We start from the raw sequence: 57671 nt of genomic DNA on the forward strand, positions 1-57671 counted from the left end.
AAGCTTGCACCCGCAAACCTGCTGGAGGAGCCTCCCAGGGCAAGTATTACAATATCACTGGAGTAGGCCAGCTCAACAGCGGTTTTAATGCCTGTTTCATCCTTTCCGCCTATTGAACAGCCCGGGGTATACCTTATTTCTGTATCTGGACAGAGATTCTCAAGTCCTTTTAACAGGGTTATACCTTCTCCTTTTCTCAGTGGAGGAGTATAATCCCCCAGTTGATTATATATATTGTCTGCATTTGGTCCGATAACAGCTATGCTTTTTACCTTTTTCAGATCCAGAGGGAGTATGCCCTCATTTTTCAGCAGCACAGCCGACTGCCTGGCCAGTTCAAGACTTTGAGGGTGTTGCTCATAACTGTAACGGTAAGGCTGCCGGCTCGGGCAGCTATGCTTTTCTTCCTCAACATTGGGCTCTTCCTTTTCGGTAGCTTCTTCCAGATAGGGCCTCTCAAACATGCCCAGCTCAAATTTCAATTCCAGGACTTTTAGAACAGCCCGGTCAATCAGCTTTTCGGACACAAGTCCCTTTTTTACCGCTTCCTCCAGTCCTGTAAAACCTTTATCCCATAGACTGATGTCCACACCCGAGGACAATGCCAGCGCCCCCGAGCGTATATTGTCTCCTGTCAATATGTCAAGCCTGTCCACGGCAGTTCCGTCGGCCATCACCACACCTGAGAAATTCATCTCCCGGCGCAGGATGTCCTGAAGCAGCCTGCGGTTTCCGTGACAGGGCATTCCGTCTATTTCGTTATAGGCGGCCATTATTCCCTTCACACCTGCTTTGCAGACAGCTGCAGCGGGCGGGAGATGAATTTCACGCAGCTCCCGTTCACCGATACGGGCAGCGCTGGCATTTATGCCTCCCGTCCCCTCTCCCTGGGCACAGAAATGTTTCGCCACCACAGGCACACCCCGTTCCTGACAGCCTTTAACTGCCGCCTCCGCCAAAACGGAACACAAATACGGGTCCTCTGAAAAACATTCTTCACTGCGGCCCCAGCGGGGATCACGCAGGACATCCAGCATTGAAACCAATGCCAGATTAACACCAAGTTCCTTCATCTGCCGTGCGCAAACGCCGTAGGCAGAGGCCACCAGCTCAGGATTCCAGGCTGCACCCATGGCCAGGTTCACCGGCAAAAGATAACCGTCCAGAGCCTGGTGCCCATGTGGGCATTCACTGCTCATGAGCATGGGAATACCAAAGCGGGAATGCCGGACAACATATTTCTGGGCCAGGTTATATGCCTTTATTGCAAGGCTGCCCTCCAAACCGGTATTAAAATCCCGCTTGGACCAGGGATCGGCACGGTATAAACCGTATAAAACTCCCAAACCGTTCCAGTACCTGACCTCTTTCTTAAATTCCGCAGAAAGTTCTACTTCATCATCTATTCTGTTATAGCAGTCAAAACCGTAAAGTCTCTGGTTCAACTGTACCACTTTCTCCCGCAGGGTCATTCTGCTCAGCAGATCCTCCGACCGCTCTTCAGGGGAAAGTGAATTATCTTTATACTTTTCTGAATACATTTCTTCCCTGAAATTTCCCATCAGCCATCAAACTCCACCTTAAAGGTTTTAATTTCATAGGGTTTAATATAAAAATCAAAGGAGTTCTCTGTATGCTCCGCATTACACAGTTCATTTTCAAGCAGATCGCATTCGGTTACCCTGCTGATTTTTCCATTCAGCTTTATTGAAACAGGCCCTCTTTTGTTTTGATAATCATATGCTCTGATAATCATGGAGGAACCACTCTCAGCACATTTCACAGTTTCAACCATCACATGTCCCGCATCTGCTGAAAGCAGTGAGAAATTGAGCTTATCATCTGCTCCGGCAACTGCATATACCGGCTGATTCAGCTTTGCAGCTTCCTGTGCAGTATTTCCTTCACGCCAGTTGCCTGCATGAGGATACAGTGAGTATGTGAAATAATGTTCTTCCTGGTCGGTATGAGGGTTGGGCTCGATACCTGATTTTATCAGGGTCAGTGAAAGATTGCCCTCATGCACCGAATGTCCGTACTTGCAGTCATTGAGGAGACTTACACCATAACCTCCCTCTGAAATATCAGCCCACTTCTGTCCGCAGCTTTCAAAACGTGCCTGATCCCAGCTGGTATTCCTATGGGTTTTACGGGTCACATTCCCGAACTGAATATCAAAGGTTGCTTCATCGGAATGAATTTCAAGAGGGAATTGGACCTTGAGCAGATGCTGATTTTCATGCCAGTCCACATAGGTTACAAAATCAATGCGTCTGGAGCAGGCATAAAAATGTATTTTCTGTGAGACAACAGAACTCGAAAAATTCCTCTTTATCTCAAGAGTGGCCCTCACGGGACCGTTTTCAATCCATTCCATGGCTGCAATATCATTTACATCCCAGTATTTCTCGGTATAGAAAATATCTATATCCCAGTTATCATAGTAAATAGGCTTATCCTCATACACCCTCAGCTGATTTCCACACTTGCCGTCCTTAAGCACCTGCCTGCTGTTTTCCTTGTCAAACAGGGAACTGATATTGCCGTCCTCGGTGAACCGGACGTCATAGAAGGGAGTCTCGATTCCGTTTCCTGTAATGCGGAACGGAGTCCCGTCTTCAGACCTGCCCTGCTCATCACGGCCTGGAGTAAAGCTTTTAAATCCCTTGGACGGAAGGCCTTTTACGTATGCAACGGCTCCGTCTGCAGTCTGCTGTACAGGGTAAACTGTCCCGCTTTCATCAGTGAGGCTCTCCGCCTCCATATTGCCCAGCAGAACTACATCATCCCTGTCAAAGCCCAGAGTATTAAAGAGAACCACGGCAGCTCCCTTGCCGGCCAGGGCTGACAATCTTTCCTTTATGAGCTTACCTGCTGTTTCGGCCAGCCGGGCATACTCTTTTGCGGTCTGCTCATAAACCTCCTTAATTGAGGAGCCCGGCAGTATATCATGAAATTGATTCAGCAGCACTGTTTTCCACAAGCCGTCAAGTTCCTTTGCCGGATAATCAATTCCGGCAGAACCGGCCATTACCGACAGGAGTTCGAGATCCATCAGCATCAGTTCACTCTTTCTGTTGGAGCGCTTGTTTCGTGCCATGGAGGTATAGGTGCCTCTGTGGTATTCGAAATAGAATTCCCCTTCCCACCTGGGCAGTCTGCTGCTGTCCTTTACGCGGGCTTCAAGCTCTTCAAAATACTTTCTTGAGAATTCCTGTCTCACTTTTGGAATACCTTTAACCCCTTTATCCATACGAGTTGAAGTTTCCAGCATCTGGCGGGTGGGCCCTCCTCCTCCGTCACCATAGCCGAAGGCAACAAGGATATCATTGTTGATCTCCTTGTTCTGATAACGTGTCCAGCCTCCCATTATTGCATCAGGATGCAGCATCCCGTTATATGTTGTAAAAAAATGGTTTGCAGGCTGCCCCACTCCCAGGGTGCTGATAAAGTGCGTAAACACTTCCGATCCGTCTATACCGCGCCACAGCAGTGTATCATAGGGCACCTTGTTGAACTGGTTCCAGGACAGTTTTGTGGTCATGAAATAATCTATTCCGCATTTTTTCATTATCTGCGGCAGTGCGCCGGAATATCCGAAAACATCGGGCAGCCAGAGAATTCTGTTATCAACCCCGAATTCCTCTTTGAAGAACTTTTTGCCGTGCATGAACTGGCGTACCAGAGACTCACCCGACGTAAGGTTGCAGTCTGCTTCCAGCCACATTCCGCCCTCAGGCTCCCAGCGCCCCTCCCTGATTCTCAGCCTGACTTTTTCATACAGCTCAGGATAGCGTTCCTTTAGGAATACATACAGCTGCGGCTGGCTGGACATGAACCTGTAATCAGGGTATTCCTCCATGAGCTTCAAAACAGTTGCAAAGCTGCGTGCGACCTTTTCCCTGGTCTGCTCCACCGTCCACCACCATGCAACGTCTATATGCGTGTGACCTATGCATGTGGCTATTACCTCATTAAAGCCCGCCATATTTTCATAGAGCTTATGCTTGATGTACTCTCGCGCTTGATTTACCGAGTCTGAAAACCCAGGTGAGGGAACCTTTCTGAAATCCAGAAGGTTTATGGTACTGTTCAGCACTGCTTCAATATCAAGTCTGGTTTTGTCGTCTTTGTCCATTCTTTCAAAGGCCCAGACAGGTACCTGCAGGTCATAGTACAAGCCCTGTATCTGCGGATCAATCTCTGCCGCCTCGCCTATCAGTCTGAATTCGCTGTGGAGTGTCCCGGTGTAGGATTGAAGGTTCATATGATATGTCCTTCCGGCCTGGGCACGGTTTGTTACCAAAACTTCGCGGTGATTCATATCCAGGCCCTGGACTATTTCTCCGTCAATAAAAAGCAGGAACTGGGGATTCTTTCCGTCATCCCATTCTTCAATCTGGGTGTGAAAAATCAACCAGAGCGGTCTTCCATCGAATTCCTCCGGTACGGTAAATTCCGTCTTAAACCAGTAATGCCTGTCAGGGCCGTACCAGTGCATGGTCCTGCTGTCAAAAGTCCTCCAGTCTCCGGCTGCAGCTTCCGCATCGGCAGGCCTCAGAAAATTTCCCTCTTTTACCTGCCATTGAGTCAATTCCACCTTTTGTATCTTTGAAAACTTTTTCAGCTGGTCACAGATTACCTGGACCCTTTCCTTTGCAAATATCATAGCTCCACCTCCAGGGGGTATTTTTCCATATAATCAAGCAGTTCGTTAAAAGTGGTAAATGCCAATCCGGTGACTGTATCGGCACAGCCATAATAAATGGCTATTCTTCCCGTCGCTGCATCGGTCAGGGCCGCACACGGAAAAGTCACATTGGGAACATCTCCGACACATTCGTATATGGTCTGAGGACCGAGGATGTAATTTCCTGAACGTGCAATAACCTTCCAGGGCTGATCAATATCAAGCAGTGCACAGCCCATTCGATATACAAACCCATTGCAGGTATTTATTACACCATGATAAATCAGCAGCCAGCCCTTATCGGTTTCTATGGGCACCGGTCCGGGACCTATTTTCTTTGACTGCCAGGCCGACTCGTCGCTATTGATGGTTCCCATTACATATCTGTGCTTTCCCCAGAAAGTCATATCGGGACTTATACTGTAAAAAATGTCCCCAAAGGGTGTGTGCCCTGTATCACTGGGCCGGCTGAGCATGGCATAATGTCCGTCTATTTTCCTTGGAAACAGTACTCCGTTTCTGTTGTATGGCAAAAATGCATTTTCCAGCTGATAAAAGGTTTTAAAGTCAAAGGTGTAAGCCATTCCGATGGTCGGACCGTGGTAACCGTTGCACCAGGTTATATAATAGCGGTCCTCGATAAAGCAGACTCTTGGATCATAGCGGTATTCCCTTTTGATTACTTCGGAAGTACCCTGGAACTTTATGGGTTGTTGATTGATTTTCCAATTTATTCCGTTTTCACTGAAACCGGCAAAGATATCCATACTTACCGACCTGGAGTCACATCTGAAAACCCCGGCAAAGCCATTTTCAAAAGGAACCACCGCAGAATTGAATATGCTGTTTGAGTTTGGTATTGCATCCCTCTCAATGATGGGATTCTGAGAATATCTCCATACCGGCTGGCTGCAGCTTGCCGGCTTATCCTGCCATGGAATGTTTGGAAGAGCTCTCCCTATTATTTTACTCATGTGCTACCTCTCTATATAAATTTTATTGTTGTTTTCGAGTTCATTTAAAGCTGTTTTTAAAAAATATACAAAAATCCGAACAATAGGCTTGCACTAACGTCCGGATTTTTGCCCTGCACACGATTAATTTGCAGACTTAACCACTTCGGGAAATGGTTAAATATTATTTAAAATATTCTGTGATCTGTTTCTGTGCTTCTGCCATAATTTTATCCATACCTGCTGCTTTAAGCTCTTTTACAATCTTCGGAACCATAACCACAGGATCGGATGCACCGGTTTGCAGTTCATATTTGTATTTATCCCAAACTGCCTTGCAGTTTGCAACTTCCGTTGAAAGGTTGCTTATATCAAGAGCGTATCCGAGAGTAACCGAAGCCGCAGCTTCCTCATTTAACTTTTTAACTGCATCCCACTGGTCTGCCGGGTTTGGATCAACCGCCGCCATGTTGAAGAAAGTTCCCTGTGAGTAAGCTGGCAGAGTCCAGGTATCACTTGTTCTCTTTATTACGTTGTCGGCAACCTTCTGCCAGTCAGTTCCTTCAATACCGTATGCAAGCATATTTCTCAACTGTGCATCTGTGTTAACGGCCTGTATGAATTTCAAAGCCTCTGACTTATATTTTGAATTTGCCGAAATGGCATTCAGAGAACCTTGAATACTGCTTGTTGTGAATATTGGTCCAAACTGCTGTGCCATTACATATTTTTCAACACCTTTATCCACCTGCCAGCTTGCTTCGGCACCCGGGAAGGCCTGTGCGCTGAAGAACGGAAGTTTCTTTGGGGCTTCTCCCAGGGTCGGAGCATCAGGATTGATTATTCCGTCCTTATACCACTGGTGAAGCTGTTTCAAATCTTCCATTACATCCGGTTGTTCAAGTACTGATACCACTTTTCGCGAAGTATCATCTATCTTTACGCCCATAGGTCTCAATCCCAGTGTAAGGTCATCGTACTTGTTGAACATACCGTTAAAACCGTCATCCTTTATCATCTGCAAAGGATAATAGGACTTTCCCTCTCCGGCTTTGATTGCGTGGAATGGCTTATCAAGCTCCTTTAAGGTTTTAATATTTGCATAATCAATGTTGTATTTCTTAACAATGGAATCATCCCATACAAAGTACTGAGTTATTGATGAATCCTTATAAGTAGGCACTGAATATATTTTACCATTCAGCTTTGTACCATTCCATACTTTTTCAGGAATAAATTTGAAGAGGTCGGGAGTTTCCTTCTGGACTGCGTCTGTGATATCGGCCAGAGCCCCGAGATTTATAAACCGGTTGTAATTGTTGTTGTTTACAAACATTATGTCAAAAGCCTCTCCGGTATTGACTATTGTGTTCATCTTTGTATCATAGTCACCCCAGCCGGCAACCTTGATATCAATTTTAACACCGTATTTTCCTGCAATGTATTCATTTATTTTTGCCACACCTTCTGCAAGATTTTGCGGTTGTGTACCTATCTGCCACCATACAATTGTAGGAGCATTTTCAGCCGACACCTGTGTGCTGGCTGCCGCATCAGTGCTTGGAGCAGTTGATGCCGTACCCGTACTTGCGGTAGATCCCGAAGCCGCAGAATTTGAACCGCAGCCTGCAAACGCGAATAACATGATGCTTGCAGCACAAATAACAGATAGAACCTTCAACATCTTTTTCATTTCTATTTCCTCCATTTTTTTAAATTTTTTTATAATCAAACTTAAGCCTACTTAAGTTCAATATCCGTGCAGATGAATTTGTTCCAAACCGTATCCTTTGAAAATAAAATCATTCCTTGACCGCACCTATTGTCAGACCTGAGGTGAAATACCTCTGGAAGAAGGGATATGCACATGCAATAGGAATAACTATGAGTACTGCTATAGCCATACGGGCCGATTCCTTGGGCATTTTTGCCGACATTTCAGCTGCACTGATTCCGATGGTGGCGGCATTTTTAGACAAATAGTCGGCCTGATTCATGATTTTATTCAACAACGCCTGCAGAGAATACATATCCTGGTTATCTATATACAGCATGGATTGAAACCAGTCATTCCAGTAGCCGAAGCACAGGAACAGTCCTATTGTGGCAAGCACCGGCAGCGAAATGGGCAGTACAATACTGAAAAATATCCTGAGCTGAGCTGCTCCGTCGATTTTAGCCGACTCTACCAGTGCATCTGGTATTGTAGTTCTAAAAAAAGTCTTGCATATCAAAACATTAAAGGAACTTACCGCCAGCGGCAGAATCAAAGCCCAAACGGAATCCTTCATGTGAAGCTGGCTTACATTTATATAATAGGAGGACACCATTCCTCCGTTGAATATCATTGGTATGAACACCATCCAGGTCATGAATTTTTTCAGGCGGTACTGAGGTCTTGATAAAACATACCCCATGCTTGTAGTAAGCAAAACTCCTATAAAAGTTCCTGCAATGGTAACAAACACTGATATTCCAAGTGCCCTAAGGATCATGTTTGCCTGCTGGTAAAGAAATATATATCCATCCATCGATATAACCTTTGGAATCAACTGATAGCCAAATCCTTCAATGTAAGCCTCCTTTGTAAGGGATATGGCAATGACGAATAAAACCGGAACAAGCGATATCAAAGCCAAACAAAGGAATAATAAATTAAAAACCATATTTGTAAAAGGTTTAACCTGATTGAATCTTTCAACATTTTCCTTGTAATTAAATTTCTGTGACATTAATATCCCCCCTAAATCATTGCGCTTTCAGAATCAATTTTTCTAACCAGTGCATTGGCCAGAAGAATGGTCACACAGCCCACCACCGACTGAATTAAAGCTGTTGCCGACGCCATGCCCGTCGTTCCCGATTTCATCATGGAGTACACATAAACATCAATTGTGTAGGTAACGTCAAACAAAGAGTTGGAAGCTTTCGGCACCTGATAGAACAGACCGAAATCCGAGTAGAATATTCTGCCCACACTGAGAATGAACATTATTACAATAACTGTCTTCATCAGCGGCAAGGTTATATACCTCACCTGCTGCCATTTGGTCGCTCCGTCTATAACAGCAGCTTCATAATATGTGCCGTCGATTCCAGTTATAGAAGCCAGATAAACAACCATTCCGTAGCCCACGCTCTTCCACAGGTTCATAAAGATTATAAAGTACGGCCAGTATTGGGGACTCATATACCACTGTACAGGTTCGCCCCCTATGCTTTCTATGATTTTGTTGGCAAGTCCCTTGTCATAGCTGAGGAAACCGAATACTACGGCAGAAACAACAACCCAGGACAGAAAGTAAGGCATGAACATTGCCGTCTGATATATTTTTGCGGCTATCCTGCTGTGAAGCTGGTTGATTATAAGGGCAAGGACTACCGGAATTACTATTCCTAAAATTATGAAAACAATATTATATGCAAGAGTATTTCTTATAATTGTCCAAATATCTCCGAAGCTGAAAAGGGACTCGAAATTCTTTAAACCATTTCCCCCTGCCCAGGAACTCCTGAAAACACTTGTAATGAAATTTCCTGAGATTCTGAAATCCTTAAAGGCAATAATTATTCCGAACATCGGCAGGAAGCAGAAAAGTACATACCATATTGTGGTTGGCGCCGCCAAAAGCGTGAGCTCTGTGTCATCCTTCGTCCACCGCTGACGGTACTTTTTTGCGGGCTGTGATCTATTTATCATTACGAAATCCTTCCTTTTAAGCATATTTTTATTTAGATTGAACAGATTTCTTAAAGCCTTTCTTACTTTGATTATATTGCCTATCACAATTTTGCTTCCAGTCAATAAACAATATAAAATAATATAAAAACGTTAGATTTAATAAAAAATATCTATTTATTTGGATCGCAAATCCATATTTTTTGTATAGATTGCCATAAAGCTACATAACGACATATAAGATTATCTCTTTTTATTTCAACAAAAAAGTCCCCGGATAAGGAATTACCCTTAAACCGCGGACTTAAATTTTATATTGCTTTTTACCATGCAGCTGGTTCTAATTTCTAATGTTTATTTCCCTTTTGCTGCCGAATCTACAGATAGTTATTGACAACGTTTTCTTCATATCGGCGCAGGTTGCCGGGCGAATAACCAAAGTAATCCTTGAAATGGATGTAGAAATAATTCAGGTTCAGATACCCCACTCCATAGGCTATTGAAGCTATCTTTTCCGAAGTGGTCTCAATTCTTTCCTTTGCCACTGTCAGCCGGTAGCTCATCAGATACTCGGAAAACTTCATGCCGGTTTCCTTTATAAAAATTTGTCCGAGATAAGTGCTGTTCATTTTAAATTTATCAGCTATAATCTTGAGATTTATATTTTTGCTGAACTCACCTTTCACAATCAAAATCACCTTATTTGTAAGATTTGAGAGAGATGAATATTCCACGTTCAGAATGGGATCGATATTTTTATCCTTTGGCATCCTTCCTTCCAGAGTCCCCTTCAAATCTTCTACTATAAGTCGTTCGATTATTTGCTTCAGCTTGACTGCATCAATGGGTTTCAGGATATAATCCTTTACACCCCTGAGAAATGATTTCCTGACAAATTCAAATTCATCGTAGCCGCTCATCATGACATAACTGGTAGGAATTTCAAGAACATTTAGTTTTTCAATAATATCATACCCCCGTGCATCATCGATGCACACATCAAATAAAGCAATGTCAGGTCTCAGTTCCACCGCCTTTTCCACGGCTTCATGGAAATTCAGGGCAGACTCTATCCTGCTGAATCCATAGCTTTTCCAATCAATAAGCCGTTTTACCCCGTCAATAATCATGGGCTCGTCATCTACTATCAGCAACTGGTACATGTTCATCCCCCCTCCAAATCGATATAGATATGGTAATACCCGCTTCCTCGTTGTTGTTCAATTTCATTTTCAGACCATCTCCATAAAAAAAGCGAAGTCTGGTATATACGTTGATCAGGCCGATACTGCTATTATCGGTATTTTCTTTTTCGGTTGCGGCAAGCCATCCATTTATTGCTTCAAGCCTGTCAGGTTCAATCTTTTCACCATTGTTAATAATTTGAAACATTACTTCATTTTCATAAATTTTTCCGCTTATAAGCAGCAAATTATAATCGCAGCTTCTGTCGAAACCGTGTACAAAAAAATTCTCTACCAGCGGCTGCATCCAGAATTTAACCGTTTCCATTGCGCGTATTTCATGATCAACATCTATCTGGTAATAAAATTTTCCGCTGAACTTAAATTCCATTATTTTCAGATATTTCGTGAGTATGTCAAGTTCATTTCCAATAGTTATTACATCCTTGTTCTTAACCACCTCCCGCAGCATTCCTCCCAAATTGAACACGGCATCAGCAACACTTTCGTCGTTGTTCACCATGGCATGGGACCTTATAACCTCAAGGGTATTATATAAAAAGTGCGGATTTATCTGCTGCTGCAGGGTCTTCATCTCGGCTTCCTTCTGTTTGAGCTTCAGAATGTATTCTTTTTGAATATGTTCTTCAAGCTGTTCCGACATATCATTGAGCTTTCTTGCTATTATACTGAATTCATCCTTGCGTTTTTTTATGTCTATCTTTACAAACTTTCCCGACTTTGCCTTGTCTATGGCTTTGGTAATCAGACTCAGGTATTTGGCATCAAAGGACATACGCGTGGCTATCAGCAGAGTTATTGATATAAATATAAAAAGAATACCGAATATATAAAATAAAAATATTGAGCGATTCTGATTGATTATAGCTCCATAACTCACTAATGAAACCATTTTAAATCCATATTGTTCAGATGTATATACATTATAATGCATTTCCTGAAAAAAACCGGACCCTATCCTGCCGCTTGTTTTTTCACTGTCATATATTCGCCGGAACTGCTCCTTCATAGTATCATCAGCTCCGAAATAAAGTTCACCGTCCTTACTCATAACAGCTACATGAACTATGGGATTTTTATTGATATTTCCAAAAATAGCCTGAGCCCGGACGAGAAAGCTTACTTCTCCCAGCGTTTCAGACATATCACCCGGCTGCAGGATTTTTTTTGTATAATTGTAGCCCAAAGATATGTCGTTTTTTATTCCGCTCCGGTTTGGAATGCGGAATCTTACCTGGGAAATCCCATTGGTTCCATAGGTAATAATATTTGAATTTTTAGAGGTAAGAAATAATATCTGGGAAATGGAATACTGGTTTGATCTAACAAAATTCTTTATATCTTCAATAAAGCTGGTTTCGGCTTCATCGCCCGATACCTCCACAATGCGTTTCATTATATAGGTCTCGGCATCATTTCCGAAAAAGCGCATGAAATCCTTAAGTATCCGGCGGTTCTGTTCAGAATACAACCCTAGAAAATAGCTGTCTATTTTCTGGATATTAAATCCTATATTGTTCTGAGCATTTTCAAACTCTTTGAGAGAGTCCTGCTTTATCTGCTCCAATTGACTGTTTAATGTCAGCTGGAACAGCAGGGAGCAAACCAGAGTACATACTACCAGCAGGGATAAGGTATAAACAATAAAAGGCTTACGGTAGACCTGTTTTTTAACAAATTCCAGCATAGCATTACGCCTTTCATTCCATTAGCCTGATATAACGGGTCAATAAATTTTCCAAGAACGTGAAACGTTCTTTTGAACCTATGCGTTATAATATATTTTATATTGGCTTGCAAACATTTTTACAGTACACATTTGTTATATTATAGTATAAAAACGTTAGATTCAAGTGTATTTCTTGCCATTCCGTTCTGCTTCCGTGATATATTATGAAGTGTAAACGTCTCTTTCAACCTTAAATTTTATAATTTCAAATAATCTAAAAGGAGTTATTGCGTTATGAATTATTCTCTAAAACTGCTTGGTTTGAATGAGTATCAGGAAAAAGCCGTTAATGAGCTTTCAGGGCTGCTGTACGTGACTGTATCTCCGAACGGCCTCCCCGTTCAATTCAGACGGTCACACATTCAGGAATATAGTTTCGACGGAAACTCCGGAATAATCTACTATGAAAAGGAGCACCAGATATTACGCGGACTTGGTATTTTTATCGAAAATCTGGAGACGGGAAAACCTTTTATTGTAAGAGAAAGTGCGGCATATGACCAGCTGGGTGTAATGATAGACTGCTCCCGCAACGCAGTTTTGAATATACCTTCTTTTAAAGAGCTTATAAAACACCTGGCTTTAATGGGCTATTCAAATGTACAGCTCTATACCGAGGACACTTACGAAATAAAAGAATATCCCTATTTCGGCTATCAGCGGGGCCGTTACACCCCGGAGGAATTCAAGGAAATGGATGCCTATGCCAAACTTTTTTCCATAGAGCTTGTACCATGTATTCAAACACTGGCTCATCTGGGCCGTGTATTGAAATGGGAAGCTTTTTCAGAACTCCGTGACTGCAATGATATACTCCTGATAGATGATGAGAAAACCTATGCTCTCATTGATGATATGTTCCGCACAATGTCTCAAAATTTATCCAGCCGCCGTATTAATATCGGTATGGATGAGGCTCATATGGTGGGCCTCGGAAAATATCTTGACAAACACGGATATAAGGACCGTATGGAGGTAATGCTCCGGCATTTTAACCATGTTATGGATATTGCACTTAAATACGGTTACCGCCCCATGATGTGGAGCGATATGTTTTTCAGGCTTGTATCGGGAGGCCAATACACCGCTGATGACTGTCCCATTAAAGAGGAGCTTCTCAGTCAAATACCTGAGGATATAACTCTGGTGTATTGGAATTACTATTCCACTGAACAGGAAGAGTATGATAAAATGCTGTGCAATCACAAAAAAATAAGTTCCAATTTAGTTTTTGCCGGAGGTGCATGGAAATGGAACAGCTTCACTCCTTACAGCCATTTCAGTGAATTTGTTTCAAAAGTCGCCCACAAGAGCTGTCAAGAGCATAATATCCGTGAAGTTCTCATAACCAGCTGGGGGGATGACGGGGCCGAATGCCCCTTGTTCTCCGTACTGCCTGTATTTCAGATATGGGCTGAGCTGTGCTATTCAGGTTTCTCCCATGAAGAATATCTTGAGAGACGCTTTTTGACATGTGCGGGAGCTTCATATAAAGATTTTATCACCCTGGGTGAACCCATATTGACCCCTGACAATCCCGCACCCGGACGCTGCGGGATAAATCCCGCAAAATACCTGCTTTATCAGGACATCCTGGGTGGGCTTTATGATGCACATGTGCTGCCTGATTCATATGATTTACATTTCAAAAATTGTGCCCGGAAAATTGCTGAATGCTCTGAACGCAATCCCAAATGGCGTTATCTCTTTGAATATCACAGGGCCTTTTGTCATGTGCTGGCTTTAAAGAGTGAAATGGGAATCCGCATAAGAAAGGCTTATCACTCGGGAGAAAAAGGTATTTTACTTGAAACGGCACAGATTGAAATACCTGATTTACTTAACCGGGTGGAAGTTTTACTGACTTCATTGGAGGAACAATGGAAAAAAGAAAACAAAATTTTCGGACTTGACGTACTTGAGCTTCGTTTGGGAGGATTAAAACAGCGCCTGCTGTCAGCCTCCCGAAGATTAATTCAATATTCCGGCGGTGAAATTGACATATTGGAGGAACTGGAGGCAGAGCCACTGCCTTATGATATAAAATCCCATGAAAAGGGGGAAATATCAGTTTGGTGCCAGCCCTGGCACAATCTGGTCTCTTCTTCGGTAGTAGTGACATTATAGAAGTTTTAACTAGACTTGATGTTGGGGCCGCGGCGCAAAACAATTGAAATACATGGAAAACATTATAATAGTGCTCCCGTGCTAACTTCAAAAAATGGGAAGCACTATTATATTTGTCTTGTTTTGAGATGGCCCCCTGCATCAAGCCTCTTATATATCCCCATTGCTCAGGGAGAATCCATCAGTATTTTAACCCATTACAACCTTAACTTCATGGTTCTTTCGGTCATTAAAGACAGGAACAATATTACCTTTATATTTTCTGCCGTCAACAACAAGTTCTTTAACACCCTTTGATACATGCTCCGGATTGCTTATGGTTATATCATAAGTGGCATTCCGGAACTTTCTGCTGATCTTATAGCCATCCCAGGCCTTTGGTATGCAGGGATCGATCATGAGACCGCTGTAGTCAGGCTTGATTCCAAGAATATTCTGAGAAATGACTACAAAGTTCCAGGCCGCAGTTCCTGTCAGCCAGGAGTTCTTTGCCTCCCCATGTCTCTTTGCGTCCTTTCCGGCAATCATCTGGGAATAGACATACGGCTCGGTCTTATGGATCTCACTTATTTCCTCAGTGTACGCAGGAGCAATTTTTGAGTATATCTCAAAAGCCCTGTCCCCTCTCCCAAGTACTGTTTCCCCGGCGGCAACCCAGGGATTGTTATGGCAGAATATGCCGGCATTTTCCTTATAGCCGGCAGGGTAAGTCGAAATTTCACCCATGTTGATATAATACTCTGTAAACGCAGGGTTGTTAAGTACCATACCATGATCGCTATCGAGATATTTTTTGGCCGAATCCAGAGCCTTTTCCACGTGGCCGGTGTTGAGACCGATTCCGGCCATTGTGCAGAAGCCCTGTGATTCTATGAATATCTTGCCTTCTTCATTTTCCTTGCTGCCTATCTTTTGGCCAAAATCATCGTACGCACGGATGAACCATTCTCCATCCCATCCATGCTCAAGAACTGTTTCGGTCATTTTATCAATATGTACCTGAGCCTTGCCGGCCTCCTCTTCCAGCCCATTCAGCCTGCATAACTTAACATACTCCGGTCCATAGTAGACAAACATTCCCGCTATCAGAACCGATTCTGCCACCTTGCCATCCTTGCTCGTAGTGGTCTGGAAGGATTCATCGGGAGCATTTGAGAAGCAATTCAGGTTGAGGCAGTCGTTCCAGTCTGCCCTTCCGATCAATGGCAGTCCATGGGGACCCAGGTTATTTACAACATGATAGAAGGAACGTCGCAGGTGGTCAAACAAAGTGGCCGCCCTGGAAGCATCATTGTCATACGGAACCATTTCCTTCAGAATGTCCATATCTCCTGTTTCTTTTATGTACGCGGCAACTGAAGCAATCAGCCATAAGGGATCATCATTAAAGTTTCCGCCGATTTCATTGTTGCCTTTCTTAGTCAAAGGCTGGTACTGGTGATATGCACCGCCTGTTTCCAACTGGGTGGCTGCTATATCAAGTATTCTCTCTCGTGCCCTGTCAGGAATCTGGTGAACAAAGCCAAGGATATCCTGGTTGGAATCCCTGAAGCCCATACCTCTGCCTATGCCGGTTTCAAAGTATGAAGCACTTCTGGACATATTAAAGGTAACCATGCATTGATACTGATTCCATGTGTTTACCATCCTTGCCAGCTTTTCATCCTTGTGCTCCAGTCTGTACTGCGTGAACAGCTGGCTCCAGTAATTCTGCATTTCTTCAAATGCAGCCTGAACACCTGCCGGATTACCTTTTTCCTCAATCATGGCATAGGCTTTTTTCTTATTGATTACTCCCTTGCTTTCCCATTTGTCATCCTCAGCATTTTCAACATAGCCCAGAATGAAATCATATTCCTTTTCTTCACCGGGCTTTAATTCCACTGTGATACAATGTGAAGCCATTGGACCCCAGCCGTCGGCTATTGTATTTTGGGGTTGGCCGCTGACAGGAACCTGGGGGGCCTCAAACCCGTTATATAATCCCACAAATGTATCTCTGTCGGTATCATAGCCTGTTAGACCCGCGTTTACAGAATAAAAAGAAAAGTGATTTCTTCTTTCCTTATATTCTGTTTTGTGGTAAATAACTGAATTCTCAACCTCAACTTCGCCTGTGCTCAGGTTTCTCTGGTAATTAGTCATATCGTCATATGCATTCCATAAACAGAACTCTATGCATGAAAACAGTTTCACAGTCTTATTATCTGAGGTTGTGTTTTTAACCCTGACTCTGTGTAACTCTCCATTAAAATTCAACGGAACGAAAAAGAGTATTTCGCTGCTTATTCCATTTTTGCTTCCTGTTATTTTGGTATACCCCAAACCATGCCTGCACTCGTAGCTGTCGAGATTGGCTTTGACCGGTGACCAGCCCGGAGACCACAGGGTTCCGTTATCGTTGATATAGAAGTATCTCCCTCCCATATCGATTGGTACGTTGTTGTATCTGTACCTTGTGATTCTGCGTAAACGCGCGTCCTTATAAAAACAATAACCGCCCGCAGTATTTGAAATTAAAGAAAAAAATTCCTGTGTTCCCAGGTAATTAATCCAGGGATACGGTGTTTTGGGAGTGGTAATTACATATTCCCGGTTCTTATCGTCAAAAAATCCAAATTTCATATTTGGGGCTCCTCTCAAATGATTAAAAAAATATATAACAATAAGCACTTTTGCAAGTACTTCTATTTCCTTTTACAGGTTTCACGCAATATCATTTTTGTATCATAGCTATAGCTGAAAAATCCTTTTTTGTTTCTTTTTATATTTGCAATAAGCTCGGTTACAGCTTTATCAACTATATCATAAACCGGTGTCGACACTGTTGACAGAGCCGGCCTGATTAATGACGAAAGCGGAATATTATCAAACCCTATGATGGAAATGTCTTCTGGTACCTTTATATTATTCTCTTTAAACAGATCCATGGCGGTTATTGCCATATCGTCATTAGAAGAAAATATTGCACTTGGAAAATTTCCTTTTTGAATCAGTTTTTTAACTTCATCGGCAGTCTTGGATTTTATAAAATCACCATGCAGAACAAAATCCTTATTAACTTCCAAGCCATGTTTTTTCATAGTATCAAAGAAAGCTTCATATCTCTGCCTTCCCGAATATGTAGACAGTCTTCCCGCCAACAGCCCAATCTTCTGGTGTCCTAAGCTTATCAGGTATTCAACTGCCTGAACAGTACCTTCATAATCATTGGAGCCTATTACAATCAGATTATTATTATCTGATTTGCTCCTCTTTATCTCTTCAGCATCATAATCTATTAAAGCCACAGGGAAACCTCTTTTAGAAACATTTATCAGAACGTCTACTTCCCTTTCTGTTCCGATAACAATTCCCCCATCAATCCTCTTTTGAAGAAATACTTCACTGACTTTATTATAATCATTCTCGCAATAAATTATATTGACAAGAACGTAAAATCCCCTGGCATTGGCACATTCTACCACCGCATCAACAAATTGCGTAAAATAATTGTTGTTATACAATCTGTTTGGATTATCAGTGTCGGCAATACTAACTATAAATAGTCCAATGGTATCATTTTGTTTTCCTGCCAATACTCTTGCACTGGTATTAGGCTGATAATTGTATTTTGATATTACTTCGAGAACCTTTTTCTTGGTATCCTCCGGCACATTAGAGTAATTATTTATTACTCTTGAAACAGTACTTCTGGATACTCCGGCTATTTTAGCAATTTCTTCACTTTTCATTCAAATCCACCTTATCCTAACTACGGCCTAATGTTTATTTACTCATTATTAAAATAGGGCTAACGCTATACCAAAGCGCTAGCCCTATTTTACATCTATTTGGTAATTAAATCAAGCTAGAATAAATATAGTATCTAAACTAATTACTTCTTTGCTGCAAGAAATGCATCATACTGTGTCTGCATTTCCTTAAGTACCTTTTCAACGCCTGCTGTTTTGAGTTCTTTATCCATCTTAGCAACTTCGGCGTCAACATCCTTAACAGAACCTGTGAACAACTGCTTGTAGTAGTTCTGAACAACACTCTGACAAGCTGCAACTTCTGCTTCTACATCCTTTGGGTTGAATGCGAATCCAAGGCTGTCGAGAGCTGTAGCACTGTCATTGAACTGTTTGAATTTTTCCCACTTCTGTGGATCATCAACATCCTTCACCAGATAATCCTTAAACTGGTCACCGAATCTCCAACCGTTACCGGCAGAAGCATAACCCTTGTTATCTGGTTTCATAGCAATAACATTATCAGAAACCTTGTCATAGTGAACGCCTTCCAAGCCGAATGAGAACATATTTCTCAATGTCTTATCCGTATACAGCATTTCTATGAATTTGAATGCTCTGTCCGGATTCTTTGACTTAGCAGGGATAGCAAGCATTGATCCACCTGCTTCACGGTTTGTTTTAACTGCAGGAGTTAAATTAAGCTGTACCCAATCAATTTTCGTAGATATTTTCATTTCAGCATCCTTACCAGGCTTCATTGATTGTGAATTAGCAAAGTACTTGCCTGAGGTCATAAGTGTAACCTGACCTTCTAATGTAGCTGCATCTGCAGGGATCCAACCCTTCTTGTAGTATTCCTGCATCTTCTTGTAATGAGCTATTGATTCAGGAGCTGTAAACTGGTTAACAACTGTAGTCTTGCCATTTACAGGATATAATGCACCTGGAGCATCATCAGCACTTAAATTGTCCCAATCTAGTAATTTGAAAGGAGCATCCATCTGTACTGGTAAAAGTGGGTAAATGCCTGGTTCATTCTTCTTAATCTGTTCAAATACTGGTTCAAGGTCTTCCATCTTCTTTATACTAGCTATATCAACCTTGTACTTGTCAACAAGGTCTTTCTTGAGTAGGAATCCCCACTGATGAGCCTGCTCTTTGTTTGTATTTACAGCATAAATTTTTCCATTAATTTTAGCAGAATTCAGGAAGTCTTCTCCATCGATCTCCCTTATAGGACTATTTTTTAAATAGTCATCCAATGCAAGGAAAAATCCTTTTTGTGCATTGTTTTTGTAGTCAGCTGCCCAGCCTGCTGTAAAGACAACATCAATTGCTTCTCCTGCCGATAACATTGCATTTACCTTGTTGTCGTAAGCAGTACCATAACTGAATACTTGCATTTTAAGATTTACATTGAGTTTGTCTTTGAGATACTCACTTGCCTTCTGGGCAATCATATCTACATCAGGGTCCGCCTGAGGACCGGCCAAAATCCATGTGAGATCTACAGTTTCAGCTGGAACAGTTGCTGTTGCCTCAGCTGTTGATGATTCTGCAGCTGCTGATGACTCTGCAGCTGTTGATGCTGCTGTTGATGAGTCAGAGCTGGCTTTGTCTCCACCACAGCCTGTTAGTGCTATGGCCAGCATAAACACTACAACCAAAGCTAAACATAAATACCTTTTCATTTTCATTTAATAGCCTCCTTCAAATTTGTTTAATCTATAGCAACCCTAACGGTTGTTATCACCAGAAACAAAACATTAACCTTTTACCGCACCAACGGTAAGTCCTTTTACAAAGTATCTCTGGAAGAATGGATAAGCAAGAATTATAGGTCCTATTGACAACACTGCTATAGCCATACGTGCACCTTCACTAGGTAATGACTGCATTGCCAGCCCTGCATTTGAGAAACTTGTACTTGATGTTGCCAAGAATTGGATTGTTTGCAATGTTTGATACATAAAATACTGGATATTATATAATTTGGCATTGTTAACAAATACCAAAGGTAAATACCAGTCATTCCAATAATTCAATGTACAGAATAATCCGATTGTAGCTAATCCTGCACGGCACAATGGGAGAACTACTACAAAGAATGTTCTGAACTCTCCGGCTCCGTCTATTTTTGCAGATTCAATAATTGATTCATGAACAGTAGTCTTATAGAAAGTTCTCATTATAATTACGTACCAAGCGTTCATAAGGTAAGGAACAATCATTATCCATATTGAATTTTTTATTGGTATTACAGTGGTATAAACAATATACCAGGGAACCAGACCTCCACCAAAAATCATTGTAAAATATGCAAGAAAAGCAAACTGTGTCTTATACCTAAAAGAACTTCTTGATAACGGATATGCATACATACAAATTATCAAAAGACTTAGTATTGTTCCTACAATTGTGACAAATATTGAAACACCGTAAGCTCTCCATATTACATCGCCTGCAGCAACAATGTATGAGTATGCGTCAAATGATATCTCTTTAGGAAAGAAAGTGTAGCCGGATACCAGCAATTCCTGTTCATTCGTAAACGAGATGATTATTACAAATACTATCGGCAATATACAAACCAGAGAAATAATAAGAAATATTAAATTAATGAAGAAATTGGAAAACCCTGATATTTCACCAATTTTTCTATCTTTGTTCAAATTTAAATCCATGTGAACCTCTCCTTAAAATAACGCTTTGTCTTTGTCTATTTTTCTAACAACCATATTTGCAGTAAATACTGTTATACACCCGACAACTGCCTGATAAAGACCAGCGGCAGCAGTCATTCCCATATTGTTGGAATTTCTAAGCGCTTTATATACATAAGTATCAATGACGTCCGTTACAGAAGCAATAGAACCACTGTTTTTGGTAACGTTGTAGAAAAGTCCAAAATCTGCATTAAATATTCTTCCGACGGCAAGTAATGTCATGATTATCATTATCGGCTGAAGCAACGGCAATGTAATGTGTCTTATCTGCTGCCATTTTGAAGCACCATCCAAAGATGCGGCTTCAAAGTATTCGGAATCTATACCTGCAATTGAAGCTATGTAAACAACGATATTGTACCCAGTATATTTCCACATGTGGAAGAACGTTAATATGAATGGCCAGGCTTTCGTTTCGGAATACCAGTTTACAGGGTCTAACCCGAACATGCTCAAAAACGTCGTATTGATGAATCCCTTGTCCATACTTAGGAAAGAATAGGCCAGATAGCTTACTACAATCCATGATAAGAAGTATGGTAAAAACATTAAACTCTGATAGGTCTTTGATCCCCTTTTATTCCTGAGTTCATTCAAGGCTATCGCAAGTGCCACAGGAACTATAAGGTCGAGTGCTATAAATACAAGATTGTACAATATCGTATTTCTGGTAATATTAAACGCATAAGGCGATTTAAAGAAAAACGCAAAATTATCAAAACCAACAAATTCACTTCTTATTACACTGTCAAAAAAGTTATTAAATAACCGATATCTCTTAAAAGCAATTACAACACCGAACATAGGGAGATAATTGTTTATTAACAACACAATTGCACCCGGTACCAGCATTAAAAAAAGTGCACCGTTAGTTCGAATTTCAGAAAAAAACCCGCGTTTACGCTTACGAACCGTTACATTTTCTGAAGACAAAAATAATCACATCCTTATTAGAATTTGTACAATAGAAATATTTTAGTAAGATTACATCTATATGATATAAATTTCATTACGAATTCTAAATAGACATAATTGTAATATTGTGTTAATAATTGCAGTCATGAAAGTGCAAGATTATACAACAAAATAATGCCATATACTTTATAGATATATGACATCAAAACAACAATATATTTAACTTTCGTTATTTTAGAATAAGAGACTCTCTGTATTCCGACGGAGTCATACCTGAATACTTTTTAAATATCCTGGAAAAATAGTGCGGATCTGAAATGCCTACTATCTCTGCCACTTCATAGGTCTTATATTTTACATCCTTGAGCAGTTCCTTGGATTTTTCTATCCTCACATCATTAAGATAGTCAACAAAGCTTTTCCCAAGTTCCTTCTTAAACATTCTGCTTATATAAAACGTGCTGACATAAATATTTTCGGCTACTTCATTAAGGGTAACCTGCTCACTGTAATGCTCCTGGATATAATCTATGGCTTTTCTGAGAATAAGCTTGATGCTCTTGTTGTTAAAGTTGTTAACCTTATCGGCTATTCTTACTGCCACATCCTCCAATAATGAATTCAATTCTTCTGCGCTCTCACTTTTTTCAATCAGGTTAAGAAGGCTGGCAATATCCCTGCCCTCCTCATGTCTCTTGTCTACTTCAATAGCCGATACCGAAATTCTGATGTTATTGATCGAGGATAAAGTGGTATAGTAAAAATTCTTCATATAATTGATGTTAATTTTGGTAGTAGTAACATATCTGGCTATATTTTGAGTTGTAACCTTTACCAGTCCTTCGTTGCCGGATTTTATGCTTTCCAGCAGCTGTTTCTGGTACATGTCAAGTGTTGAATAATCCTCGTATCTAAAAAAGGAGTTCAAATCGCTGTATTGTATGATTGAATTAGTACCCATATAGCTTTTATATTCCAGCGAGCCCAAACATTCCTTTAATTTATCGGGCAATTCCATGGCAGAAACTCCGACCGAGCTGACAGCAATTGTAACGGTAAACCCAAAGCCATTATTTATCACTTCCTGAAGATAACTGCATTTTTCACTTACTTCCTCTATATCCAAAGGTATCCTGTCAGGCTTCTGTATAATGAAACCAACCCTGCTGCTGTTGAGCATTATAGACAGGACTTCGTACTTTTCGGCAAATATCTCCTCAAAGGAGTTAACAATACCAAACTGATAAAGATGTTTGTCATACTGGGAGCTGTTGGATTTTTCATCATAGTCATTTTCCATAACAACCAGTACAAAATTTTTAATACATATATTAAAGAGCTTCATTTTCTCAGTTATTTCATATTCATTGGTATTCAGTCCATAAATAATATCATATAGGAGCTTTTCTCTGAGAATTGGTATACTTTGTTCAAACAGTACTTTAAACCGGTCTATTTCCAAATGTCTTATTTTCTGATCATTGATTTCGTTTACCGCTCTTGTAAGCACCGCAGTAAGTTCCTCAATCTTTGACGGCTTCAATAAAAAATCAAAGGCGCCGAACTTGATAGCCTCCTGTACATAGTCAAAATCCCTGTATCCCGTAAGTATTATTATCTTTGAATACGGCACAATCCCTTTTACCTGTTTTATCATACTTAAGCCATCCATGCCTGGCATACGGATATCAGTAATAATTATCTCGGGCAGATATTTTTTTATCAGTTCGATCCCCTCAATGCCATCACTTGCATCTGCACATACTTCACAGTCCAATTGTTTCCAATTGATGATGTTTTTTATTCCTTTTCTGATAATGGATTCATCATCAATTATTAGTACCTTGTACATAAAAACCCTCCTTTTTATAACTCTGTGCAGGTAAAGTAACAGATACCTTTGTGTAAATATTCAATTTGCTTTCAATGTTTATACCATATTTTTCGCCGTAAAAGAGCTTGATCCTTCTGTTAACATTATCAATGCCAATACTTTTGTTCTTTTTATTGCCTAAAGATTTAAAATATGTATCGTTATCCATTTCCAAACCTTTATTTAACTTTACAAGTTCTTCCGTTGATATACCGTTGCCATTGTCAATTACTTCAATAATCATCAATTCTCCGCGTATACCCGCTGTGAGCGTTATGATCCCTTTACCCCTGCTGTTTTCCACGCCATGGTATACCGCATTTTCTATAAGGGGCTGGATCAGAAGCCTTGGTATTTTTATGTAAAGCACCTTGGGGTCGACTTCCTTGTTAAAGGTAATCCTGCCTTCAAATCTTCTTTTAAGCAGGGCTATATATTTGTCTATATACATGAATTCCTCTTCAATTGTTATGAGCCTGTCATCCCTTCCGATACTTGCCTCAAGCAAAGTGGAAAGATCCGATACCGTGCTGCTTATCTCAGGAACATTGTTCAGCTGGGCCATCCAGTTAATTGATTCCAGAGTGTTGAAGAGGAAATGGGGATTTATCTGTGACTGCAATGCTTTTAATTCAGCCTCCTTGCGTGTGATCTGCTCCCTGTATATCCAGGTAACCAGGTGATCAATTTCTTTTGTCATGTTGTTGAAGGTTTTATGTAAAAAACCCAACTCATCTTTTCTTTCTATCTCTATATAACTGTCGGATATATTGTCAATATTCATTCCTTTCATGGCCTTAACCAACTGGTTTATAGGTTTGATCATATCAAAGGACATAAAGATACTCACAACAGATAATATCAGGATTGAACCCATGCACAATAATATAATCCGGTTTCTGAGAGTTTTCACATCTGAATAAAGTTGATTCAGCGGGATATAGGTCACTATTCTCCACCCTGGTTCCGACAGGTAGGTATGTGCAACAAAGATATTGTTCTTCTTATCTAAAAAAGAGTTTTTATCATTTGGAATATCCTGTATTACCTTTTTATATTTGTCCAGGGCAGCTTTGTTTTTATAAATGATAATTTCATTATCTGAGGACAAAATTGTAGTGTTCTGCATAACCTCCGATTCAAGGCCCTGAAGTACAAAATCAAAAAATTGCATATTTATCTCAACAACAAGTAAACCTATTTCCTTATAGTTATCCCTGTTATATATCATTCTGACCAAATATGAATTCTGAACGACTCCGTTTTTTGAATTGAAAAACCATACAACTTTACCGTTAGCGGCTGCAGCTGATTTTCTGATTGGTGTATAATTCTGAAGAACTATAGACTTGATATTTGATTTGTCTGAGTTATTACTATTATCATATATAAAAAACCGTTTCTTGTTTGTTACGATACATATGGACTGTATTTCATTCCTGGTCATTACGGCATTGAGAAATACGTTATTTAGTTTGCTTCCTACTTCATAGCTGTACAGCATGTTTATATTATTGCTGTCTTCATTTATCAACGCTTCATATATACTTTCATCGCTGCTCAGATCCTGGGATATAACGTTAAGATTTCTGACCGTATCCTGAAGTCTTAATTCAATAAGGCTCAGTATATCCTTGGAGTATGAAAGGGATTTATTTGTAATGATTTCTTCAGAACTTTTAAAGCTGAAAAACCCTATGAAAACAAGAGGTATCAATATCTGGATGTACAGTACCAGCAACAGCTTTTTCTTTATAGAAATGTTCCTGTAAAATTGTAATGCATTCATTAGTTTTGAAAACATTTCCGAAGTAATTTTATTCAACATTTTGACCTCTTAGTTCCTTATTTTCGCAGCCGGCTTTATTATTTGGCCAATAATTAATTTGATTGGATTTTTTCCACAGCCTGCTTCCAGATTTCTTCGGCAGTCTTTTTACCCTCCAGGAAGTAGGGGAACTGTTTTATAACTATATCATTCCAGGCACTTCTGTCTATAACATGATCCGGAATTGAAGTCTTGTTTTCTTCCAGGGTCTTTTCATATAAATCAATACTTTGCTGTGCCAGTGAACTATACGGTGTTTCCTGCTGGATTTTAAGATTGCTTAACAAGGCAGTTTTCTCATAGAAAAATGTAGCTGTCTCTTTGGAGGTAAGATACTTTAACAACAAAATTGTATTTTCCTCTCCTGTTGGTGTATCCCAGGCACTCCTGCTGATATAAAAGGTTCCTCCGCCCAGACCGGTAGGGATTTTGGGACTGTTGTTATTTATTGAAGGAAAGGGAATCATTTCAACGCTTTGGTCATATTTATCAAAATAAGGTATGAACCAGGAACCCTGAACTATCATGGCAGCTTGTTTTGAAAAAAACAGTTGGTTTCTTTCATTACTGTTGAGAGTGAGTGCATCATTGGGAAAAGCTTTCATATCGTACAGCTCTTTCAGGTATTTCATTGCATCAATATAATACTTATTGATCTTCCCGTCCACTATGCTTTCCTCAACACCCTTGCTGCCGCCCAGGTTGGCTATCATATTCTGGTATATATAGGATCCTTCTGCCGAGGAATTATAGGCTATGGGTATTATACCGTTTTCTTTGAATTTTGTAATAGCTGCTTTGAGTTCCTCATAATTTTCAGGTATTTTAACCTGATATTTATTAAAGAGGTCCTTATTGATGAAAAGTCCTTCAAATACCAATTCGAACGGTATTCCATATATTCTGTTTTCATAGGTTGTAAGGGAGAAGCTGGACTCTTTGAAACTGTCCATCCAGCTTCGGTCTTCCTTTAATTTATCGGTAAGATCGGCCACTTTATTTGCCTTTATAAGATACTTTATGTCTGAGCCCGGCCAAAGACCAAAAACATCAGGTTCATTTCCTGATGCAAATCTTGTCTTAAGAGTCGGTAAATATTCATCTCCAAATATTGATTGATTCGATATCTTGATAGTACTGTTTTCATTTTCAAACTTGGCTATTATTTCTTTTAAACTTCCAGCTTTACTGTCAACACCGCCCCATGAAGTCATTAATTCGATTGTGGTACTCTTGGTCGGTAATGCAGGACTTTTTGACTTTTCGGATTCTTTTGTTATGCTACCTGCACACGCGACCATTGAAATGCCAAATATAGCAACAGCTATAATACTCAAAACCCTTTTTGAGTATTTCATGAATTTCACCTCACTCTACACAGATTTAAAGACAGCGTCATTTAGGAAATGGCAGTAAAGAAATATATCATATACAGTTATTATAATTATTTATCAGTACAATTTGCAATAATAAAATGAAAAAAGCTGCACGGAAAACTGTGTTCCGGCAGCTTTTTTCATTTTATTAAATAATTGATAATTTTATTTCATTGTTTTCATCCAGGTCAACGCCAACCAGTGACCCCTCTTTTATGGTTCCCTTCAGGTACTCCTCGGACAACCTGTCTTCAATATAATTCTGAATGGCACGTCTTAAAGGTCTTGCGCCAAACTTGATGTCATAGCCTTTTTCCAGTATGAATTCCTTCACCCTGTCGGTTATATTTATTCTGATATCCTTATCTCTCGCTTCGGTATATACCTCTTCAAGCATTAATTCTATTATTTGCTTAAGCTCCTCATTGTTCAGCTCGGTAAATACAATTACCTCGTCAATCCTGTTTAAAAACTCAGGTCTGAAGGTCTCTTTGATCACATCCTTTACCTTGCTTTCCAGAGTGGCATAAGCGTTGTTTGCAAAACCGATGCCGCTTGACTTAAAGTTGGTTCCGGCATTGGATGTCATAATTATTATTGTATTTTCGAAACTTACGGTTCTTCCGTGGCTGTCTGTCAGCCTGCCGTCCTCAAGTATCTGAAGCAGCATGTTGAATACATCGGGATGAGCCTTTTCAATTTCATCCATCAAAATTACCGAATAGGGCTTTCTTCTGACCTTTTCTGTAAGCTGTCCTGCATCATCATATCCCACATACCCCGGAGGTGAACCTATGAGTTTGGAAACAGTGTGTTTCTCCATATATTCGGACATATCAAGCCTTATCAGTGCTTCCTCACTCTCAAACAATTCCATGGCCAATGCCCTTACAAGTTCGGTTTTACCAACACCGGTGGGGCCTACGAATATGAAGGAAGCCGGCTTTTTCTTTTTCTTGAAGCCCGATCTGCTTCTTCTGATCGCCCTTGAAACTCCTTCAACAGCCTTGCTCTGACCTATCACACGCTTATGCAGCCGGGTTTCAAGATTGATGAGCTTTTCCGATTCCTCTTCACTGAGCCTTTGTATTGGGATTTTGGTCCAGGCTTCAATGACACTTGCAATATCGTCTATTGTCAGCTCAACATCCTTACTTGTATCTTCGATATCTTTTATAAGTCCGATTAGCTTACATTCGTGAACCTTTAAATCGGCTGCCTTCTGGTAATCTTCTATGGAGTCTGCAGAAATAGCGGTTTCCTTTTCTTCCTGGACTCTGCGGAGCTCATCCTTGTATGATTGGAGTTCTGCAAGTTTTACATTTCTGAGGTTTGCCCTTGAACCTGCCTCATCTATGACGTCAATTGCCTTGTCGGGCAGCATTCTGTCCGTTATATATCTCTCAGAGTAATTAACAGCCGCCTTAACAATTTCATCGCTGATCTTTACCCTGTGATATTCTTCGTAATAGTGCTTTATCCCAATTAATATTTCAATGGATTCCTCTATGGAAGGCTCATCCACTATAACAGGCTGGAATCTTCTTTCAAGAGCCGAATCCTTTTCTATATGCTTTCTGTACTCATTGAGAGTTGTGGCTCCGATAACCTGTATCTCACCTCTCGACAAAGCCGGTTTGAGTATGTTGGCCGCATTCATGGCACCTTCGGCTTCCCCGGCTCCCATTATATTGTGAAGCTCATCTATAACAAGAATTATATTTCCAAAGGATTTGGCCTCTTCTATGATTCCCTTCATTCTGCTTTCAAATTGGCCCCTGAACTGGGTACCTGCTACAACACTTGTCATATCCAGCAGATAAACCTCTGAATTAAACAGTTTCTGAGGAACGCTCTTTTCGGCGATTCTGACGGCAAGCCCTTCTGCTATGGCAGTTTTTCCCACACCAGGCTCACCGATTAGAACAGGATTGTTTTTTGTCCTCCTGTTCAATATCTGTATAACCCTTTCAATCTCCCTGTTCCTTCCGATCACCCTGTCTATGGCACCGTCTTTTGCCTTATCGATCAGGTTTGTCCCGTACATGTCAAGGTACTTTTTCTTTTTAACAACCTTTTTATCCTGTACCTTGGTCTTGGTTGAATTCTTTTCCTTATCTTCCCCGTTGCCTTTGTCCTGGCTACTGACAGCCGGTACCTCAGTGTTTTGATTGTCCGCTGTTTTGGGAAAAGCTTTATTCAGCATTCCAAAAAACGGATTTGTCTGATTTACATCACCTGCATCTGTCTGTAAAGCCTCCAGCAGCTCATTGCCCTCCATATCCTCAAGCATATCGCCAACCTGCTTGCTGATGTTATCAAGCTCATCCTCCGTCATTCCCGTCTGTGATAAAAGCTGATCTATGGGCTGTAAATTCTGCTTTCTCGCGCAGCTGACACAAAGCCCTTCCTGTACCTGCCTCCCGTCAACTATTTTAGTCACAAAAACAACTGCTATATTTTTATTGCATACTGAGCATTTTATCATATTGACCTCCATTGATATTTAAATGAACCGTGTTGTTGAGGTCACTATTCCGACCTCCCATATTTTGAGTACATTCCATTTTTGTCAATTTCTCCAGATAGCATATTATAACCGCTTATGGAGGTTATAATAGTGACTCTTTTTCAGCATTAAAATAAAATTTATTATTTCATGGTCAATATTTTACCTCTTGTCCGGTCTTATTACTATTATGTGATGCACATAATATATACCACTTATACCGATATTTATAACCGTTATATTATCTTTTTAATATATAAACATGGAAATACCCCATCTTGCAACTTTATATATACATATATACTATATTATTTCCAGAAATGTCTATAATTTTTTAAATTTTATATTTTCCCTTTTACTCCAATATGTTTTTAATAGTATAACACAAGTATACTCCTAGGTCTAACAGCTTTTCAGTTGTTTTTGCTACTATTAAGTTATATTCGTTATTAATTGCAAAACAAATTAATTAACCGTGTCTATAGTCTTTCTTGCGTGTTTATACGTCCTTAATCCCTGTTTTGATTTTTCAATATGTAAATATTCTGTTACCGGATTAAATAAATTTGGAAAAAAGGAAACGGCAAATTAAACCAGGCTTAATCTACCGTTTCCTTTTTTAAGTATAGAGTTAAAATTTATATCCTGTTTAGTTTATTTCAGATAAATAACTTGAATATGGTAGTTATAAATGCACCTATCAAGGCGGATACAGGAATGGTAATTACCCAGGCCCAGACTATGTTTCTTACAAGGGACCATTTAACGGCCGACAGTCTCTTTGAGGCTCCCACACCCATTATTGATGATGAAATAACATGCGTGGTACTGACGGGGGCTCCAAAATGTGTCATGGTCTCTATGACAATGGCAGCACCTGTTTCGGCAGCAAAGCCTCCGATAGGCTGCAGCCTGATCATATTGACCCCTATGGTCTTGATTATTTTCCAGCCTCCGATGGAGGTTCCCAAAGCCATTGATAATGCACAGGCCACCATAACCCAGGGCTGTACACCCGTATGACCACCGTTCAGGCCTGCACCTACCAGAGCCAGTGTTATGATACCCATCGATTTCTGCGCATCGTTATTACCGTGGGAATAAGCCATAAATGCCGCAGATATTATCTGTAATTTTGAAAACCATTTGTTTATGAATCTCGGGGTTAAATTACGGAGTAGTTTGTACAATAAGGTCATAAATAGAAAGCCTATACCAAAACCAATAAACGGCGAGGTTACCAAAGGCAATACCACCTTCTCCCAAACTCCCTGCCATTTTACAATGCTTATTCCCCCTGAATAGGCAATTGCAGACCCCACCAGCGCTCCGATCAAAGCATGTGACGAACTGCTGGGAATTCCGAAATACCAGGTTATCAAATCCCATATAATTGCAGCGATAATGGTCGCAATTATTACATATTGGCCTTTTATCATATCGCCGTCCACCAAACCATTGGTTATGGTATGGGCAACTTTGCTGCTGGTCAGTGCACCTACGAAATTTAATACTGCCGACATAAGTATTGCCTGTCTTGGAGACAGCACTCTTGTTGAAACAGATGTAGCGATAGAATTTGCAGTATCGTGAAAGCCGTTTATAAAATCAAATCCTAGTGCCAATACGACAACAGCCACCAATGAAACACTAAGCATTTTTCATTACAACCCCTTCTACTATATTTGCAACATCTTCACATGCATCTATTGTATTTTCCAGTAATTCGAATATCGCCTTCCATTTTATTACTTCAACAGCATCGGTTTCAGACATGAACAAACTGGCCATGGCATCTCTGAAAATGGTATCTGCTTCATCTTCAACATTGTTCACTTCAATAATTTTGTTCTGAAGCTGCTTGCTTTTCTTCATATTCTTTACTTCAATCATTACATTTCTCAGTTCACCTGTGGCCTTTACAATCAACTTTGTAAGAGTAAGTGCTTCGGGCCTTACTTCCTTAACGTTGAACATGCTGAAGCGGTGAGCCGCGCTCTCAATATCATCGGTAATGTTATCAAGTTCTTTGGCAATGGTAAAAATATCTTCCCTGTCAATAGGAGTAATGAAAGATTTGTTAAGTTCATTAAGAATTTTGTGAACATAGCTGTCACATGCGTGCTCAGCTTCTTCAATGCTCATGATCTTTTCGTTGACATTGATATAATTGTGTGTCAAATCATCAAGCAGGTTTGCTGCCTTACAGATGATTTCACAAGTCTCAATAAAATAGTCAAAAAATATCTCTTCCTTAGCTGTAATTCTAAACATTGTGGGGTACCTTCTTTCGACAAAATATAACATTTAACCGTTACCATTATATAGTATTGTTAACTAATTTACAATAAAGTTAACATAGAATTAACAAAGCCAGGTATTGGCTGTTTTGATGCAATAAATGATTATTTAGGAGCATATAAATAGAGTTCCTAGAAAAACGTATTTTATAGGAACTCCTTAATTTATTTATTATGAAATTATTGATACTTTATTTTAATATCCTTTTCAGATAATTTCCCGTATAGGAGCCTTCAACCTTTGCTACCTGCTCAGGAGTACCCTGGGCAATAATGGTACCGCCTTTGTTTCCTCCCTCAGGGCCCAAGTCCAAAATATAATCGGAGGTTTTGATAACATCCAGATTATGCTCGATAACAACTATGGAATTGCCTGCATCCACAAGCCTCTGGAGAATGTCTATAAGTCTGTGCACATCGGCAATATGAAGTCCGGTGGTAGGCTCGTCCAATATATAGAGAGTACTTCCGGTACTTCTTTTGGACAGTTCGGTAGCAAGTTTGACCCTTTGGGCTTCTCCCCCCGACAGGGTGGTTGAGGGCTGCCCTACCTTGACATAGCCCAGACCGACATCATATAGTGTCTGCAGCTTTCTTTGAATTTTAGGTATGTTTTTGAAAAAATCAAGTGCATCCTCTACAGTCATATTGAGAACATCAGAGATACTTTTCCCTTTATATTTGACCTCCAGTGTCTCCCTGTTGTACCTCTTTCCTTTACAAACTTCACAAGGCACATAAATATCGGGAAGAAAATGCATTTCTATTTTTATTATACCGTCTCCGCTGCAGGCTTCACATCTGCCTCCCTTGACATTGAAGCTGAATCTTCCGTTCTTGTAGCCCTTCATTTTTGCTTCTGTGGTAGCAGCAAAAACCTCCCTGATGAGATCAAATACTCCTGTATAGGTAGCAGGATTGGATCTCGGTGTCCGTCCAATGGGCGACTGGTCGATGTTTATAACCTTGTCCAGGTTTTCTACGCCATTTATGGCATCATGGGCCCCAGGCCTGGTTCTTGCCCTGTTCAGCTGCGCTGCCAGGCTGTTGTATAATATCTCGTTTATAAGTGAACTCTTACCTGACCCTGATACTCCCGTAATTGAAGTTAAAACTCCAAGGGGTATTTTGGCATTGACCCCTTTGAGGTTGTTTTCCCTTGCCCCCAGAATTTCAAGCCACTTTCCATTGGGTTTTCTGCGTTTTTTTGGAACCTCGATACTCTTTCTGCCGCTGAGATACTGGCCTGTCAGGGACTCCTCACACTCAAGTATCTTTTCCAGCGGACCTTCGGCCACCACATTTCCTCCATGGATACCTGCGCCGGGTCCCATGTCTATAATGTAATCAGCGGCATGCATGGTGTCTTCGTCATGCTCCACCACAATAAGGGTATTTCCCAAATCCCTCAGGCGGTTCAAGGTGGTCAGCAGTCTTGCATTATCCCTCTGATGCAGTCCGATGCTGGGCTCATCAAGTATATACAAAACTCCCATCAAACCCGAGCCGATCTGTGTTGCAAGCCTGATCCTCTGTGCTTCCCCGCCTGATAAGGTCCCGGCAGCTCTGGAAAGGGTCAGATAATCCAATCCGACGTCCACAAGAAACCCGATCCTGGCATTTATTTCCTTCAAAATCTGGTTTGCAATCATTTTTTGTCTTTCGGTCAGATCAATATTTATGAAAAAGTCCTTTGTGTCTGCAACAGACATGGTGGACAGCTGGTGAATATTTTTATTTCCTACGGTCACAGCGAGACTTTCGGGCTTCAACCTGGCGCCGTTGCAGTCAGGGCATGGAGTATTACTCATGAACTGCTCGTAATACTGCTTCATACCTTCCGACTGGGTTTCCTTGTAGCGTCTCTCAACTACATTCATTACGCCCTCAAATGCGGCCATATAAGATCCGCTGCCGTATTCTCTCTCATATTCTACTTTTATTTTTTCACCCTTTGTCCCGTAAAGTATGATATCGAGTATTTGGGCAGGAAGCTTATGAACAGGAGTGTTGAGTTTAAACTTGTAATGCTTTGCCAAAGCATTGAAAATCATCCTGGTATAGGCATCTTCGCTCTCCACATTCCAGCCCGAAACCGTAATGGCTCCGTCGGCGAGAGACAGGGATCTGTCAGGTATCACAAGATCGGGGTCCACTTTGAGCAGATTGCCCAGTCCCGTACAGGTAGGGCAGGCCCCAAAGGGATTGTTGAAGGAGAACATCCTTGGTGTGAGTTCTTCAATGCTTATGCCGCAATCTCCGCAGGCAAAATTCTGGCTGAAAAGTATTTCTTCCTTTCCGACAACATCTATGATTGCAATGCCGCCGCTTAAATGAAGTACAGTTTCCAGCGAATCGGAGAGCCTCTTCTGTATATCCTCACGGATAATAAGCCTGTCCACCACAATCTCTATATTGTGCTTCTTGTTCTTGTCCATGGTGATTTCGTCATTGATGTCCAGCACCTGTCCATCGACTCTGATCCTGACGAAGCCGCCTTTTTTGGCATCCTCTATAAGCTTGTGGTATTCTCCCTTACGCCCTCTGACAACAGGTGCAAGCAATTGGATCCTTGTGCCTTCCTCAAAGGAGAGTATCTGGTCAACCATCTGATCCACCGTTTGCTGAGTTATCTCTTTCCCGCATTTGGGACAATGGGGTATACCTATTCTTGCATAAAGAAGTCTGAGATAATCATGAATCTCGGTTACCGTTCCGACAGTGGAACGGGGATTTCTGCTGGTAGTTTTCTGATCTATGGATATGGCGGGTGATAAGCCGTCTATGTAGTCCACATCAGGTTTTTCCATCTGGCCCAGAAACTGTCTGGCGTATGAGGACAGAGATTCGACATACCTGCGCTGTCCCTCTGCATAGATGGTGTCAAAAGCCAGCGAGGATTTTCCCGACCCGCTGAGACCGGTAATAACAACAAATTTATCCCTTGGAATCTCAATGTCCACATTCTTTAAATTGTGCTCCCTGGCACCTTTTATGAAAATATTGTCCCTTATCATTTTTAAGCTCCATTTCTGCTTCATAAGATAAACATAAATTTCGGTTACTGTTTACCTGATAACACTATTTCTATAATAAATATTAAATTTTACACTACTGTAAATAAAATCCTGCATAAATTTTATGCATTTATATTATATCAAAATAAGAAAAGAATGCAAACATTTGTTCGATAATTTCTAAAATTTTATTCTATTGAATAATTATGGAATAGGCATGGATTAATTAAGCGGTCTATTGATCAACTTTGCATTGATATTATCTTAAACATCTGTTATAATAGCTTCGGATAAAAAGTATCCATATAATTTCATATTGTAAGGTATTGGCAGATAATTGATAATTCTTGACGGCATTATTTTGATAGTTTGCTTATACCTGAACGGGGAGCTGAAAATTGATTCGGCTGAGATAAGTATATTTACTTAAAACCCTTTGGAATGCTCTGCATTCCATGTACCTGATCTGGGTAATGCCAGCGTAGGAAAGCTTGTTGTCATGCTGCATTTTTCCAAACAGGTATGGCATTTTTTATTTTAAGGAGGAGTTTACCATGAAAAAAATGTCTACCAGAATGTTGGTGGAGGCGGGCATTATGATTGCCTTAGCCCAAATATTGAGTTATGTTAAGATTTACGAGTTCCCTTACGGAGGTTCCGTGACAGCTGGAAGCATGATACCCATAGTGTTGTTTTCCATGAGGTGGGGAAGCAAAAATGGATTACTTGCGGGCTTTGTTTATGGAATACTGCAGTTCGTATTGGGACCCAAATATTCATACCATCCCCTGAGTGTTCTGCTGGACTATTTGCTGCCCTTTGCAAGTATTGGACTTTCGGGATTGATAAGAAAGAACCTGCTGACCAATATGGCAAGTATCACCATAGCTATGTTAAGCAGATTCATTTTTCATTTTATTTCAGGAATTATTTTATGGGCACCCACGACCGGAGAAAATGTATACTTATATTCCCTGATTTACAACGGAAGCTATATGCTGCCTGAATTCCTCATTTCAGCAGTAATAATAGCCGCATTGTACAAACCTTTGAAAAGATTCTTATATGAAATAAATACTTAGAGATGTAAAAGGGAGGGATGCTTGGGCGTCCCTCCCTTTTACCGAATCCCATTTATTTGTACACCGGCAGGATCTACTTGCACTGCTTATTAAAATTATTACTGTTATAGAATTTTCTCTCTATAATATGATACAGATCAAACCGCCGCTGCCCTCATTTATTATTTTCTGCAATGTTTCCTGCAATTTAAGCTGAGCATCCTCAGGCATTCTGAACAGTTTATTCTGCAAACCTTCATTGACAAGTTCATGCAGTGATTTTCCGAATATATTGGACTCCCACAGTCTTGCCGTATCATTTTCAAATTCTCTGAGCAAATATGTAACCAGCTCTTCAGACTGCTTTTCGGTGCCAACCAGCGGGGCTATCTCAGTTTCAATGTCCGCCCTTATCATATGTATTGACGGAGCGCTTGCTCTGAGCTTGACTCCAAACTTGTTACCCTGCTTGATAATTTCAGGCTCCTCAAGTGTGAGCTCCTCCATCTGAGGTGAAACCATCCCGTAACCCTTCACCTTGACCTCGTGCAGCGCATATTCAACTCTGTCATACTCCTTTTTGATTCTGGCAAGATCCTTTATAAGACTGATTAATTTATGCTCACCCTCTATTTCCATGCCGGATTCTTCGCTGAGTATCCTGTACAGCAGACCGTCAGTCGTTGAAATGTCTACAAGAACCGAACCTTCTCCTAGACTGACCCTGTCAATTACTGACCTCTTTATGAAATCATATGCTTCAAAATCCGGCATAGCCAGCTTTATATCTCTTATTTTTCCCGCCGACTTAAAGGTTTCCCTTATGGAATCAAGCATATTGGCCTTAAGCCAGTGTGAATCCTCCAGAGCCTCAACCCATCTTGGAACGTTTATACCGATTTCATATATGGGGAATTCATACAGGATTTTTTCCATTACCGAATCTATATCATCTATTCTCATTTGCAGACAATCCATGGGAAGAACAGCTACCCCATATTTCTGCTCCAGTTCATCACGGAGTCTGAGAGTTTCAGGATCTCTTGGCCTGGTGGTGTTGATTATCACAACAAAGGGTTTGTTAATGGACCTCAGCTCAGTTATTACCCTTCTTTCGGCATCTATATAATCTTCCCTGGGGATATCGGCGATGCTTCCGTCTGTGGTAACAACCACACCTATTGTGGAATGCTCATTTATTACTTTTTTAGTTCCTATTTCGGCTGCCTCTTCAAATGGAATCTGGTACTCGTACCATGGTGTCGACACCATCCTGGGTGCATTGTTCTCAAGATGCCCCATGGCCCCTCTGACCATATACCCCACACAATCAATCATTCTTACTTTCAATTGTACGTTTTCATCAATAACTACTTCTACTGCCTCGTTGGGGATGAATTTAGGTTCAGTGGTCATTATGGTTCTTCCCGACGCACTTTGTGGAAGCTCATCTATTGCCCTTTCCTTCTGGTATGCGTTCTCTATATTGGGGATAACCAAAAGATCCATAAATCTCTTTATGAATGTTGACTTTCCCGTCCTTACAGGTCCCACTATACCTATATAAATATCCCCTTGAGTTCTTTCAGCTATTTGCTGGTAAATATTGAATTTTTCCACGCTTAGAACCCTCCCCTATATTGCTACACGCCCAAATAGGACTATGTATTTTGTCACTTTCAATATTAAATATATGTCCGAAAACAGTTAATATTACAAAAATAAATTTGCAATCAAAAAATTATTCGTAAAAACTAAAAAGGAGCCCACATCTGCTTTCGTGATGTGACAGCTCCTCATTATACCAATTAAATTCATTATTTACATTTCGGTTTTTTTGTCCCTGGTCATAAGATCTCCGACCGCATATCTCGGATCCTTGCCTTCAAATAGAATACTGTAGGCTTCACTGGTTATGGGCATTGACACGCCCAGCTTTCTGGCAAGCTCATATGCCGGTTTTGTGGTAGCAACACCTTCCACTACCATATTGACCTCATCAAGGGCTTCCTGGACAGACTTGCCCTGACCTATCAATATGCCCGCTCTTCTGTTTCTGCTGTGCATGCTGGTACAGGTAACAATCAGGTCCCCCACTCCCGTAAGGCCTGAGAATGTATCGGCATTTCCGCCCATTGCCACACCAAGCCTGGAAATTTCAGCAATACCTCTTGTCATCAGCGCGGCCTTTGTATTGTCCCCAAAGCCCAGACCATCCGATATGCCGGCACACAGGGCTATAATGTTCTTGAGGGCCCCGCCCAGCTCAACTCCTATTACATCAGTGTTTGTATACACCCTGAAGTTAGCTGTCATAAACAAATCCTGCAAAAATTTTGCTATTTCCAAATTCTCAGACGCAGCCACTACAGTTGTGGGTATATCTCTTCCGATCTCCTCGGCATGGCTTGGCCCCGACAAAACCGCTATATTGTTATTCGGCAGCTCCTCCTGCATAATTTCCGATAAGAGTTTACAGCTGACATCCTCTATTCCCTTCGAACAGGTTACAACAACCGTATCCTTTGAAATCAGACCTGCCAGTGTTTTGCAATTCTGTCTGGTAGTCTGAGATGGAACTGCAAGCACAACAACTTCTGCATTTTTTACTGCATGTTCGATATCTGTAGTAAATTCAACACTATCCGGAACTTTTACTCCCGGCAATCTTGTCACATGCTCCCTATTTGCCTTTAACATGTTAATTTCATCTTTCATCGGAGACCAGAGGCTTACATTATTTCCGTTTTTCGATAACAGGACCGCCATGGCTGTACCCATACTCCCGGCACCGACTACTGCAACATTTCTGTTCATATTAACCTCCATGAGCCGCTTAGCGGCCACAAAATTGTAATGAAATCTCTTCACTCCCTCATCCGCTATAAGGCGAATAAAGGAGGTTAATTGGCCATTATATAAAATTACATTATAAATAGATTTAACCATTGGTTTTTTTCTTCTGACCCAGCTTGGCCTCAGAGCCGCTTAGCAGTCTTCCTATATTTGCCTTATGTCTGGCTACGGCCAAAACAGCCAGAACAGCTGAAAAAGCAATAAATATTGTGCTGTTTCCTTTTATTGCCGCACCTATGGGAAAAGCAACCGAGGCTATTATTGAGCCCAGGGAAACATATCTTGTAATTGCCACAATTACAGCAAATATTCCAAGCAGGATCAATCCAAGCTTCCAATCCATCATCAATACAACTGCAAAAGAGGTAAGTATTCCCTTTCCACCCTTAAACCCAAAGTAAACAGGCCAGTTATGCCCTGCTATAGCGGCTATTCCGGCTGCCATTCCGCCTATGCCTGCCAGATCAAGAGTTATGGATTCTGGTATTGAACCAATAATAATATTTCCTAAAAGGTATGATATAACACCCTTTAATATATCTCCGGCAATAACCATCACAGCTGCCGCTTTTCCCAGTGTCCTGAGGGTATTGGTCATTCCTGCATTGCCGCTGCCGTGCTTTCTGACATCGGTGCCGTAAAATTTGCCGACTATGAGCGAAGTGTTCAAGCTTCCCAACAGATATCCTATTACAACAACAGCAACCAGCTTAATTACAAATAATCCCATATACATCCACCATTTCCGCCTTTACAGGCTTTATAACTTAATATCCGAAGGAGAATTCTATTCTTCCTTGTTCCGCTGTCTGTGAATAAATTTAATAGGTGTACCTTCGAATCCAAAGTTTTTTCTCAATTGATTCTCAAGATACCTCTCATATGAATAATGGAAAAGCTCCAGATCGTTCACAAATACGACAAAGGCAGGTGGTTTGATTCCCGCTTGCGTCATATAATAAATCTTCAGCCTCTTTCCTTTGTCGGAGGGCGGCTGAACCATTGCTGTCGCTTCATTGACAAGGTCGTTAAGCATTCCCGTGGAAATCCTGAAGGCTGCCTGATCCGCAACGTATTTTATCAATTCGTAAATTTTATTGACTCTTTGCCCCGTTTTGGCAGATATAAACAACACCGGTGCATAAGTCATGAAACCTAATTTTTCATGTACCTGCTTTCTGTATTCTTCCAGAGTCCCAGTCTGCTTTTCAATCAAATCCCATTTGTTTATTACTATTATAGACGCCTTGCCCTGCTGGTGTGCATAACCGGCTATTTTGGTATCCTGCTCGGTAACACCGTCCTCGGCATCTATCATTATGAGGCAGACATCAGCCCTCTCTATTGCAGTCCAGGATCTGATGGTACTGTACTTTTCAATGCTTTCATTTATCTTTGCCCTTTTCCTGATACCCGCCGTATCAATAAAAGTAAATTTCTGCCCGTCGTTTTCCACATGTGTGTCAATGGCATCCCTGGTTGTTCCGGGGATATTGCTTACAATAACCCTTTCCTCCCCAAGTATGGAATTTATTAATGAAGACTTTCCGGCATTTGGTTTTCCCACCACTGCTACTTTTATAACATCCTCATCTTCTTCGTTATCAATATCTTCGGGGAAATGTTCAAAAACAGCGTCAAGCAAATCCCCCATTCCAAGACCGTGAACAGAAGATATTACCACCATATCTCCCATGCCGAGGTTATAAAATTCGTATATTTCAGGCGGCGGGTCACCTACCCGGTCAACCTTGTTAACAGTCAGAACAACCGGCTTCTGGGACTTTCTAAGCAGGGTGGCCACTTCCTTGTCAGTAGCTGTCATGCCGTCCTTCGCATCCACCATAAATATTATAACATCTGCAGTCTCAATGGCAATTTCAGCCTGCCGCTTCATCTGCTGCATTATTATGTCCTCTGAATACGGCTCAATTCCGCCTGTATCTATAAGGGTAAATTTCTTGCTTCTCCATTCAATCTCAGTATATATCCTGTCTCTGGTAACTCCAGGAGTATCTTCTACAATGGAAATCCTGCTTCCTGCAAGATAGTTAAAAAATGTTGATTTTCCCACATTAGGCCTACCAACAACTGCTACTACGGGTTTTCCCAAACCTTACACCTCCGCGTCTTTTATAAAAGCTTCCGATATAGCTTTACAAAGTCAAGCAAATACCTGGATTATTATTTGCTTTATTTGCCAATCAATGCATTGACTAATGCTTCTTCACTTGCTGTACCCACAGGCCAAAAAATTATTTTAATATCATATTACTTTACTTCAGGTCCGGGATATCCGGATATTATTTCTTGTACCAATTGTAATATAATTTTTTTGACAAGTCTACCTGCGGCAATACTTATATGCCCGTTTTCCAATGGAATAATGCCTTTTTTTACACAACCTTTTTCTTTTAATAGAAATCAAAAAGCAGCAAGAGTAATCCTGCTGCTTTAATGACATATTATTATTTAGCTTCTACTTTAACTACCTGTTTGCCATCATAATATCCACATTCACCACATACCCTGTGAGGCAGCTTGAAAACATGACACTGTGGGCAGCTTACCAGAGTTGGCGATGCCAGCTTCCACTGGGATCTTCTCTTACCTGTTCTTGCCTTGGACCATCTACGCTTTGGATTTGCCATCAATAACACCTCCCTACTATAATGCAACCATCAAGAAATAATCAAACAATAAACCCTACATTTTTCAAGGCTATTCCTTGAAAACATACTTTATTATTTAATTACTTCCAGTAGAAACCTACTTGAAATAATCTTTAAGAATTTCCATTCTTGGGTCTACTATTTCGTGTTCATCACAATTACAATTTTTTATGTTCAAATTGGTACCACATGTCTTGCATAAGCCTTTGCAGTCTTCACTGCAGATTATTTTCATAGGCAGTGCAAGGATTATGTTGTCCATAAGTGGCTTATCAATGTCCACAACATTACCTTCAAATGTATATGCATCAACATCATCGGATTTGGAAACCTCGACAAAGCTCTCTTCTACCTTGATATCGGAAACAGTATCAACCCGTTTCAAACACCTGAGGCAATTCGCACTAAATTCAAAATGAAGGTCACCACTTAACTTTAACAGGCCACCCAAATTAACGATGCGCCCTGTGAACTCAAACGAAGGTTTGAATTCTACTGAAGTATCATACTCCCGTAATTCCGGCAGATTGTCACTAAAATTGACATCTATTCCGGCCCCTTCAGTTTTAATAATATCAGACACATTAACTCTCATTAGTAACCTCTTAAAAACCGACAACTGATATTATACTAACTAATACCTCTTTTGTCAATAATTCAATTTCGGTAATTTCAAATGATTTTTTGATCCCCGGATTTATGTCCGGGCCCATCAAATTTATACTCAACCCCCGCATTGAAGGTTGAGTATATCTTTATTATTACCAATATTCCGATATCTATATATTCGTATCTATATAATAATGTAGAAATTATTTCAGAAGCCTTACGGTTTCTCTTGCAATGGCAAGTTCTTCGTTGGTCGGAATAACAAATGTCTTAACAGTAGCACCCGGTGCACTGATATCGATTTCCCGGCCCCTGATCTTATTCTTGTCAGGATCGATTTTTATTCCCAGGAAGTCCATATTGTCAAGGATTTGGGTTCTTATGGTTGAGTTGTTCTCCCCTATGCCGGCTGTAAATACAATTGCATCCACGCCGTTCATGACCGCAATGTATTCACCGATAAACTTCTTGACACCATAAGCAAATATTTCAAGAGCCAGCTGGGCTCTTTTGTTTCCTTCTTCGGCAGCAGTGTGGAGATCTCTGAAATCGCTGCTTACGCCCGATACACCAAGTACGCCTGATTTCTTGTTCAGCAGCGTGCTTATACCTTTAACGGTGAGATCCTCCTTTTCCATCAGATAGGTAACGACCTCAGGGTCAATGGTACCGCTTCTGGTCCCCATTGCAAGCCCCTGCAGCGGCGTAAAGCCCATGGAGGTGTCAACCGACCTGCCCCTATCCACCGCACAGATGCTTGATCCGTTGCCAAGGTGGCAGGTGATGATCTTCAATTCACTTAAAGGCTTTCCGAGCAAGTCGGCAGCTCTTTCGGAAACATATTTATGAGATGTGCCGTGGAAACCATATTTTCTGATGCCGTATTTCTCATAAAGCTCGTAAGGTATGGCATAGAGATATGCATAATCGGGCATTGAGCTGTGGAAGGTTGTATCAAACACTCCAACCATGGGAACATCAGGCATTATCTGCTGACATGCTTCAATACCTACAATATTTGGCGGGTTGTGAAGAGGAGCTATATCAATACATTCTCTTACAGCGTCCATAACCTTTTCGTTTATAACTGCTGAGCTGTTGAACTTTTCTCCGCCGTGAACTATTCTGTGTCCGACGGCTGAAATTTCAGACATGCTCTTTATTACACCTATCTTTTCATCTGTCAGCGCAGCTATAACAGCCGCAATTGCATCTTTATGATTCTTCAGGACTTTACTTATTACTACTGCTTCTTCGTCTCCCTTTGACTGCTTGATAAATGAATTTTCAATACCTATTCTGTCACAAAGTCCTTTTGCAAGAACTGCTTCATTGGTCATATCGATGAGCTGATACTTTAATGAAGAACTGCCTGCATTAATAACTAAAACCTTCATTTATATTTCATCTCCCTAATTAATTATTTGATTGCTGAATATTTTTGATTGATCAAAACTTTATTTTAGATAAAAGTTACATAATATTGTACTAAATATTATATTGTACCAAACTATTGTATCAAAATTACATATTTTGTGCCTGCACACAGGTAATAGCTACAACTCCAACTATATCCTCCGCACTGCAGCCTCTTGAAAGATCGTTTACAGGTCTTGCAAGCCCCTGGATTATCGGGCCGTAGGCATCAGCCTTTGCAAGCCTCTGTGTAAGCTTGTATGAAATGTTCCCGCAGTTCAGATCAGGGAATATCAATACGTTCGCTTTACCTGCAACAGGGCTTCCGGGAGCTTTTGACTGTCCCACCGAAGCAACTATGGCCGCATCGGCCTGCAGTTCGCCATCAAGCTGAAGTCCCGGAGCCTTTTCTTTTGCGAGCTTTGTTGCTTCTACAACTTTTTCGGTCAATTCACTTTTTGCACTTCCGTAGGTTGAATAAGAGAGCATTGCCACTACAGGCTCGGCCTGAACAAGACTCTTGAAGGATTTTGAAGAAGCGATTGCGATTTCTGAAAGTTCCTCGGCATTTGGATTTTCAACAAGTCCGCTGTCACCATACACAAATACACCGTTTTCACCGTATTCACAGTTTGGAACAACCATTATGAAGAAGGCTGAAACCAGTTTTGCTCCGGGAGCTGTTTTTAATATCTGAAGTGCAGGTCTCAAGGTATTTCCTGTTGAGTTTATAGCTCCGGCAACCATTCCGTCGGCCGCACCCATTTTTACCATCATTATACCGAAATACAACACGTTTTCACTCAACAATTTTCTTGCCTGCTCTATTGTCATTCCCTTGGCTTTTCTGAGTTCATACAAAGTATTTACATACTCGTCAAATTTATCAAAATCAGCAGGATCTACAATCTGCGCCTTTGAAATGTCCAAATTACCTGCCAACTTCTTTATTTCATCCTTGTTGCCAATGAGAATAATGTTTGCTATTCCTTGCTCCTGAATCATTGCGGCAGCCTTAATAGTTCTGATATCCGTACTTTCCGGAAGTACTATTGTTTTGATATCACTTTTTGCCCTACTCACAATCTGCTCTAGAAAATTCATACTACTGTTCCCCTTTCTTGTACAGAAAATATTACTTGATTTAAAATAAATAAGCTTTAAATATTAGCTCAAATCCCGGCTTTTCTTACACAATTATTTCAATATTTCGATATTTAAAGTATTTCAATAATTAATGCATTTTATTTTATTACCTGGTCATATAACCTGAAACCAAGTATATTCGCCACTTTTATTATATACAACTTGTTCATTGTATACAAGATTAAATTTCATAGGATTTATTTTGATTAATTATGCAAATTCCCCAGATTGAATTCACAAATAAACCATAATGATATAAACTATATATAACAAGGTACCTTTACCTCGTTGAAACGCGCATAAGGTAAGAAAATTTTTCTACAACCGAAAAATTTTCAAGAACGTGAAACGTTCTTTTGAACCCATGCGTTATAATCTACCTTACGAAAGGACAGGAAAAAGAACACATGGAAAAAAAGCTGCTTTTGTACGCAACTTCGTTTTTTTGCGGAATGTCCGTAATGGCTGTTGAATTAAGCATTTCAAGATTATTAGCTCCAACCTTCGGAACTTCCCAGATTATTTGGACGGTCATAATAGGTCTGATAATGATTTCTCTAAGCATAGGCAATATTCTGGGCGGCAGGTCGGCCGACAAAAATAACAGCCTTAACAAATTGTACATGATTATATGGGGTGCCGCCCTGTGGATCGCAGTCATTCCCTTTATCGGCAAATACGTTATCATTGCTATTACCGGGTTATTGGCATTGTTCTTCTCAAATGACCTGCTGGTCACGGGTACTGCAATATCCTGTCTTGTTCTGTTTTCGGTTCCTTTGGTAGGTCTTGGCATGGTTTCTCCCTATCTGGTGAAGCTGGGTGTGACCGATCTTGAAAATGCGGGCAGAACCACCGGCAAGATTTATGCCATGAACACCATCGGAAGTATAATAGGAACATTTTTACCTACATTTGTTACAATTCCTTATATTGGAACCAATAAAACCTTTTTGCTGTTTTCTTTAATATTGAATCTCATTTGTTTGAGTTATTTCTTAATCAGGAAGATAAGACCCATTAAAGTTATAATCAGTTCGCTGTTGGTTTTTGTACTGATTTTCCTTCCCCTTTCCAATTCATACGCCTTCTGGAAGGATTGTATCCTGGAAGACGAATCGATTTATAATTATCTCCAGGTCTCGGAGGACGAGGAAGCGGTTTATCTCTCCACAAACGTGGCTTTTGGAGTACAGTCGGTATACAGGAAGGACAACAAGCTGTCGGGCCTTTACTATGACTATGCGCTCATGGCACCTCAGTTTTTAAAGGAATTCAGTCCGGACAATAACCTGGACCTGCTTATACTTGGCAATGGTACGGGTACATATGCCAAGCAGTCCAGGATATATTACAAAAATGTAAAAACCGATGCGGTTGAAATCGATCCGAAAATTGTAGAGCTCTCAAAGAAATACTTTGGAGTAACCGAGGATGAGGCCACTGTCTATGAAACCGACGGCCGTACTTTCCTATCGGACAGGAATTGCAGAGAGTATGATGTAATAATGGTGGATGCCTACCATGACATAACCATCCCTTTTCATATGACGACAAAGGAGTTCTTTACCGAAGTATCGAGTCACCTCAAACCCGGAGGTGTGATCATACTGAATATAAATATGAAGTCAAAGGGCGATAACCCTATAAATCAATACCTCAGCCAGACTGTTAAAAGTGTCATGAACAAAGTTTATACCTGCGATATAGCCGGTACCACCAATGTTATGCTATTTGCCTCAAATGATGCAGATATGGTCAATAACTTTGATATTAATACAGGTAAGTTTGACAGTCAGAATCCCCTTCAGAGAGTTTCACAATATGTACGTCAGAATCTCCAGGAGGTTACCGGTTCGGAGCTGGTATTCACCGATGACCTGGCTCCTGTTGAAGTTCTGGGACAAAGTCTCCTGAACGATATCGTCAAAGATGAACTGGCCAGCTTCAAGGATATGATAAATTTTAAGGAAAAAGGGTTGCAGGGAATCTTTGATATGCTGAAGTAAAAAGGTCTCATAAAAACATCACAACCTTTTATCCCGGCCGTTTCCATAGCAAAAAGACCTATGCTTGCTGTGGAAACCAGCTATAGATTCCAATAAGTTGCCACTGTATATATTAGCTCCCCATATAGCAGACAATACCAATAAACCCATTACCAATACATAATATACAATAATGCCAATCATATTGCTGCTTTTTGAAAATGAAGAAAATAAAACAAACACACTGTTAAATGTATAGCAATCCACAGAGGAAATACCTGCCAGACTCATAATAAGCGGGAGCCCCAAAATTACGGTTGACACTGACATACAAACTGACTGTTTCTTTACAAGCAGTGAGATTAAAAATATTAACGCAGTAATCGCAATACATCCGGCAATCCGAAATAAGTTATCCAAAATAACAAAATATAAAATATTTATACTTAAGACCGAATTTTTAAAAATGCTTATGCTCTGTATTGGAGCCGTCCAGGTTTTTATATCATACCGAATCAATAAATTTATATAATAAGGCATATTTACAAAAACCATAAGGAATACGGCAGTTATGCAGCCTATGATCCCTTTATATGCAAATAACCGCAGCCTTCCGTTGTATGTACTTTTACAAACCCTGACCATATCGTTTTTATATTCCATAGGGAATATGTTAGTCAAACATAGAACAAGTAAAAAACTGTAAAATAAACCATTATACAAATCCCTGCTTCTATTATTAAATATATAGCTTGACGACAGCTCACATATAAAACTCCCGTTAATATCTTTTTCTTTTTTCAAACTCACAAGGTATTGATATTGTTTTTTTAACCTCTCAAATCCAATCCGCTTTTCAGCGAAAAGGGTAATTTTATTTAATTCTTCTTTATAGAAAGCTTCGTCTATTAAACCATCTTTATATGAATTTCTGAGCTTTTGCAACTCTGATGGAATATTATCGAAGCGTTTTTGCTCTGCCTGAATGAACTCTTCTTTTTCTTCTGTTAACTCTCCAGCTAAAGAATCTACATAACCTTTATATACGGCGGTATCTTTAGGCATAAGAAGCGGAGATGTATCTATATTTTGATATCCTATAATCAGAACTGCAAAAAATATTAATATTACCTTATTTGAAATAAATACTTTATATGCTTCATGCATGAACAGGCTTGTAGTGCCAGCAATCCTTTTTCTTTTTATGGAGAACCTGTTTAAAAGTTTCTGGAGTATACTGTTTGAAAACGTATAATTCTTTATGTATGCATATATGGTCAAGGAAACTGTAATAACAATTAATACTAAAAACATATATAATGAAGCATGCGTCTTGCTTATTGGAAATCCGAAAAAGTTAATATTTGAGTATTCCCCATATAAGGCAGATACATCAAAGAAGGAAAATAAATTTATGTATTTAAGCGTATTGATATAAGATGCAGGATGTATAAATGTATGGCATATATAACTCAAACCAACAAATACTGTCAAAACCAAATATATTAATTTAGGTTTTGAAAAAATATTGAATATAGCTGCAAAAACAAATGAGGTAAGAACAGTTACTATAATCTTGGTAAAAATAAATAATAAAATAAACTCTTTAACGGTCAACAAGAAGCTGCAATCTCTAAAGTAACTCATTGACTGAACATAACGTGATAAATCTCCAAATTCATAAAGCCTATTACCAATAAACAATATGCTGCCATAGAATATAAAGGAAAAAAACGTAATTGTAAATGTCAGAACCGCAAGTTTTGATAAAATTACAGGTGTATGTCCGTTTTTTGCGGCTTTGGTCATGGTAATAAGACCGCTTTCTTTTTCCATTAAGAATATGTAAACACACAGCAGGAATATTATGGCAGCAATTGACATGTCTGTGAATTTAAATTGCGTTGCGGATAAAATTCCCGTATCATCATCTCCAAGCTTTAATTGGATATCTTTAAGATGGCTGAAGTCATGAGGGGTTTTTATGATATTCCTGTATGAAAAGGTTCCCTTTTTATTAAAAATGGAAACGCTTCGCATATTTTCAGCTTTTTCTGCCATAGAATCAATAAAATCGGGATAGCTGAGAATATATTTCAACTGACTGTTCAACAAGGCAAATGAAGCCAGGCAGTCATCTAAATAACTATTATCCTCCATGTACCTGCTATCAGCATATTTTTCTAAAAGTTCATTATAAGATATTGAGGTTGAAGATAAATTTAAAACAGGAGATAACTGCTCTTCAATAGCCTCTTCCGGAATTTTACCTATCCTGAGGTTTTTTATAATTGACAATGCATACAGCTCATTTCCCTTTTCTGTTATTTGGGACAGTGCCTCACTTGCAGATAGTTGGGAATACTCCTGTAACAGATTGTCATATTCTCTTGGAAGCAGAATATCCTTATTGCTTTGCTCGTTTATATACAGGTAGCAGTTAACAGTATACAAAATAAGAACAAATATCAGCAGAAACTTTTTGGACAGCACTTTATAAAACTCATATTTCAGTAAACGCATTTTGTACCCGTCTTTCCTCATTAAAGTCATTAAAAAGATAAAGATATAAATCCTCCAGATTTGGCAGTGCAGGATTGGCGTTCAGCTCGGCAGGCAAATCATCTCCTACTATTTTTACTGTTATAAGGTTATTTTTTTCTCCTACTATATTGCTGACCATATACAGGCTTTGTATCTGCTTTAGTTTTTCCACCTGTATGTGCGCCAGCCAGACCTTGTTTTCCACCTGTGATAGAACTTTTGACGGAGTGTCCTGGAGAATAAGTTTGCCCTGCTTAATAAATATAACTTCTTTAGCGGCATATTCTATATCCGATACAACATGAGTAGCAAATATAACAATTTTATCCAGGGCAATTTCACTAATAAAATTACGGATATGTACTCTTTCCTTTGGGTCAAGACCTGCCGTAGGCTCGTCCAGGATCAGTATTTCAGGATCGTTCAGCAAAGCCTGAGCAATTAATATTCTCTGCTTCATACCCCCTGAAAATGAACCCAGCTTTTTATACGCATCCTTTTGCAAATTGACCAAACCAAGCGCATACTCTATTCTTTCTTTCGCCGCCTGCTTTTTCAAGCCCTTCAGCGCAGCCATATACCATAAAAAACGATTTGCAGTAAAATCATCATATAAGCCCTGGTGCTGGGGCATATACCCTAGTATATTCCTGAAGGCTTTTCCCATCCTCTTGATGCTTGTACCGTTAAAAGTTATATCGCCCGAATCAGCCTTAATATTATCTGTTATTATATTCATGAGAGTGGACTTTCCTGCTCCGTTAGGGCCCAGAAGCCCGTATACCCCGGCAGTAAGGGATGCATTGAAGTTATCAAGGGCCTTTTTATTACTGTTTTTATAGGTTTTTGTTATATTGCTAATTGTTAGTACCATCCGGCTTTCTCCTAGTTTCTAGTTCTCAATATTTAAATCATTCCCTGTTACAATAGCAGGTGTCATACGGTCTCTATCTATTTCAAAGAAGGGTTTTAATTCTATTTTTCCAGACCCAAACTGCTTTTTGTCGGCATAAAATATCTGAAACTTATCCTTATTGCCTGAAATAATAAAGAGGTGCTGATCTCCCCCGCAAAGTACCGAGCTGTTATCATTTATAGATCCGGTATGTATGCTGTCTATAACCTGGCCGTTACCGTCCAGCACTCTGAGCTTTTGCTGCTCCTTTGGTTTTGCATCTGCCGACCATATTATGTCATTTGAGTATAAATACTGCCGGTCTGCTAAAAATACACTGTCTTTGTCAATATTAAAAGTTTCTTTCTTATTACTTCCATCCAAATCACAAACGAAGGAATTTTTTGCTTGTACTGTTCCATCTGCATTACATTTTGATACCGAATAATATATCTTCCCGTTATATATTGAAGGGCATGAAGCAAGCTCCAAATCATCAGAACCTATATCGGTAAAAAGTCTGCCGGCTTTTCCGGTAAGAATATCATATCTCATTTTTATATTAGTAAAGCTTTTTTTATTATGAGCAAATTCAAAAAAATATAGATTATCTCCGTAGCACATTAAATCCTGGATATGTCCGCCTTCAAGGGAGCCTGTATATATGGTTTCAGGCTTTGCATTGAACTTATTCATATCAAATTCTTTAATACTGTAAACAGACTTCTGATTTTTATCATAGGCAGTCTGTTCATAGTATAACTTGCCGCGATGGAATGCCAGAGATGTCGGCTTAACATCAAATTTTAAAATACTTTTCCTTTTGGTCCCGTCAGAAGACACTTCCAAAAACTCAGTTTCCTGCCTGCCTTTACCTAATATGGTATTAATGACATAAATATTGCCATCATAATAGGCTATAAACGGTGATGAGCCATTACTAAAGAAAGCATTGCAGTTATAAACTTTTTTCGGGTCGATCTCCTTATCATGCACACAATTTGGTTTATTGCATAAAATCACAGGCTTCATGGTCTGCTTGTCGGCATAGTACAGATAATAACCGCTGAAAAAGTAATACCCGTTCTCTGTTTCAGCCATAATCGGAGTTGCCCCCTGCCTGAAATACATATATTGAAAGTCCTGCCCTTCTATATAAGTATTTTCTGTATATTGGCTGTTTCCACAGCCGTATGACATAATTAAAAATATCATTAAGATTGCTATAATATATATGTTTTTTAGGTACTTTTTCATAAGTCCCCCTGTTTACAAAAGGATAAAATTCAGAGGTTGCTGTAAGACATTTAACAGCAACCTCTGAATCAGTTTTAATTAAAACATTTAATCAGAAGCTTCCTATGGAAGAAACATCATACCATGAGCTGGAAGCAGCGTAAACACCATGTGTTCCTATCGCTCCAAGGTTCCTTACACTATAATGGTCAGCATTGACATATGCAGTTACTGAAGAGGATGGATAGCTGTTATCTGAACTAACTATATAAGTATCCTGGTTAAATCCATACTTATATTCAACTGACGCAGTGCAGAGAACCGATGAGGAAGCAGCACTTGTAGTTGCAGAAGCAGAGTCCGTTCCAAAAGATACGGAACCGGTACATTTGATTTGTCCACAATACCCGGTTACAGGTGACTTTGCAAAAATACTAAATGATGACATTGCTAAACAGGTAACCAATAAACCTATTCCCAATATTTTTTTTATTTTCATGTTAATGACCTCCGTAAAGTAAATTTTTATTAGTTATAAATCCACTGCAGTGATTAAACCATTCTTACTATAGCAGTTTTGTGCTTATTTGTCAATAAATCCCATTTGCTTTAATGCTAATGACTAAATATGCCTTAAATCTGCTTTATTTTTGAAAGTAGAATATGCTTTTTCGTTAAACAAAGTTGAAGTAAATTCATTGAAACCTTGACACATATTATTTCAAAATAATATAATATAGAACAACCTATTAATTTATTAGCAATGACGATAATAAGTACTTCTTTAAGTTCTTAAAGTCAATTGTGCTGCAATTGACCTGCAGAGAGCCGGAGATGGTGGGAATCCGGTAAGAACACTGATGGAAACAGGTATCCGAGCTTCGGGCTGAAGAAACATTTATCAATCAATTCTCCAATGGTTTCAAGAGAATCAAAGCGGATTTGACATTAAATGAAGTAAGCCTGACGGTTTGCTCCCGTTACAGAGAGAGGAATGAACAAATAATAATGGTGATTATTATTTGTCCGTTCTGTAAAGTGGGCTTTGCCAAGCACGGTGGTACCGCGGAAGTTAAACCTTTCGTCCTGCATATGGACGGAAGGTTTTTTGGCGTATAGGAATTTTAACTTTTTATTGAAAGTCTATTTACTGTTAATCCTGAGTTTGGGGTGGTACACTAGAATATCCCAATTATATAAATTCCTATACGCGGGGTTTGAAAAGGGGAATCCCCTTTCCGGTTTCAGGAGGGTGCTCAGAAATGTGAAACATTTCGTCGAAGGGAACCTAGGGTTCCCTAGCGAAAGAAAATTTGCTTGCTATGAAATAAGAACTAAAAAACCAAGCGAAGCGAATTTTTCTTGTTATATCCGGCGCAGACAAATGTGGTTACGCCACCTTTGTTCTTAATAAAAATAATACTATATTACGGAAAGGAGTTAGATACCATGCAAACCAGAACCAGATTTGCACCAAGTCCAACCGGTTACATGCACATCGGCAACTTGAGAACCGCGCTGTATGAATATTTGATAGCCAGAAAAGAAAACGGAAAGTTTATTTTAAGAATAGAGGATACTGATCAGGAACGTTTTGTTGAAGGTGCGGTTGATATTATTTACAAGACTTTAAAGCTGGCCGGACTTGTTCATGATGAGGGTCCTGATATCGGCGGAGCTTACGGTCCCTATGTGCAAAGTGAAAGAAAGGGCATGTATCTGGAATATGCCAAAAAGCTGGTTGATTTAGGCGGAGCATATTACTGCTTCTGTTCCAAGGATAGGCTTGCCGCCCTTAAGGAAGAGCAGGAGACTGCCGGCCTTGGCCACAGATATGACCGCCACTGTCTCAATCTTTCCAGGGAAGAAATCCAACACAAGCTTGCCAATAATGAACCCTATGTCATCAGACAAAAAATGCCTGACACAGGTACAACCAGCTTTGAAGATGCAGTTTATGGGATAATTACTGTTGACAACAGCGAGCTTGACGACCAGATTCTCATAAAGACCGACGGGCTTCCCACCTATAACTTTGCCAATGTTATAGATGACCATCAGATGGCTATTTCACATGTTGTAAGAGGTAATGAGTACCTGGCCTCCACACCGAAGTACAATCTCTTGTACCAGGCATACGGCTGGGATATTCCCACCTATGTACATGTTCCATTGATATTGAAGGCTTCAGGACAAAAACTCAGCAAGAGAGCCGGAGATCCTTCCTTTGAGGACCTGGTTTCCATGGGTTACCTGGTTGAGGCAATAGTAAACTATGTGGTCCTCCTTGGCTGGAGTCCCGGAGACAACAGAGAGATTTACTCTCTTAAGGAGCTGGAGGAGATTTTCGACATCAAGGGTATCAGTAAATCACCGGCTATCTTTGATATAAACAAACTTACCTGGATGAATGGCGAATATATCAGAAAAATGCCCGTTGAAGAGTTCCACAAACTGGCTCTGCCCTATTATGAAAAAGCCATAACCAACAAAAATATTGACACTATAAAGCTAAGCAAATTGCTGCAGCTAAGGACCGAAATCCTGACCACCATACCCGAAACTGTGGACTTTATTGATGAGCTTCCCGATTATGATATACAGATGTATGTTCACAAGAAGAGCAAAACCACCCTTGAGAATTCTCTGGAAAGCCTGAATTCAGTGCTTCCTGTGTTGGAAGCCATCAGTGACTGGAATTTTGATGCTATCCATGAAGCACTGTTTGCACATATTGAAGCTCTGGGTATTAAGAACAGTCTTATGCTCTGGCCTATAAGAACCGCTGTTTCAGGCAAGGCGGTTACTCCCGGCGGAGCTGTCGAAATAGCTGATATCCTTGGAAAAGAAGAAACCCTTAAGCGAATCGGAATTGGTATCGAAAAGCTGAAAAGCTGCTGATTATAAACACTATATATGCTATATAATACTGTAAGATACAAATCAGACAGTCAAAAAATTTGACTTATTATATATGGAGGTAAAACAATGGCTGACGAAATTATAAACAACCCGGCAATTGAAGAAGAAAACCCCGTCCCGTCAAACTTTATATATGACTTTATTGATGAGGACCTGGCCGCCGGGAGGGTACCCGATAATATTATAAGAACAAGATTTCCTCCCGAACCCAACGGTTATCTTCATATAGGCCATGCCAAAGCTATATGCATTGATTTTGGCACTGCACTGAAATATGGCGGCAAATGCAATCTTAGATTTGACGATACAAACCCCAGCAAGGAAGATGTGGAATACGTGGAGTCCATCCAGGAGGATGTAAAATGGCTGGGTTTCAACTGGGACAATATATTTTATGCATCGGAATATTTCGGTACTATGTACGAATGTGCAGTTAAACTTATCAAGGACGGAAAAGCCTTTGTCTGTGACCTGACTGCCGAGCAGATACGCGAGCACAGGGGGACTCTCACCGAACCCGGCAAAAACAGCCCTTACAGGGAGAGATCGGTAGAGGAAAACCTGGATTTATTCGAAAGAATGAAAAACGGTGAATTTCCCGACGGTTCAAAGGTGTTAAGAGCTAAAATCGATATGGCTTCACCAAATATAAACATGAGGGATCCGGTCATATACAGAATCCTCAGAGCGCATCACCACAGGACCGGAGATCAATGGTGCATCTATCCCATGTATGATTATGCCCATCCCATTGAGGACGTTGTGGAGGGTATCACCCATTCCCTCTGCTCCCTTGAGTTTGAGGATCACAGACCTCTTTATGACTGGGTCAAGGTGAATGTTGACCTGCCTGCAAAACCAAGGCAGATCGAGTTTGCACGTTTGAATCTGGCATATACACAGATGAGCAAACGGAAACTTCTTCAACTGGTGAACGAAAAGTATGTGAGCGGCTGGGATGATCCCAGAATGCCCACTATTTCAGGCCTGAGAAGGCGCGGATATACTCCAGGCTCAATCAGGACCTTCTGTGAAAAAATAGGTGTTGCAAAAAACAACAGCCTTGTTGACTTTGCGCTGCTGGAACATTGCATAAGAGATGAGCTGAACTTCAGCGCATCAAGGGTTATGGCCGTATTAAGACCGTTGAAGGTAGTTATAGAAAACTACCCCGAGGGTCAGGTGGAATGGTTTGATGTGGAAAATAATCCCGAGAATCCTGAGATGGGCACAAGAAAATTGCCTTTCTCAAGAGAAATTTATATTGAGCAGGATGACTTTATGGAAGATCCTCCGAATAAATTCTTCCGTTTGGCTCCCGGCAAAGAGGTCCGTTTAAAGAACACTTACTTTATAACCTGCCGGAGTGTGGTAAAGGATGAGACTACCGGAGAGATCGTCGAGCTGAGATGCACTTACGATCCTGAATCCAAGGGCGGCAACTCCCCCGACGGCAGGAAGGTAAAAGGTACGCTTCACTGGGTATCGGCATCCCACGCCGTAAAAGCCGAGGTCAGGTTATATGATCACCTGTTTATGAAAATCGATCCCGAGGATGTTGAAGAAGGTAAGGATTTCAGATCAAATATTAACCCAAATTCTCTTGAAATTATTGAGAACTGTATGGTTGAGCCCGATCTCGTAAGGGCAAAACCCGGAGACAGGTTCCAATTCCTGAGAATGGGCTACTATTGTGTTGACAACGACTCAACTGAAAACAAGCTGATTTTCAACCGGACAGTAGGTCTTAAGGACACCTGGGCAAAGGTGGTTACAAAGGGCTAATAATTTTATGGAGGTCATGCGGGGGATTCATTTATCTCCCGCAGATAGGGAGATTATATGAAATATGTTGTTGTTTTAGGTGACGGCATGGCAGATTATCCCATGAAGGAATTGGATAACAAAACACCGCTGCAGTATGCAAAAAAGCCGAATATAGATATGCTTGCCAAAAAAGGTACCGTAGGTCTGGTCAAGACTATTCCGGAAGGAATCCCTCCTGGAAGTGACGCAGCCAACCTTTCGGTTATGGGCTATAACCCCCGGGTATACTATACCGGACGCTCTCCGCTGGAAGCTGTCAGCATGGGTATCAGCCTCCTGCCCACCGATGTGGCACTTCGCTGCAATCTGGTTTATTTATCGGAGGACGAGTCAAACTATGCCGACAGGACCATGATCGATTACAGTTCCGACGAAATCTCAACCGAGGAGGCACGGATACTGATAGAAGCAGTAAATGCAGCTTTGAAAAACCAAAACATTAATTTTTATCCAGGCATAAGCTACCGGCATTGTCTGGTGTGGAGCAACGGAAAAACAGGGCTGGGCTGTACTCCTCCCCACGATATTCTAGAGAGAAAAGTTACCGATTATCTTCCAAAGGAAGAATCCGGAATGTTGCTGGACTTAATGATAAAGAGCTACGATATTTTGAAGGATCACCCCGTAAACCGGTCCAGAAGAGACCGCGGGCTCAGGCCGGCCAATTCAATTTGGCTCTGGGGAGAAGGCAGAAAACCTGCTCTGGCCTCCTTCAGTGAAAAGTACGGCAAGACCGGAACCATGATATCGGCAGTTGACCTGTTAAAGGGCATCGGCCTGTGTGCAGGCCTGGAATCCGTTGACGTAGAGGGAGCAACAGGGAATATCCATACAAATTTTATTGGAAAGGCCAACGCTGCCATAGCAGAACTGGACAGCGGCAAAGACTTTGTTTATGTCCATGTTGAAGCTCCTGATGAGTGCGGACACAGATATGAAATTGAAAACAAGGTAAAATCAATTGAATACCTGGACCAGAAAATTGTCGCTCCCATACTTGAAGGGCTGAAAAAGCACAGGGATTACAGGGTTTTGGTGCTCCCCGACCATCCCACACCGCTGAGTCTACGCACTCATACTTCCGAACCTGTTCCGTTCATAATATATGACAGCACCCGGGAAGTTGTTTCGGAGGCACAGTGCTATGATGAGGCAGAAGCCGGGAAGACAGGTATTTTCGTCGGAGAAGGCTATAAACTGATGGATTGGTTCATAACCGGAAAAATATAGTGAATTTATTACCCCCGCAGCCGGTGTCCCTTGGAAACACCGTCTGCGGGGGTTGTTTTTGAAATGTGCTTTTGTCAATTCACCTTTTCCAGAATTATTGCATTCAGCCCGTTTATCAGGGCAAGTGCACTGGCCTTGATCACGTCTGTGTCCATGGCCCTGGCCGTATAAATTTTTTCGTCGTGGCAGATCCTGATGCTGACCCTTCCCAGCGCTTCCTTCCCTCTTGACATGCTGCTGATCTTATATTCCTTAAGGTCCACATCCAGGCCTGTAATATCCTTTATTGCCGTATATAATGCATCGATTGGACCATCTCCCACAGCACTGTGCTTGAAGGTCTCATTCCCTTTTTTCAGCTTGATTGTGGCAGTGGGAAAAATATCATTACTTATTACCTGGAAGGAAACCAGTTCGTAAAGGTCAAGCCCCGCACCGGCACTGCCGTGTCCGCCGTCAGCCCTGCTGCTGTTATGCCTTTGGAGCAGGTAGTAGACGTCATAGTCGTAAACTTCCTTTTTAGCATCGGCAAGTTCCAGAAATTGATTAAAGAGAGCTTCGAATTCCGTTTCACTATGATACCTGTAACCCAGTTTTTCGGCTGC

The 57671-nt window shown here is 40.6% G+C and carries 39 protein-coding genes (2 of these 39 cut by a window edge); 6 read left to right on the forward strand and 33 right to left on the reverse strand.

Annotated features, from left to right (window positions below):
* The 8 genes from T344_RS0108960 to T344_RS0108995 all read right to left on the reverse strand — a co-directional run.
* Positions 1–1562: the 5' portion of a glycoside hydrolase family 3 N-terminal domain-containing protein gene (locus T344_RS0108960; protein ID WP_084331164.1), read on the reverse strand. 808 nt of this gene lie to the left of the window's left edge; only the first 1562 of its 2370 coding nucleotides appear in the window; it begins with the start codon at positions 1560–1562; the stop codon falls past the left edge of the window.
* Complete coding sequence (locus tag T344_RS0108965) at positions 1562–4669, reverse strand: alpha-mannosidase (protein ID WP_027628419.1); 3108 nt, start codon at positions 4667–4669, stop codon at positions 1562–1564. Before T344_RS0108965 ends, T344_RS0108960 begins: the two co-directional genes overlap by 1 nt.
* Positions 4666–5664 carry a glycoside hydrolase family 130 protein gene (locus tag T344_RS0108970; RefSeq protein ID WP_027628420.1) on the reverse strand — a complete coding sequence of 333 codons (999 nt, stop codon included), beginning with the start codon at positions 5662–5664 and terminating at the stop codon, positions 4666–4668. The genes T344_RS0108965 and T344_RS0108970 overlap by 4 nt, the downstream gene beginning before the upstream one ends.
* A gap of 163 nt (positions 5665–5827) precedes the next feature.
* Positions 5828–7336, reverse strand: a complete 1509-nt coding sequence (locus T344_RS0108975; RefSeq protein WP_027628421.1) for an ABC transporter substrate-binding protein — start codon at positions 7334–7336, stop codon at positions 5828–5830.
* Between the two features lie 109 nt (positions 7337–7445).
* On the reverse strand, positions 7446–8375 hold the full coding sequence (locus T344_RS0108980) for a carbohydrate ABC transporter permease (protein WP_027628422.1): 930 nt from the start codon (positions 8373–8375) through the stop codon (positions 7446–7448).
* 11 nt (positions 8376–8386) lie between these two features.
* The gene (locus tag T344_RS0108985) at positions 8387–9343 is read right to left on the reverse strand and encodes an ABC transporter permease (RefSeq protein WP_027628423.1); all 957 of its coding nucleotides are present in this window, start codon (positions 9341–9343) and stop codon (positions 8387–8389) included.
* A gap of 356 nt (positions 9344–9699) precedes the next feature.
* Positions 9700–10485, reverse strand: coding sequence for a response regulator transcription factor (locus T344_RS0108990; RefSeq protein ID WP_027628424.1), 786 nt, complete (start codon positions 10483–10485; stop codon positions 9700–9702).
* Entirely contained in the window at positions 10460–12214 is a 1755-nt protein-coding gene (locus T344_RS0108995) for a sensor histidine kinase (protein WP_027628425.1), read from the reverse strand. Before T344_RS0108995 ends, T344_RS0108990 begins: the two co-directional genes overlap by 26 nt.
* 276 nt (positions 12215–12490) lie before the next feature.
* Between T344_RS0108995 and T344_RS0109000 the strand changes: the two genes are divergently transcribed.
* Positions 12491–14383, forward strand: a complete 1893-nt coding sequence (locus T344_RS0109000) for a beta-N-acetylhexosaminidase (protein ID WP_027628426.1) — start codon at positions 12491–12493, stop codon at positions 14381–14383.
* Between the two features lie 189 nt (positions 14384–14572).
* On the opposite strand, the gene T344_RS0109005 is transcribed toward T344_RS0109000, so the two are convergent.
* The 12 genes from T344_RS0109005 to uvrA all read right to left on the reverse strand — a co-directional run bounded on the left by T344_RS0109005 (position 14573) and on the right by uvrA (position 34664).
* The gene (locus T344_RS0109005) at positions 14573–17008 is read right to left on the reverse strand and encodes a glycoside hydrolase family 94 protein (RefSeq protein ID WP_027628427.1); all 2436 of its coding nucleotides are present in this window, start codon (positions 17006–17008) and stop codon (positions 14573–14575) included.
* A 62-nt stretch (positions 17009–17070) separates the two neighbouring features.
* Positions 17071–18117: a LacI family DNA-binding transcriptional regulator gene (locus T344_RS0109010; RefSeq protein WP_027628428.1), complete on the reverse strand. Its 1047-nt coding sequence runs from the start codon at positions 18115–18117 to the stop codon at positions 17071–17073.
* A gap of 143 nt (positions 18118–18260) precedes the next feature.
* Positions 18261–19817: an ABC transporter substrate-binding protein gene (locus tag T344_RS0109015; protein ID WP_027628429.1), complete on the reverse strand. Its 1557-nt coding sequence runs from the start codon at positions 19815–19817 to the stop codon at positions 18261–18263.
* Between the two features lie 69 nt (positions 19818–19886).
* The gene (locus T344_RS0109020; RefSeq protein ID WP_051571704.1) at positions 19887–20804 is read right to left on the reverse strand and encodes a carbohydrate ABC transporter permease; all 918 of its coding nucleotides are present in this window, start codon (positions 20802–20804) and stop codon (positions 19887–19889) included.
* A 12-nt stretch (positions 20805–20816) separates the two neighbouring features.
* Positions 20817–21779, reverse strand: a complete 963-nt coding sequence (locus tag T344_RS0109025) for an ABC transporter permease (protein ID WP_034860934.1) — start codon at positions 21777–21779, stop codon at positions 20817–20819.
* A gap of 211 nt (positions 21780–21990) precedes the next feature.
* Positions 21991–23613: a response regulator gene (locus tag T344_RS0109030; RefSeq protein ID WP_027628432.1), complete on the reverse strand. Its 1623-nt coding sequence runs from the start codon at positions 23611–23613 to the stop codon at positions 21991–21993.
* Positions 23591–25462, reverse strand: a complete 1872-nt coding sequence (locus tag T344_RS0109035) for a sensor histidine kinase (protein ID WP_027628433.1) — start codon at positions 25460–25462, stop codon at positions 23591–23593. Before T344_RS0109035 ends, T344_RS0109030 begins: the two co-directional genes overlap by 23 nt.
* A gap of 53 nt (positions 25463–25515) precedes the next feature.
* Positions 25516–26820: an ABC transporter substrate-binding protein gene (locus T344_RS0109040; RefSeq protein ID WP_027628434.1), complete on the reverse strand. Its 1305-nt coding sequence runs from the start codon at positions 26818–26820 to the stop codon at positions 25516–25518.
* A 166-nt stretch (positions 26821–26986) separates the two neighbouring features.
* Entirely contained in the window at positions 26987–29326 is a 2340-nt protein-coding gene (locus T344_RS0109045; protein ID WP_027628435.1) for an ATP-dependent Clp protease ATP-binding subunit, read from the reverse strand.
* 680 nt (positions 29327–30006) lie between these two features.
* Positions 30007–31005, reverse strand: coding sequence for an inorganic phosphate transporter (locus tag T344_RS0109050; protein ID WP_004629955.1), 999 nt, complete (start codon positions 31003–31005; stop codon positions 30007–30009).
* Positions 30998–31621: a DUF47 domain-containing protein gene (locus T344_RS0109055; protein WP_027628436.1), complete on the reverse strand. Its 624-nt coding sequence runs from the start codon at positions 31619–31621 to the stop codon at positions 30998–31000. The genes T344_RS0109050 and T344_RS0109055 overlap by 8 nt, the downstream gene beginning before the upstream one ends.
* Positions 31622–31838: 217 nt before the next feature.
* A complete protein-coding gene (uvrA, locus tag T344_RS0109060) occupies positions 31839–34664 on the reverse strand; it encodes an excinuclease ABC subunit UvrA (protein ID WP_027628437.1) in 2826 nt (941 codons plus the stop codon).
* 554 nt (positions 34665–35218) lie between these two features.
* Between uvrA and thiT the strand changes: the two genes are divergently transcribed.
* Entirely contained in the window at positions 35219–35746 is a 528-nt protein-coding gene (gene thiT, locus T344_RS0109065) for an energy-coupled thiamine transporter ThiT (protein WP_004630236.1), read from the forward strand.
* 120 nt (positions 35747–35866) lie between these two features.
* On the opposite strand, the gene spoIVA is transcribed toward thiT, so the two are convergent.
* The 8 genes from spoIVA to pta all read right to left on the reverse strand — a co-directional run bounded on the left by spoIVA (position 35867) and on the right by pta (position 44382).
* Positions 35867–37345, reverse strand: a complete 1479-nt coding sequence (gene spoIVA / locus T344_RS0109070; RefSeq protein ID WP_027628438.1) for a stage IV sporulation protein A — start codon at positions 37343–37345, stop codon at positions 35867–35869.
* Positions 37346–37546: 201 nt separating this feature from the next.
* Positions 37547–38542: an NAD(P)H-dependent glycerol-3-phosphate dehydrogenase gene (locus T344_RS0109075; RefSeq protein WP_027628439.1), complete on the reverse strand. Its 996-nt coding sequence runs from the start codon at positions 38540–38542 to the stop codon at positions 37547–37549.
* 124 nt (positions 38543–38666) lie between these two features.
* A complete protein-coding gene (plsY, locus tag T344_RS0109080; RefSeq protein ID WP_027628440.1) occupies positions 38667–39311 on the reverse strand; it encodes a glycerol-3-phosphate 1-O-acyltransferase PlsY in 645 nt (214 codons plus the stop codon).
* A 57-nt stretch (positions 39312–39368) separates the two neighbouring features.
* On the reverse strand, positions 39369–40694 hold the full coding sequence (gene der / locus T344_RS0109085) for a ribosome biogenesis GTPase Der (protein WP_027628441.1): 1326 nt from the start codon (positions 40692–40694) through the stop codon (positions 39369–39371).
* Positions 40695–41049: 355 nt separating this feature from the next.
* On the reverse strand, positions 41050–41232 hold the full coding sequence (gene rpmF / locus T344_RS0109090; protein WP_004622625.1) for a 50S ribosomal protein L32: 183 nt from the start codon (positions 41230–41232) through the stop codon (positions 41050–41052).
* A 118-nt stretch (positions 41233–41350) separates the two neighbouring features.
* Entirely contained in the window at positions 41351–41848 is a 498-nt protein-coding gene (locus tag T344_RS0109095) for a YceD family protein (RefSeq protein ID WP_027628442.1), read from the reverse strand.
* A gap of 217 nt (positions 41849–42065) precedes the next feature.
* Complete coding sequence (locus tag T344_RS0109105; protein ID WP_027628443.1) at positions 42066–43259, reverse strand: acetate/propionate family kinase; 1194 nt, start codon at positions 43257–43259, stop codon at positions 42066–42068.
* 127 nt (positions 43260–43386) lie between these two features.
* Entirely contained in the window at positions 43387–44382 is a 996-nt protein-coding gene (gene pta, locus T344_RS0109110; protein WP_027628444.1) for a phosphate acetyltransferase, read from the reverse strand.
* Between the two features lie 449 nt (positions 44383–44831).
* Between pta and T344_RS0109115 the strand changes: the two genes are divergently transcribed.
* Positions 44832–46433, forward strand: a complete 1602-nt coding sequence (locus T344_RS0109115) for a spermidine synthase (protein ID WP_027628445.1) — start codon at positions 44832–44834, stop codon at positions 46431–46433.
* Positions 46434–46451: 18 nt separating this feature from the next.
* Here T344_RS0109115 and T344_RS30975 read toward each other — a convergent pair whose 3' ends face one another.
* The 4 genes from T344_RS30975 to T344_RS0109135 all read right to left on the reverse strand — a co-directional run bounded on the left by T344_RS30975 (position 46452) and on the right by T344_RS0109135 (position 51586).
* Entirely contained in the window at positions 46452–48710 is a 2259-nt protein-coding gene (locus T344_RS30975; RefSeq protein WP_162178027.1) for a hypothetical protein, read from the reverse strand.
* Positions 48711–48915: 205 nt separating this feature from the next.
* Positions 48916–49830, reverse strand: a complete 915-nt coding sequence (locus T344_RS27895; protein ID WP_051571706.1) for an ABC transporter ATP-binding protein — start codon at positions 49828–49830, stop codon at positions 48916–48918.
* 18 nt (positions 49831–49848) lie between these two features.
* The gene (locus T344_RS0109130) at positions 49849–51108 is read right to left on the reverse strand and encodes a hypothetical protein (RefSeq protein ID WP_027628447.1); all 1260 of its coding nucleotides are present in this window, start codon (positions 51106–51108) and stop codon (positions 49849–49851) included.
* A 91-nt stretch (positions 51109–51199) separates the two neighbouring features.
* Positions 51200–51586: a hypothetical protein gene (locus T344_RS0109135; RefSeq protein ID WP_027628448.1), complete on the reverse strand. Its 387-nt coding sequence runs from the start codon at positions 51584–51586 to the stop codon at positions 51200–51202.
* Positions 51587–52536: 950 nt separating this feature from the next.
* Here T344_RS0109135 and gltX point away from each other — a divergent pair.
* The 3 genes from gltX (at position 52537) to T344_RS0109150 (ending at position 57066) form a co-directional block, all read left to right on the forward strand.
* A complete protein-coding gene (gene gltX / locus T344_RS0109140) occupies positions 52537–53988 on the forward strand; it encodes a glutamate--tRNA ligase (RefSeq protein ID WP_027628449.1) in 1452 nt (483 codons plus the stop codon).
* A gap of 87 nt (positions 53989–54075) precedes the next feature.
* On the forward strand, positions 54076–55794 hold the full coding sequence (locus T344_RS0109145) for a glutamine--tRNA ligase/YqeY domain fusion protein (RefSeq protein ID WP_051571708.1): 1719 nt from the start codon (positions 54076–54078) through the stop codon (positions 55792–55794).
* Between the two features lie 57 nt (positions 55795–55851).
* Positions 55852–57066, forward strand: coding sequence for a cofactor-independent phosphoglycerate mutase (locus T344_RS0109150; protein WP_027628451.1), 1215 nt, complete (start codon positions 55852–55854; stop codon positions 57064–57066).
* 74 nt (positions 57067–57140) lie between these two features.
* Here T344_RS0109150 and T344_RS0109155 read toward each other — a convergent pair whose 3' ends face one another.
* Positions 57141–57671: the final stretch of a 2-isopropylmalate synthase gene (locus T344_RS0109155; protein WP_027628452.1), read on the reverse strand. The gene runs 1026 nt beyond the window's last position; 531 of the gene's 1557 nt are visible here — the last part of the coding sequence; its start codon lies beyond the right edge, outside the window; the stop codon is at positions 57141–57143.

The organism is Ruminiclostridium cellobioparum DSM 1351 = ATCC 15832 (assembly GCF_000621505.1).
GTDB lineage: Bacteria > Bacillota > Clostridia > Acetivibrionales > DSM-1351 > Ruminiclostridium > Ruminiclostridium cellobioparum.

Excerpts from the sequence above, each read along its gene's own strand:
- T344_RS0108965 (WP_027628419.1), bottom strand. The coding sequence starts at position 4,669 with ATGATATTTGCAAAGGAAAGGGTCCAGGTAATCTGTGACCAGCTGAAA.
- T344_RS0108970 (WP_027628420.1), bottom strand. The coding sequence starts at position 5,664 with ATGAGTAAAATAATAGGGAGAGCTCTTCCAAACATTCCATGGCAGGAT.
- T344_RS0108975 (WP_027628421.1), bottom strand. The coding sequence starts at position 7,336 with ATGAAAAAGATGTTGAAGGTTCTATCTGTTATTTGTGCTGCAAGCATC.
- T344_RS0108980 (WP_027628422.1), bottom strand. The coding sequence starts at position 8,375 with ATGTCACAGAAATTTAATTACAAGGAAAATGTTGAAAGATTCAATCAG.
- T344_RS0108985 (WP_027628423.1), bottom strand. The coding sequence starts at position 9,343 with ATGATAAATAGATCACAGCCCGCAAAAAAGTACCGTCAGCGGTGGACG.
- T344_RS0108990 (WP_027628424.1), bottom strand. The coding sequence starts at position 10,485 with ATGTACCAGTTGCTGATAGTAGATGACGAGCCCATGATTATTGACGGG.
- T344_RS0108995 (WP_027628425.1), bottom strand. The coding sequence starts at position 12,214 with ATGCTGGAATTTGTTAAAAAACAGGTCTACCGTAAGCCTTTTATTGTT.
- T344_RS0109000 (WP_027628426.1), top strand. The coding sequence starts at position 12,491 with ATGAATTATTCTCTAAAACTGCTTGGTTTGAATGAGTATCAGGAAAAA.
- T344_RS0109005 (WP_027628427.1), bottom strand. The coding sequence starts at position 17,008 with ATGAAATTTGGATTTTTTGACGATAAGAACCGGGAATATGTAATTACC.
- T344_RS0109010 (WP_027628428.1), bottom strand. The coding sequence starts at position 18,117 with ATGAAAAGTGAAGAAATTGCTAAAATAGCCGGAGTATCCAGAAGTACT.
- T344_RS0109015 (WP_027628429.1), bottom strand. The coding sequence starts at position 19,817 with ATGAAAATGAAAAGGTATTTATGTTTAGCTTTGGTTGTAGTGTTTATG.
- T344_RS0109020 (WP_051571704.1), bottom strand. The coding sequence starts at position 20,804 with ATGGATTTAAATTTGAACAAAGATAGAAAAATTGGTGAAATATCAGGG.
- T344_RS0109030 (WP_027628432.1), bottom strand. The coding sequence starts at position 23,613 with ATGTACAAGGTACTAATAATTGATGATGAATCCATTATCAGAAAAGGA.
- T344_RS0109035 (WP_027628433.1), bottom strand. The coding sequence starts at position 25,462 with ATGTTGAATAAAATTACTTCGGAAATGTTTTCAAAACTAATGAATGCA.
- T344_RS0109040 (WP_027628434.1), bottom strand. The coding sequence starts at position 26,820 with ATGAAATACTCAAAAAGGGTTTTGAGTATTATAGCTGTTGCTATATTT.
- T344_RS0109045 (WP_027628435.1), bottom strand. The coding sequence starts at position 29,326 with ATGATAAAATGCTCAGTATGCAATAAAAATATAGCAGTTGTTTTTGTG.
- T344_RS0109050 (WP_004629955.1), bottom strand. The coding sequence starts at position 31,005 with ATGCTTAGTGTTTCATTGGTGGCTGTTGTCGTATTGGCACTAGGATTT.
- T344_RS0109055 (WP_027628436.1), bottom strand. The coding sequence starts at position 31,621 with ATGTTTAGAATTACAGCTAAGGAAGAGATATTTTTTGACTATTTTATT.
- uvrA (WP_027628437.1), bottom strand. The coding sequence starts at position 34,664 with ATGATAAGGGACAATATTTTCATAAAAGGTGCCAGGGAGCACAATTTA.
- thiT (WP_004630236.1), top strand. The coding sequence starts at position 35,219 with ATGAAAAAAATGTCTACCAGAATGTTGGTGGAGGCGGGCATTATGATT.
- T344_RS0109075 (WP_027628439.1), bottom strand. The coding sequence starts at position 38,542 with ATGAACAGAAATGTTGCAGTAGTCGGTGCCGGGAGTATGGGTACAGCC.
- plsY (WP_027628440.1), bottom strand. The coding sequence starts at position 39,311 with ATGGGATTATTTGTAATTAAGCTGGTTGCTGTTGTTGTAATAGGATAT.
- rpmF (WP_004622625.1), bottom strand. The coding sequence starts at position 41,232 with ATGGCAAATCCAAAGCGTAGATGGTCCAAGGCAAGAACAGGTAAGAGA.
- T344_RS0109095 (WP_027628442.1), bottom strand. The coding sequence starts at position 41,848 with ATGAGAGTTAATGTGTCTGATATTATTAAAACTGAAGGGGCCGGAATA.
- T344_RS0109105 (WP_027628443.1), bottom strand. The coding sequence starts at position 43,259 with ATGAAGGTTTTAGTTATTAATGCAGGCAGTTCTTCATTAAAGTATCAG.
- pta (WP_027628444.1), bottom strand. The coding sequence starts at position 44,382 with ATGAATTTTCTAGAGCAGATTGTGAGTAGGGCAAAAAGTGATATCAAA.
- T344_RS0109115 (WP_027628445.1), top strand. The coding sequence starts at position 44,832 with ATGGAAAAAAAGCTGCTTTTGTACGCAACTTCGTTTTTTTGCGGAATG.
- T344_RS27895 (WP_051571706.1), bottom strand. The coding sequence starts at position 49,830 with ATGGTACTAACAATTAGCAATATAACAAAAACCTATAAAAACAGTAAT.
- T344_RS0109130 (WP_027628447.1), bottom strand. The coding sequence starts at position 51,108 with ATGAAAAAGTACCTAAAAAACATATATATTATAGCAATCTTAATGATA.
- T344_RS0109135 (WP_027628448.1), bottom strand. The coding sequence starts at position 51,586 with ATGAAAATAAAAAAAATATTGGGAATAGGTTTATTGGTTACCTGTTTA.
- gltX (WP_027628449.1), top strand. The coding sequence starts at position 52,537 with ATGCAAACCAGAACCAGATTTGCACCAAGTCCAACCGGTTACATGCAC.
- T344_RS0109145 (WP_051571708.1), top strand. The coding sequence starts at position 54,076 with ATGGCTGACGAAATTATAAACAACCCGGCAATTGAAGAAGAAAACCCC.
- T344_RS0109150 (WP_027628451.1), top strand. The coding sequence starts at position 55,852 with ATGAAATATGTTGTTGTTTTAGGTGACGGCATGGCAGATTATCCCATG.